Here is a 55,685-nt window from a genome sequence, read left to right on the forward strand (position 1 = left end):
CCGCTGGCCCGGGGGGGGGGGGGGGGGGGGGGGGCGGGGGCGGGGGGGGGTGGGCCCCCCCCCCCCCGGGGCCCCCGGGGGGGGGGGGGGGGGGGGGGCCCCCGGGGGGCCCCCCCGCCCCGGAGGGTCAGCCCTGGCGGACGCGCAGTGCGCGGGCGAGGTCGTCAAGCTGGTCGGCGAGCCTGCGGTGGAGGGCGGGGATCATGGTGCCGTCGGCGAGGCGGCGTTCGCCGAGGGCGAGGGAGTCGGCGTCGACCGCGTACGCCGGGAAGGCGTGGCGGCCGGCGGCCTCGGCCATGGCGGGGCCGCGGCGGTCGCCGAGGGCGATGGCGGCGTCGTAGAACCGCTCGACGTACTCCTCGACCAGATCGGCCTGTTCGGGCTGCCAGAAGCCGAGGGCGGTGGCGGTGAACAGGTAGTTCGACAGGTCGTCGGAGTCGAACATGGCCGCCCAGGCGGTCGCCTTGGCCGCCGGGTCGGGGAGGGAGGCGCGGCAGCGGGCGGCGCCTTCCTGGCCGGTGGCGCTGGGGTCGCGCTCCAGCTCGGCGGCGATGGCGGTCTCGTCGGTGGCGCCGAGGACGGCGAGCCGGGCGAGGATGCGCCAGCGCAGCTCGGGGTCGAGTTCGGGGCCGCCGTGGACGGTGCCCTCGTCGAGCCAGGAGGCGATCTGGTCGGGGGTGGTGGCGCTGTCGATCAGGGCGCGGACGGCGGTGAGGCGCAGGCCGGGGTTTTCGCCGTCCTCGGTGCGGCGGAGCAGGGCGCGGGCGATCTCGCGGAGGCCGGCGAGGGCTGCGGGGCGCTCCTCGGCGGTGAGGTACCGGTCGGCGACCTGGGTGCGGGCGAAGGCCAGGACGCCCTGGACGATGCCGAGTTCGGTCTCCTCGGTGAGGTGGGCGAGGGCGGTCTCCAGGTAGGCGGCGGGCTCCAGCTCGCCGTCGCGGACCATGTCGCGCATCGCGTTCCACACGACGGCCCGGGTGAGCGGGTCGGGGATGCGGGAGAGGCCGTGGAGGGCGGACTCCTCGGAGGTCTCGTCGAAGCGGAGCTTGGCGTAGCTGAGGTCGCCGTCGTTGAGGACGACGAGGGCGGGGCGGGGGCCGGTGAGCCGGACGGGCTCGGCCTGCGGCACGTCGAGGGCGACGCGCTCGCGGAGGGCGAGTTCGCCGTCGGGGCGGCGGTCGTAGAGGCCGGCCTCGATGCGGTGGGGGCGGCTGCCCGCGCGGTCGACGGCGAGGTCCCAGCGGTTGCCCTCGCCGGTGAGGCGGGGGGTGAGGGTGTCGACGCCGGTGGTGCGGAGCCACTGCTCGGCCCAGGCGTGGACGTCGCGGTCGGTGGCGGCGGCGAGGTTGTCGATGAAGTCGGCGAGGGTGGCGTTGCCGAAGCGGTGCCGCTTGAAGTGGATGTTGATGCCGGCGAGGAAGTCCTCCTCGCCGAGCCAGGCGACGAGCTGGCGGAGGGCGGAGGCGCCCTTGGCGTAGGAGATGCCGTCGAAGTTGAGGAGGGCGGAGGCGGTGTCGGGGACGGCCTCGGGGTCGGGGGCGACGGGGTGGGTGGAGGGGCGCTGGTCGGCGTCGTATCCCCAGGACTTGCGGGCGACGCCGAAGTCGATCCAGGTGTCGGCGAAGAGGTCGGAGCACGCCTCGTTGACGGTCTGGTAGCCCATGTACTCGGCGAAGGACTCGTTCAGCCAGATGTCGTCCCACCAGCGGAGGGTGACGAGGTCGCCGAACCACATGTGGGCCATCTCGTGGGCGATGACCATGGCGCGGGTCATCCGCTCGGTGGCGGTGACGGCGGAGCGGAAGACGAATTCGTCGCGGAAGGTGACGAGGCCGGGGTTCTCCATGGCGCCGGCGTTGAACTCGGGGACGAACGCCTGGTCGTAGGAGTCGAAGGGGTAGGGCTCGTCGAACTTCTCGTGGTAGCGGTCGTAGCAGGCCTCGGTGACGGCGATGATCTCGTCGGCGTCGGCGTCGAGGTACGGGGCGAGGGAGCGGCGGCAGTGGATGCCGAAGGGCAGTCCGGCGTGTTCGGTGCGGACGGAGTGCCAGGGGCCGGCGGCGACGCAGACGAGGTAGGTGGAGACCGGTGGGGTGGGGGTCGCGGTCCAGCGGCCGTCCTGCTGCTGTTCGGTGACGCCGTTGGAGAGGACGGTCCAGCCCTCGGGGGCGGTGACGGAGACCTCGAAGATGGCCTTCAGGTCGGGCTGGTCGAAGGCGGCGAAGACGCGCTGGACGTCCTCCATGAAGAGCTGGGTGTAGACGTAGGACTCGCCGTCGGTGGGGTCGAGGAAGCGGTGCATGCCCTCGCCGGTGTGCGAGTAGCGCATGGTGGCGGTGAGGGTCAGCTCGTGCTCGCCCTCGGTGAGGCCGAGCGCGAGGCGGTTCCCGTCGAGGGCGGCGGGGTCGAGGGGCTTGCCGTCGAGGGTGACGGAGTGGAGGGTGTCCGGCTTGACTTCGACGAAGGTGTCTCCCGCGGCGCGGGCGGTGAAGCGGATGCGGCTGGTGGACCCGAAGGTCTCGTCGCCGCCGGTGAGGTCGAGGTCCACCGTGTAGTGGTGGACGTCGAGCAGCTGGGCACGGGTCTGCGCTTCGTCGCGCGTCAGTACGGACATGGGCCCTATGCTGCCCGATCGTCCGGTCGGGTGGCAGGGGTGGTGCCCCAGGTGATCCACGGGGGCCTCGCGGGCGGCGGGTCAGGCGAGGCCGGTGCCGTCGAGGTGGGCGAAGGCGGCGGTGATCCGGGGCCGGTCGTAGCCTCCGGGGCCGGCGGCGCCGCTGGAGACGAGGGCGGCGAGCAGCAGCCGGGCCTTGGCGGGGGCGAGCGGGCCGGCCGGGACGAGGCCGTGGTGGAGGAGGTCGTGCTCGGAGCCGGGGCCGCGGTAGGTGTCGCTGAGGCCGGTGCCGGCTCCCGTGCGGGAGGCGAGGACGACCGGGATGCGGCGGGCGATCCCGGCGAGGGGTTCGACGAGCCAGGAGGGGGCGTGGCCGGCGCCGAAGGCGGCGACGACGAGGCCCTGGAAGCGGTCGTCGACGGCGGAGAGGAGTTCGCCTCGGTCGCCGAGGCTCAGGGTGAGCAGGGCGATCCGGACCGAGGGGTCGTAGGAGAGCCGGCAGGGGGTGGTGGGCACGGCGGGGCGGAGCAGGATCCGCGGGGTGCCCTCGACGACGGTGCCGAGGGGGCCGGCGCCGGGCGAGGCGAAGGTGGCGATCGAGGTGGTGTGGGTCTTGCGGGCGTGCCGGGCGGCGTGGATCTCGTCGGCGAGGACGACGACGACGCCGAGGCCCCGGCAGGCGGGGTCGGCGGCGACGGCGAGTGCGGCGGCGAGGTTGGCGGGGCCGTCGGCGCCGGGCAGGTCGGGGCGGCGCATGGCGCCGGTCACGGCGATGGCGGCCCGCTCGGTGGGGCAGAGCAGGTCGAGGAGGAAGGCGGTCTCCTCCAGGGTGTCGGTGCCCTGGACGACGACGACGCCGGAGCCGGCGGCGACGGTCTCGTTCACCTCGGCGGCGAGGGCGGCGAGGTCCTCGGGGGTGAGGGAGGAGGAGGGGAGCCGGCGGAAGTCACGGACCTCGACGTCCTCGGGTGCGCCGAGGGCGGCGAGCACCTCGGGGCCGGTCATACGGCCCAGCTCACCGCCGCGCGCGGAGATGGTCCCGCCGAGGGTGAAGACCGTGACCCGGCTCATCAGCGTGCTCCGTCCGCGATCGTCTCGTGGTGGCGGATGACCTCGGCGATGATGAAGTTGAGCAGTTTCTCCGCGAAGGCCGGGTCCAGTTTCGCGCTCACGGCGAGTTCGCGCAGCCGGGCGATCTGGCGGGCCTCGCGGGCCGCGTCGGCGGGCGGCAGCTGGTGCTCCGCTTTGAGGACGCCGACCTGCTGGGTGCACTTGAAGCGTTCGGCGAGCATGTGGACGACGGCGGCGTCGATGTTGTCGATCGATTCGCGCAGCCGGGTCAGCTCGGCGCGGACGGACGGGTCGATGTCGTGGGCGTCGTTCCTGGTGTCGCTCATGGTCAGCGAGCTTAGACGGAGTCTCCGGTGAGGGTCGGCGGGTGTTCGGGATCCGGTACGCGGTCGCTCCAGCCGCCGTGGACGGCCCGGCCCTGTTGCTCGCGGAAGCGGACGGGGGCGAGTCCGACCCTTCGGGTGAAGAGCCGGGAGAAGTAGGCCGGGTCGTCGTAGCCGACGCGGCGGGCGACGGCGGCGACCGGCAGCTCGGTGGCGGCGAGGAGTTCCTTGGCGCGGCCGAGCCGGACGGTGAGCAGGTAGTCCTTGGGGCTGCATCCGGCGGCGCGGCGGACGGCCGTGCGCAGCTCGGCGGCGGTCATGCCGTGCCGGGCGGCGTGCTCGGCGACGGAGAGGGGCTGGAAGGCGTCGCGGGCGAGGCCGGTGAGGACGGGGTCGCCGTCGGTGTCGGTGTCGGCGCGGCCGCGGCGCAGGGCGACGAGGAGTTCGTGGACGGCGGCGGCGGTCTCGACCTCCAGGAGCGGGTTGCCGGGTCGGGCGGCGCGGGCGATGCGGGCGATGGCGGCGCGGGCGGGGGCTGCGTCGGCGAGGGGGACGACGGGCCGGTCGGGTTCGATGTAGCCGAGCTCGGTGTAGGTGGCGGCGGCGGGTCCGGTGAAGTCGACGAAGGACTCGTCCCAGCCGGTGGCGGGGTCGGCGCCGTAGTGGTGGGGGACGCCGGGGGTGAGCCAGAGGAGGGCGGGGGCGGCGACGGGGGTGGTGCGGCCGTCGGCGGAGCGGTACCAGCCGCCGCCGGCGGAGACGACGACGGCGACGTGGTGGTCGAGGGTGCGGGGGCCGACGACGGGGAGCCGGCCGTGCTGGAGTCCGACCCCGAGGCAGACGAGGCCGAGCCGGTGGTGGACCGGTCCGGGGGTGAAGTAGCGCATCCAGGTGTGGTACATCCGGCCGTCCTGCTTTCCGCGCGCTCTCCAAGGTCCAAACTGCGACGATCTTTGTCCATGGACCGGCCCGCCGCCAGGGGGTGAGGGTGGGGGCATGAGTACGTTCGCTGTGGGTGACGAGGACTTTCTGCTGGACGGGCGGCCGGTGCGGCTGCTGTCGGGGGCGCTGCACTACTTCCGGGTGCACGAGGGGCACTGGAAGCACCGGCTCGGGATGCTGCGGGCGATGGGGCTGGACTGCGTCGAGACGTACGTGCCGTGGAACCTGCACGAGCCGGAGCCGGGCCGGTACGCGGATCCGGAGGCGCTGGGCCGGTTCCTGGACGCGGTGGCGGCGGCCGGGATGCGGGCGATCGTGCGTCCGGGGCCGTACATCTGCGCCGAGTGGGAGAACGGCGGGCTGCCGCACTGGCTGACGGGGCCGCTGGGGCGGCGGGTGCGGACCCGGGACCCGGAGTACCTGCGGGCGGTGGAGGCGTGGTTCCGGCGGCTGCTGCCGCAGGTGGTGGCGCGGCAGGCGCACCGGGGCGGGCCGGTGGTGATGGTCCAGGTGGAGAACGAGTACGGGAGCTACGGGAGTGACGCCCGCTATCTGGAGTGGCTGGCGGGGCTGCTGCGGGAGTGCGGGGTGACGGTGCCGCTCTTCACCTCGGACGGGCCCGAGGACCACATGCTGACGGGCGGTTCGGTGCCGGGGGTCCTGGCGACGGCGAACTTCGGTTCGGGGGCGGCGGAGGGGTTCGCGGCGCTGCGCCGGCACCGTCCTTCGGGGCCGCTGATGTGCATGGAGTTCTGGTGCGGCTGGTTCGACCACTGGGGGACGGAGCACGCGGGGCGGGACGCGGCGGGGGCCGCGGAGGCGCTGCGGGAGGTGCTGGAGTGCGGGGCCTCGGTGAACGTCTACATGGCGCACGGGGGCTCGAACTTCGGTGGCTGGGCGGGCGCGAACCGTTCCGGCGACCTGCACGACGGGCGGCTGCTGCCGACGGTGACCTCGTACGACTACGACGCGCCGGTGGACGAGTGGGGGCGGCCGACGGAGAAGTTCCACCGCTTCCGGGAGGTGCTGGAGAAGTACGCGGCGGGGCCGCTGCCCGAGGTGCCGGAGCCGCCGGCCCGGCTGGCGGCTCCGGTGCGAGCGGAGGCGGCGGGCTGGGCGCCGCTGGGGGCCGTGGTGGAGGCGCTGGGTGGTGCGGAGCGGGAGTCGGGGGTGGCGCCGACCTTCGAGGAGCTGGGGGTGGACCGCGGAGTGGTGCGGTACCGCTTCTCCGTGCCGGGGCCCCGGCAGCCGTATCCGCTGGCGGTGACGGGGCTGCGGGACCGGGCGCAGGTGTGGGTGGACGGGGTCTTCGCCGGGGTGCTGACGGAGGAGGACGCGGTGCTGCCGGAGCCGGTGGCGGGGCCGGCCGTGGTGGAGCTGTGGGTGGAGTCGCTGGGCCGGGTGAACTACGGGCCGCGGCTGGCCGAGCCGAAGGGGATCACCGGCGGGCTGCTGCACGAGCGCCAGTACGTGCACGGGGTGCGGGCCCGGGGGCTGCGCCTCGACGCCTTCACGGCGGAGGCGGTGGACGGGGTGGCGTTCCGCGAGCCGGCGGGGCGGCCCGACGGGCGGGGCCTGTACCGGGCGTCGGTGGAGGTGGCGGGCGCGGGGGACGCGGAGCTGCGGCTGCCGGGCGCGGGCCGGGGCTTCGTCTGGGTGAACGGCTTCTGTCTGGGCCGGTACTGGCCGGGCGCGGGCCCGCAGGAGGGGCTGTTCGTGCCGGGTCCGGTGCTGCGGGAGGGCGCGAACGAGGTGTGGGTGCTGGAGCTGGAGGGTGACGGGCCCGAGCGGGTGGAGCTGGGCTGAGCGCGATCCGGTGGAGGGGACGGGGAGGGCCCCGGGGCGCTGTGCCGCCCCGGGGCCCCCGTCCTATGGGGGGGGTTACAGCGTGGCCGCGGCGGACTTGATCGCGGCGGCGAAGGTCGAGACCTCCGTGTAGACGCCGGGGTAGTCGGGCCGCGCGCAGCCCTGGCCCCAGCTCACGATGCCGACCTGGACCCAGGCGCCGGCGTTGTCCTTGCGGAACATCGGGCCGCCGGAGTCGCCCTGACAGGTGTCGACGCCGCCCTGGGGGTAGCCGGCGCAGATCTCCTCGGACGGGACGAGGTCGCTGCCGTACGAGGCCTGGCAGGAGGCGTCCGAGACGAAGGGGACGTTGGCCTTGAGCAGGTAGCGCTGCTGGCCGCCGCCCTCGCGGGCCGCGCCCCAGCCGGCCACGGTGAAGGTGCCGCTGTTGTAGGCGGTGGTCTCGGCGAGCTTCAGGGTGGGCAGCGAGGTGATGGGGCTGGCGAGCTTGATGAGCGCCCAGTCCTTGCCCTTGCCGTTGTAGCCGGGGGCTCGGTAGATCTTGGTGGAGCGGACCTTGATGGCGCTGCTCGACTGGAGGTCGACGACGCCGGCGGTGGCGGTGATGGAGGTGTTGTTGCCGGTCGCGCCGACGCAGTGGGCGGCGGTGAGGACGACCTGCGGGCTGATGAGGGAGCCGCCGCAGCCCATGGAGAGCCGGACCATCCAGGGGAACTCGCCCTGGGCGGCGCGGGTGCCGCCGACGACCGGGTTGGGGGCCGCGGTGGCGCTGGAGACGGGCTGGAGGCTGAGCGCGGCGAGTGCGACGGCGCCGGCGGCGGCGAGTTTCTGCAGGGTGCGGACGAGTCGGTTCTTCTGCACGGTCTGCCTTCTCTCGTGGGGGGTTCCTGCATGGGGGGTGCGGCCCTGACGGCGGGTCGCCCGTGCCGCGCGGAGGGCTGTACACACCCGTCCGCCATGACATGAGCCCGTCAAGGCATGTCCGGATTATGGACAGCTCTCAACTGCCGCCACAAGGAAGCCTTTTCGGCCAGACCCGAACTCGGACCGTACAGTGGGAGCGGGGGTGGAGCGCGTATGACGGACCGCCACGGGGCCGACCGGGTCGATGAGGACACCCATGGGGTGGAGCACGGCTTCCCCCACCGGGAGGCCGTACGGGTCTCGCTCACCGCGCTCTACCGGCGGCTCGGACCCACCGGCGTCGGCCGGTACGCGACCAGCGTGACCGCCGCCGAGGTGGCCCTCTCCCCCGGCGAGGACCCGCTCCTCGGCGCCACCCGGGTGGCCGGGGTCCTGGTGCGCCACCTGCGCCTCCCGGAGGCACCGGCGGTGGTGTCGTTCCGGCGGATGGAGCACGCCGCCACCGTCGAGCCCGCCGCCGGACCCGAGTACGCCGTCGAGCTCAACGAGCGCTTCCGGGGCCGCCCCCGGGACATCGGCGCCGCCCTCGCCCACGAGCTCACCCACGTGCTGCTCCACCGGCTCGGCCTGGGCTTCCCCGACACCGGGCGCAACGAGATCCTCACCGACGTGACGACCGCCTACCTCGGCGCCGGATGGCTGCTTCTCGACGCCTTCCGGCAGGACGGCGCCGAGAGCCAGAAGCTCGGCTACCTCACCCCGGAGGAGTTCGGCTGGGTCCTCGCCCAGCGCGCCGAGCTCTTCGGCGAGGACCCCTCGCCGTGGTTCACCAGCGCGGTCGCGTACGAGGCGTGGCGGCGCGGCCGGGCCGAGGCCGCCCGGGAGCGGCGGCTGCCGCCGCTGGCCGGGGCGGGGTGGTCGGACCGGCGCCGCTACGCCCGCGAGCGGCGGCTCGGCCGGGCCGCGCCCGGCGCCCCGTACGCCTTCGACGGCGGCGCCCCGGCGACCGGGGTCGCCTTCCCCTGCCCCGTCTGCCGCCAGCGGCTCCGCGTCCCGGCCGGACGCGCGCTGCGGGCCCGCTGCCGGCTCTGCGGGACGGTCCTCGACTGCGCCGGGTGAAGGACACCGTGCCCCCCTGCCGCGACTGCGCAGGGGGAACCACCGTGCCCCTTCCGCGACTGCGCCGGGGAAAATGCCGTGCCCCTTCCGGCTCAGGGCGGGACAATACGGTCATGGATCGGAGTTTCGAGGAACTGGTGGCCGAGGCCGAGGCCGCCCCGATGGAGGGCTGGGACTTCTCCTGGCTCGACGGACGGGCCACGGAGGAGCGGCCCAGCTGGGGCTACCAGCGACTGCTGGGCGAGCGGTTGGGCGCGGCCACGGCCGCGCTCGACATCCAGACCGGGGGCGGGGAGGTGCTGGCCGGGGCCGGGAAGCTGCCGCCGCTGACGGCGGCCACCGAGTCCTGGCCGCCGAACGTGGCGAAGGCGACCCGGCTGCTCCACCCGCTCGGCGCGGTGGTCGTCCACGACGAGGACGAGCCGCCGCTGCCCTTCGGCGACGCCGCCTTCGACCTGGTCGTCAGCCGCCACCCGGTGACGGTGTGGTGGACCGAGATCGCCCGGGTGCTGCGCCCCGGCGGCACGTACCTCTCCCAGCAGGTGGGCCCGGCCAGCGTCTTCGAACTGGTCGAGTACTTCCTCGGGCCGCAGCCGGCGGAGGTCCGCCGCGCCCGGCACCCCGAGGACACCCGGCGGGACGCCGAGGCGGCCGGCCTGGAGGTGGTGGACCTGCGGGCGGAGGCGCTGCGGACCGAGTTCCTGGACGTCGGCGCGGTGGTCTGGTTCCTGCGGAAGGTGATCTGGATGGTGCCGGGCTTCACGGTGGAGGCGTACCGGGACCGGCTGCGGGAGCTGCACGAACGGATCGGCCGGGAAGGACCGTTCGTGGCCACGACGAGCCGGTTCCTCATCGAGGCGCGCAAGCCCTGAGCCGGCCGGAACGGATTTGCGCCGAGGACCGACGGCGGGTCAGGGTCGGGGCATGAGCACGCTGTTCGACGCCATCACGAGCGGGGACGAGGACGCGGTCGTCCGGGCCCTGCGCGCGGGGGCCGACCCCGAGGCCACCGACGACGGGGAGACCGCCCTCTACCGCGCGGCGGTCGCCGACGAGCCGGGGATCGTGCGGCTGCTGCTCGCCGCCGGCGCCGACCCCTCCCGGGCGAGCGGCCCGGACGGCGGCGACCTGCCGCTGTGCGGGGCGGCCTGCGGCGGGCACGCGGGGACGGTACGGGCGCTGCTCGCGGCGGGCGCGGCGCCCGACCAGGAGGAGGAGTTCGGCTTCACCGCGCTGGCCTGGGCGGTCCGGCTCGGCCACGCGGAGACCGTACGGGCGCTGCTCGAACACGGCGCCGGCGCCGACCGCCCCGGCCCCGACGGCCTCGCCCCGCTGACCGCGGCGGCCCGGCGCGGCTCCACGGCGTGCGTACGGGCGCTGCTCGACCACGGCGCGGGGGGCGCGGCGCCGGCGCTGCGGGAGGCACGGCGGTGGATCGGCGTGGACATGGCGGCCGAACTGCGGCGCGGCCTGGTCGCGGGGAACGACAGCGGGGAGACCTACGAGGCGGTGGTCCGCAGGGTCCGGGAGGACGGCGGCGTGACCGTGGTCGTCGAGCTGCTGCGGGAGGACGGCCGGCCGGGGCGCGGCGACGAACGGCAGACGGGGCACGCGGCCGTCGCGACCCTCCTGGAGGCGGCCCTCGGCCGGCGCACCCCGCACGAGGAGCTGGCGGCGCGGGCGCTGCGCTGCGGGGACCCGGAGCTGGACGACTGGACGACGGCGGTGGCGGAACTGGCCGGCCGGGCCGACGAGGAGACCTTCGTGGCGGCGGCCGCCTGGTGCGCCTACCGCGACCCGCTGCGGCGGGCTTTCGGCGCGCGGGTCCTCGGGGCGCTGCCCGGGTTCGCGGCGAGCGCGGTGCCGGTGCTGCGTCGCCTCGCGGCGGAGGCGGCGGGCCCGGCGCGGGAACCGGTCCTCTCGGTGGTGACGGCGCTCGGGGCGTGCGCGGACCCGGCGGCGCTGCCGGAGCTCCTGGCCGCCGCCGGCCATCCGGACCCGGAGGTGCGGCGGGCGACGGCGGGCGCGCTGGCGGGGCTCGTGCCCGCCGGGGACATGGAGGCGCTGGGGGTGCTGCTCGGGCTGAGCCGGGACGGGGACGCGCGGGTGCGGGACTGGGCGGTGCTGGCCCTCGCCGAACTGCCGGACGACACCCCGCTCGTACGGGAGGCGCTGGCGGAGCGTCTCGCCGACCCCGACCCCGAGACGGTGGCCGAGGCGGCCCGCGGGCTCGCGATCCGCCAGGACCCGCGGGCGGTGGACGCGCTGGCGGCGGTCCTCTCGGACGGCGAGCCGGACGGCGCGCCCCGCGAGACGGCCCTGGCCGCCCTGGAGTTCGTGCCCGACGCCCGGGTCAGGACCCGGCTGGAATGGATCCCGCCGCGCGGTCGCTGAGGGGGCGGCAGAAGACAGGGTCCCCGTCCGGTGGCCGGGCGGGACCGGACCGCGCGAGGACAGGACCGGACGACACGCGGTTCAGGCTCCGTACACCGGGTGCGGGGGCTCCGCGAGGGCCAGGAGTTTGCGGGCCGTCTCGCCCGCCTCCGCCGGGGTCCTGCGGCCGCCGCTGGACTCGCTCGGGCCCGGGCGCCACCCCTCCATCACGGTCAGCCGGCCGCCCTCGGCCTCGAAGACGCGGCCGGTGACGCCCGCCGAGCCCGCCGAGCCGAGCCAGACGACCAGCGGGGAGACGTCCTCGGGGAGGGCCCGGAGGCCGTCGATGACCTGCTCGGTCATGCGGGTGCGGGCGGCCGGGGCGATGGCGTTGACCTGGACGCCGTACCGGGCGAGTTCGGCCGCGGCGACCAGCGTGAGGCCGACGACGGCCGCCTTGGCCGCCGCGTAGTTGCCCTGCCCGACGCTGCCGAGGAGCCCCGCCCCCGAGGTGGTCTGCACGACCCGGGCGTCGGGCGTGCGCCCGGCCTTCGCCTCGGCGCGCCAGTACGCGGCGGCGTACCGGAGCGGCAGGAAGTGGCCCTTGGCATGGACGCGCATCACGGCGTCCCAGTCCTTCTCGTCGAGGTTGACCAGCATCCGGTCGCGCAGGAAGCCGGCGTTGCAGACCAGGGTGTCGAGCCGGCCGAAGGCGTCGAGGGCGGTGGTGACGAGCGAGGAGGCGCCCTCGGTGGACGCGATGTCACCGCCGTGGGCGACGGCTTCGCCGCCCGCCGCCCTGATCTCCTCGACGACGGCGGTGGCCGGGCTGTCGGGCCCGGGCGTGCCGTCGAGGCCGACGCCCAGGTCGTTGACGACGACCCGGGCTCCCTCGGCGGCGAAGCCGAGCGCGTGCGCCCGCCCGAGCCCGCGGCCCGCCCCGGTGACGACCACCACGCGGCCCTCGCAGATCCCCGTGCCCATCCCCATGCCCATCCCCATCTCGGCTCCCCTTCCGGCCTGTTCGGACTCCACGGCTGTTCCCACGAGGGCGGGCACGAACCCTCCCGCCGGGATCCCCCGGCTGCTACCTTCCTCCCCGGGAGGCCGCCTAACAAGCGTTTGGTTGAAGATGGCCCGGCGCACTGTCGCGTGCCTCCGCCCGCACCCCTTTCCCCCTCAGTAAGGGAGTCAGCCATGTCTCTGTCGAGACGCGCACTGCTGAGCACCGCCGGTGCCGCCGCCGTCGTGGCGGCGGTCGCCCCGCCCGCCTCCGCGGCCCGCCCCCGAAACCCCCGCGCCCCCCGTACGCTCCGGCAGATCCCGCTCCAGGGCGCGGTGAACGTCCGTGACCTGGGCGGCTACCGCACCCTCGACGGCGAGCGGGTCCGGCACGGCCTCGTCTACCGGGCCGACCACCTCGGCAAGCTCACCGACGCCGACCTGGCCACCCTCGGCGCGCTGCGGCTCACCCGGGCGGTCGACTTCCGGATCCCGCTGGAGGTCGCCTCCGACGGGGCCGACCGGCTGCCCGCCGGGGTCACCGCCGTCTCCCGGCCGATCACCGACAACGGCCTCTACGCGCAGCTGCACGCCGTGATCGGCTCGGGCGACCCGGTCCGTCAGGAGGAGGCGCTGGGCGGCGGCCGGGGAGCGGCCTTCATGGCGGGCGTGTACCGCACCTTCGTCACCGACGCCGCGAACCGGGACGCCTTCGGGCGGACCCTGCGCGAGCTCGCCGCGCCCGGCGCGGGCCCGGCGCTCTACCACTGCACCTCGGGCAAGGACCGCACCGGCTGGACGAGCTGGCTGCTCCTGCGGCTCGTCGGCGTGCCGGAGCGCCTCGCCACCGAGGACTACCTGGCCTCCAACGCGATCCGCGCCGCGCACGACGCCCGGGTCCGCGAGGGCCTGCGGCAGGCCGGGCTGATGCGGAACCCCGAACTGATCGTGCCGTTGCAGGAGGTCCGCCAGGAGTACCTGGACGCGGCGCTCTCGGAGGTCCGCTGCCGCTACGGCAGCCTGTACCGCTATGTGACGGCCGGCCTGGGCCTGGACCCGCGCACCCTGGCGGGTCTGCGGGAGCGGCTGGTCGGCTGACGCGGGGGCGGCGCGGCCCGTGCGGGGGCCGCGCCGCCCCCGCGCCCTCGCCGTCCGCGTCCGGACCCCGCGGTTCAGGCGCGGACGGCGATGCCGTCCAGGACCATCGACAGGTACTGGCGGGCGATCTCCTCGGGGCTGTGGTGTCCGCCGGGCCGGTACCAGGAGGCCGCGACCCAGACGGTGTCGCGGACGAAGCGGTAGGTGAGGCGGACGTCGAGGTCGGCGCGGAACACGCCGTCCGCCACCCCCCGCTCCAGGGTGCCGAGCCACGCCTTCTCGAACCTGCTCTGCGAGTCCGCGAGGTACCCGAAGCGGGGGAGGTCGGTGAGGTGGCGGGACTCCTTCTGGTAGATGGCGACGGCGGCACGGTGCCGGTCGATCTCGCGGAAGGACTCGGTGACGAGGGCCTCGATGGTCTCCCGGGGGCCGAGTGCGGCCGCCAGGACGGCGTCGTACCCCTCCCACAGCTCGGTGAGGAAGGTGGAGAGGATCTCGTCCAGCATCGACTCCTTGGAGTCGAAGTGGTAGTAGAGGCTGCCGGCGAGCATGCCGGCGGCGTCCGCGATCTTCCGGACGGTGGTGGCGTTGTACCCCTGGGCGGCGAACACCTCGGCCGCGGTGTCGAGGAGTTCGCGGCGCCGCTCGGGCGCGGCGGCGTTCGCCGGGTTCTTCTTCTTGGTCGCTGACACCCGCCCATTGTCGTCGGTCGCCGCCGGTCCGGGGGCCGCCGCCGTACGGCCTGTGGATCCCGTACGGAAACGGCTCAGGCGTCCTCGCGCGGCGGCGCGTCGTCGTTGCCGCGCCGCAGGGTCCGGAGCGCGCGCCCGGGGCGCCAGGTGGTGAAGCAGATCTCCTCGCCGTCCACCCAGGTCCGGACGATCTCGCCGGGCTCCACCCGGAACACGTGGAAGGGCAGCGGCATGCCGATCCCGGCGGCGTACCGGGCGAGGTGGTCCGGGTCGGTGATCTCGACGGCCCGCCCGGAGATCCGGACGTCCCCGCCCCCCATCCCGGTGCCGGCGCCGGGGTTGGCGAGCAGCGCGAACCTCGGGTCGCGGCGGAGATCGAGGGCCTTGCGCGAGTTCGGCATCATGCCGAGCCACAGCTCGCCGTCCCGGAAGTCGGCCTCGATGCCGCTGAGCCGCGGCGAGCCGTCCTTCCGGAGGGTGGCGAGGGCGTGGTGGGTGAACTGTCCGAAGCGCTCCCGCACGGTGGCGGCGAGCGCGGGCTCGGCGGCCTCGAAGGCGGCCCAGGTGAGGGTTCCGGTGTCTCGCATGCTGTCAGGAAACACCGGATACCCGACATCTACTGTCCGGATTGCTCCGGGCGCCGGAACGGCGCCCGGAAAGCGGGGGCGTGCGGGGGACGGCGCCCGGGACACGGCGGCGCCCGGAAGACGGGTGTCCGGGAGCCGGCGGCGTCCGGGAATCAGCGCCCGGGACACGGCGGCGTCCGGGAGGCGCCGTCTAGGCGCCGGCGCGCTCCGCCTTGCTGCGCTCGACGCAGAACTCGTTGCCCTCCGGGTCGGCCAGGGTCGCCCAGCCCGTCCCGTCCGGGTTGCGGTGGTCGCCGACGAGCGTCGCGCCGAGCGCGAGCAGCCGCTCGACCTCCTCGTCGCGCGTACGGTCCTGCGGCTGGATGTCGAGGTGGACCCGGTTCTTGACGGTCTTCGGCTCCGGGACCCGGATGAAGAGGAGGCCGGCCCCCTCCGACTCGACGAGGGCCTCGGGGTCACCGGGCGCGTCGTCGTCGGAGACCTTGCTGTCGAGCACCTTCGCCCAGAACTCCGCGAGGGCGTAGGCGTCGGCGCAGTCGATGGTCACGTGGCGTACGAGAGAACTCATGTGCCCATGATCCACCCGGGGCCCGGCGCGGTCATCCGATTTCGGCGCGGACGACGCCCTGGGCGCGGGCGGCGGTGAGCCAGCGCGGGAACTCGGCGACCAGCCGGTCGTACAGCTCGGAGTCCGCGACCCTGCCGGGCTCCCTCCCGGCGTGGAAGAAGCCGGAGTTGTCGACGCACCGCCGCTCGGGGACGGCGAGCTCGTCGAGCCGGCGCAGGAAGTCGAACTGCTTGCTGCCGGGGTCGCCGAAGCCGACGAACTGCCAGAAGATCGGCAGCCGGGCCGCCTTGCAGACGTACCGCTCGGCGGCGAGGCGGTTGATGGGGCCGCCGTCGGTCTGGAAGACGACGAGGGCGGGTGCGGTGGCCCCGCTGTCGAGGTAGTGGTCGATGACCGCGTCCATGGCGAGGTGGTAGCTCGTCTTGCCCATGTGGCCGAGGCCGGCGACGATCCGCTCGACCCGGCCCTGGTGGTCGTCGAGTCTGATCTCGGTCTCGGCGTCGACGTCGGTGGAGAAGAAGACGACCGGCACCCGTCCGTCGTCGTCGAGCTGGGCGGAGAGCCCGAGGACCCGGTCGGCGAGGGCCTGGACGCTGCCGTCCCTGTAGTACGGCTTCATGGAGCCGGAGTAGTCGACCACCAGATAGACGGCGACGCGCTGCCCGTCGACGCCGTGCCGGCGCAGCGACTCCCCCGCCGACTTGTACAGGTCGACCAGCGCGGGCGCGGTCTCCTCCACCTTGCGCAGGCTCAGTGCCATCTCAGCGCTCCCCCTCGTCCCTCTCGGCCTTGTCGGCCTTCTCGGTCGTGACGACCGTCTCGGCTCTCTCGGCTCTCTCGATGTCCGCGAGCATGGCGTCGGCCAGGTCGCGTTCGGCGGCGTAGTACCGCTCCGCCCAGGTGAGGGTGAGCAGCGGGTACGCCCACGCCTCCTCCGCCCCGGCCTCGGCCGCGTCGGCGGCGGCGCGGCCGCGCAGGGTCTCGGCGTGGTCGCGGTGGCCGGTCAGGATCTCCCGGACCCGGTCGGGTTCGAGGAGGTGGCCGAGCCAGAGCCGCAGCAGCGGTCCGTGCTTGAGGACGGGCGGATCGACGGGGGCGGTTCCCGCCCAGGCCCCGACGGCGGCCAGGCCCTCGCCGGTGATGCGGTAGACCCGCTTGTCGCGACTGCCGGACTCGGGCGCGACCAGACGGGAGGTGGCGTATCCGGCCGCCTCCAGGCGGCGCAGCTCGCTGTAGATCTGACTGAAGGAGGGGCTCCAGTAGAAGAGTCCCAGCGAGCGGTCGGCCCACTTCTTGCAGTCGTAGCCGGACAACTCCCGCCCGAAGGAGAGCAGTCCGAGCACGGCCCAGCTCGTCGCGGGAAGCCCCGGCACCGCTCCGTCGTCCACCCCGTCCGCCACGGGCGGCAGTCTACGGCCCTTCCTCCTCCCCGCTGTGCCTGCTAGAAGTATTTCGACTAGGCATACATGCCATCGAACGGGAGGAGCGCCCGTGAAGTTCTCCATGATCTTCGAAGCACAGCTCGTCGACCCCACCCCCGCCCGTGAGCACCAGGTGCTCCGCGACTGCGTCGAACAGGCCGTCCTCGCCGAGGAGATGGGCTTCGACCGGATCTGGGCGGTGGAGCACCACTCCCTCACCCGGTACGCGCACATGAGCGCTTCCGAGATCTTTCTGACCTGGGTGGCGGCCAGGACCGAGCGGATCCGCGTCGGGCACGGCGTGGTGACGATGCCGTTCGGCTACCAGCATCCGGTCCGGGTGGCCGAGCGGACCGCGATGCTCGACGTCCTCTCCGGCGGGCGGGTCGACATCGGCGCCGGGCGGGGCGCGACCCGCCAGGAGATGCGCATGTTCGGGGTGCGCCCGGAGGACACCCGGCCGCAGACCGAGGAGGCGCTGCGGATCCTCGCGGCGGCGTGGCGGGAGGAGGAGTTCGAGTGGCACGGCACCCTCGACATCGGCCCGGGCGCGGTCCTGCCCCGCCCGGTCCAGACCCCGCACCCTCCGCTCTTCCTGGCCTGCTCGCAGCACGACTCGCTGCGGCAGGCGGCCGAACTCGGCGTCGGGGCCCTGGTGCTGGGCTTCGCGGGCGCCGACGACGTACGGGCGATGCGGAAGGTGTACGACGAGGCGCTGGCCTCCCGGGACGGTTCGCGGTTCGTCTCCACGGTGGCCAACGACCACTTCTCGGCGCTCTGCCCGACGGTCGTCCTGGACGACGCGGCCCGCGCGCTCCGGCTCGGCACCCGCGGCCAGCGCTTCTTCGCCGAGTCGATCGCCCACTGGTACGGCGGCGGGCCCGCGCCCACGGGGTACGCGGAGGACGAGGACCACACCGCCGCGCTCGCCGGCCGGCGGGACGAGCTGGTGGCCCGGCTGCACGCGGCGGACGTCCCCGCCCGCCCCGTCGACACCGGCACCTTCCACACCGACCACGCCTACGGCGACGCGGCCACCGCGGTCGCCTACGTGGACCGGCTCCGCCGGATCGGCGTCGACGAGGTGATGTGCCTGATCCAGATGGGCACGGTCCCGCAGGAGGTCTGTCTGGAGACGATCCGCCAGTGGGGCGAGCGGGTCATCCCGCGCTTCCGCCCGGCCCTCGCCGGCACCGGCACCGGCACCGGCTGAACACGCGGCGACGCCCGCCCCCGGTGTCCTCGGTCGAGGACGGGCGGGGCGGGCGTCGTGCGGTTCCGTACCTCGTCGTACGGGACGTCCGGTGGGGCCGGTCAGACCAGCAGCGAGCGGTCCGTCGGGCGGATCGGGGCCGGCAAGGAGCTGGCACCGGTCAGGTAGCGGTCCACCCCGCGGGCGGCGGAGCGGCCCTCGGCGATGGCCCAGACGATCAGCGACTGGCCGCGGCCGGCGTCGCCGGCGACGTACACGCCGTCGATGTTGGTGGCGTAGTCGGCGTCGCGGGCGATGTTGCCCCGCGCGTCCAGGGCGACACCGAACTGGGAGACCAGGCCGTTGGCGACGTCCGTGCCGGTGAAGCCCATGGCGAGGGTGACCAGCTGCGCGGGGATCTTCCGCTCGGTGCCCGGCTTCTGGGTCAGCTTGCCGTCGACGAACTCGACCTCGATGAGGTGGAGGTACTGGACGTTGCCGTCCGCGTCGCCCTCGAAGTGGGTGGTGGAGACGGAGTAGACCCGCTCGCCGCCCTCCTCGTGCGCCGAGGTGACCTTGTACAGCATCGGGAAGGTCGGCCAGGGCTGGTTGGCGTTCCGGTCCTCGCCCGGCCGGGGCATGATCTCCAGCTGGGTGACGGAGGCGGCGCCCTGGCGGTGGGCGGTGCCGACGCAGTCGGCGCCGGTGTCGCCGCCGCCGATGACGACGACGTGCTTGCCCTCGGCGGTGATCGGCGAGGCCACGAAGTCGCCCTCGACCACCTTGTTGGCGAGCGGCAGGTACTCCATCGCCTGGTGGATGCCCTGGAGCTCGCGGCCCTGCACGGGCAGGTCGCGGGCGGTGGTGGCGCCGGCGGCGACCACGACCGCGTCGAACCGCTTGCGCAGGTCGGTGGCCGTGACGTCGCGGCCGATCTCGACGCCGGTGCGGAACTTGGTGCCCTCCGCGCGCATCTGCTCGATGCGGCGGTTGATGTGCCGCTTCTCCATCTTGAACTCGGGGATGCCGTAGCGCAGCAGGCCGCCGATGCGGTCGGCGCGCTCGTACACGACCACGGTGTGGCCGGCCCGGGTCAGCTGCTGGGCGGCGGCGAGGCCCGCCGGGCCGGAGCCGATGACGGCGACGGTCTTGCCGGAGAGGCGCTCGGGCGCCTGCGGCTTGACGTCGTTGGCGTCCCACGCCTTGTCGATGATGGAGACTTCGACGTTCTTGATGGTGACGGCCGGCTGGTTGATGCCGAGCACGCACGCCGACTCGCACGGAGCCGGGCACAGGCGGCCGGTGAACTCCGGGAAGTTGTTGGTGGCGTGGAGGCGCTCGGACGCGGCCGACCAGTCCTCGCGGTAGGCGTAGTCGTTCCACTCGGGGATCAGGTTCCCGAGCGGGCAGCCGTTGTGGCAGAACGGGATGCCGCAGTCCATGCAGCGGCCGGCCTGCTTGCTGATGATCGGCAGCAGGGAGCCGGGGACGTAGACCTCGTTCCAGTCGCGGACGCGCTCCGCGACGGGACGGGTCTCGGCGACCTCGCGGCCGGTGGTGAGGAAGCCCTTCGGGTCAGCCATGGGTCGCCGCCTCCATCATCTTCTCGGTGGTCTCCTGCTCGGAGAGACCGGCGAGCTCAGCGGCGTCCTTGGCGGCGAGCACTGCCTTGTACGTGGTCGGGATGATCTTGCTGAAGCGGCTGGCCGCCGTGTCCCAGTCGGCCAGGAGCTTCTCGGCCACGGTGGAGCCGGTCTCCTCCTGGTGGCGGCGCACGACGTCGTGCAGCCACGCCTTGTCGGTGTCCGACGGCGCCTCGACCGCTCCGAGGTTGCCGGAGTTGACGTGGTCGATGTCGAGGTCGATGACGTAGGCGACACCGCCGGACATGCCCGCCGCGAAGTTGCGGCCGGTCTCGCCGAGGACGACCGCCGTGCCGCCGGTCATGTACTCGCAGCCGTGGTCGCCCACGCCCTCCGAGACGACCAGGGCGCCGGAGTTGCGGACGCAGAAGCGCTCGCCGGTGCGGCCGCGCAGGAAGAGCTCGCCGCCGGTGGCGCCGTACGCGATGGTGTTGCCCGCGATGGTGGAGTACTCGGCGAGGTGGTCGGCGCCGCGGTCGGGGCGGACGATCACCCGGCCGCCGGAGAGGCCCTTGCCGACGAAGTCGTTGGCGTCGCCCTCCAGGCGGAGGGTCACGCCGGACGGCAGGAAGGCGCCGAAGGACTGGCCGGCGGAGCCGGTGAAGGTGAGGTCGATGGTGTCGGCCGGAAGGCCGCCGCCGCCGAACTTCTTCGTCACCTCGTGGCCGAGCATGGTGCCGACCGTGCGGTTGATGTTGCGGATCTCGACCTGGGCGCGGACCGGCTGGGCCTGCTCGGCGGAGGGGGCGTTCAGCGCCTCGGCGGCGAGCTGGATCAGCTGGTTGTCGAGCGCCTTCTCCAGACCGTGGTCCTGCTCGATCTGGGCGTGGCGGACCGCGCCCTCCGGCAGCTCCGGCACGTAGAAGAGCGGCTCCAGGTCCAGGCCCTGCGCCTTCCAGTGCGTGACGGCGCGGCTGGTGTCGAGCAGCTCGGCGTGGCCGACGGCCTCCTCGATGGAGCGGAAGCCCAGCTCGGCGAGGAGCTCGCGGACCTCCTGCCCGATGAACTCGAAGAAGTTGACGACGTACTCGGCCTTGCCGGAGAAACGGTCGCGCAGGACCGGGTTCTGGGTGGCGATGCCGACCGGGCAGGTGTCCAGGTGGCAGACGCGCATCATGACGCAGCCGGAGACGACGAGCGGCGCGGTCGCGAAACCGAACTCCTCGGCGCCGAGCAGCGCGGCGATGACGACGTCGCGGCCGGTCTTGAGCTGGCCGTCGGTCTGGACGACGATCCGGTCGCGCAGACCGTTGAGCAGCAGCGTCTGCTGGGTCTCGGCGAGACCGAGCTCCCAGGGGCCGCCCGCGTGCTTGAGCGAGGTGAGCGGGGAGGCGCCCGTACCGCCGTCGTGGCCGGAGATGAGGACGACGTCCGCGTGCGCCTTGGACACGCCGGCCGCGACCGTGCCGACGCCGACCTCGGAGACCAGCTTCACGTGGATGCGGGCCTGCGGGTTGGCGTTCTTGAGGTCGTGGATCAGCTGAGCCAGGTCCTCGATGGAGTAGATGTCGTGGTGCGGCGGCGGCGAGATGAGGCCGACGCCGGGCGTCGAGTGACGCGTCTTGGCGACCCACGGGTAGACCTTGTGGCCGGGCAGCTGGCCGCCCTCGCCGGGCTTGGCGCCCTGGGCCATCTTGATCTGGATGTCGTCGGCGTTGACCAGGTACTCGGAGGTGACGCCGAAGCGGCCGGAGGCGACCTGCTTGATCGACGAGCGGCGCGCCGGGTCGTACAGGCGCTCCGGGTCCTCGCCGCCCTCACCGGTGTTCGACTTGCCGCCGAGCTGGTTCATGGCGATGGCGAGGGTCTCGTGCGCCTCCTGGGAGATGGAGCCGTACGACATGGCGCCGGTGGAGAAGCGCTTGACGATCTCGGAGACCGGCTCGACCTCGTCCACGGGGATCGACGGGCGGCCGGAGGCGAAGCCGAACAGGCCGCGGAGCGTCATCAGGCGCTCGGACTGCTCGTTCACCCGGTCCGTGTACTGCTTGAAGATGTCGTACCGCTTGTTCCGCGTGGCGTGCTGGAGGCGGAAGACGGTCTCCGGGTCGAAGAGGTGCGGCTCGCCCTCGCGGCGCCACTGGTACTCGCCGCCGATCTCCAGCGCGCGGTGCGCGGAGGCGATGCCGGTGGCCGGGTACGCCTTGGCGTGGCGGGCGGCGACCTCCTTGGCGACGACGTCCAGGCCGGCGCCGCCGATCTTGGTGGCGGTGCCGTTGAAGTACCGGGAGACGAACTCGGTGTCGAGGCCGACGGCCTCGAAGACCTGGGCGCCGCGGTAGGAGGCGACCGTGGAGATGCCCATCTTCGACATGACCTTGAGGACGCCCTTGCCGAGGGCGTAGATCAGGTTGCGGGTGGCCTGCTCGGGCTCGATGTCGCTGAGGAAGGTGCCGGCGCGGAGCAGGTCCTCGACGGACTCCATGGCCAGGTACGGGTTGACCGCCGCGGCGCCGTAGCCGATGAGCAGGGCGACGTGGTGGACCTCTCGGACGTCGCCGGCCTCGACCAGCAGGCCCACCATGGTGCGCTGCTTGGTGCGGATGAGGTGGTGGTGGACGGCGGCGGTGAGCAGCAGCGACGGGATCGGCGCGTGCTCGGCGTCGGAGTGCCGGTCGGAGAGGACGATCAGGCGGGCGCCGCCCTCGATGGCCGCGTCGGCCTCGGCGCAGATGGCGTCGATGCGGGCGGCGAGGGCCTCGCCGCCGCCGGAGACCCGGTAGAGGCCGGAGAGCGTGGCGGCCTTCATGCCCGGCATGTCGCCGTCGTGGTTGATGTGGATGAGCTTGGCGAGCTCGTCGTTATCGATCACCGGGAAGGGCAGGGTGACCGAGCGACAGGAGGCCGCGGTCGGGTCGAGCAGGTTGCCCTGGGGACCGAGGGAGGAGCGCAGCGAGGTGACGAGCTCTTCCCGGATGGCGTCCAGCGGCGGGTTGGTGACCTGCGCGAACAGCTGCGTGAAGTAGTCGAAGAGCAGCCGGGGGCGCTCGGAGAGGGCCGCGATGGGCGAGTCGGTGCCCATGGAGCCGAGCGGCTCACCGCCGGTGCGGGCCATCGGGGCGAGGATGACGCGGAGCTCTTCCTCGGTGTAGCCGAAGGTCTGCTGGCGGCGGGTGACCGAGGCGTGGGTGTGCACGATGTGCTCGCGCTCGGGGAGGTCGGAGAGCTCGATCTCGCCGGTCTCCAGCCACTCCGCGTACGGCTGCTCGGCGGCGAGGCCGGCCTTGATCTCGTCGTCCTCGATGATGCGGTGCTCGGCGGTGTCGACGAGGAACATCTTGCCGGGCTGGAGGCGGCCCTTGCGGACGACCTTGGCGGGGTCGATGTCGAGGACGCCGACCTCGGAGGAGAGGACGACGAGGCCCTCGTCGGTGACCCAGTAGCGGCCGGGGCGCAGACCGTTGCGGTCGAGGACCGCGCCGACCTGGACGCCGTCGGTGAAGGTGACGCAGGCGGGGCCGTCCCAGGGCTCCATCATCGTGGAGTGGTACTGGTAGAAGGCGTGCCGCGCGGGGTCCATGGAGTCGTGGTTCTCCCACGCCTCGGGGACCATCATCAGGACGGCGTGCGGCAGCGAGCGGCCGCCGAGGTGGAGCAGCTCCAGGACCTCGTCGAAGGAGGCGGTGTCGGAGGCGTCGGGGGTGCAGATCGGGAAGATCCGCTCCAGGCCCTTGCCGTCCCGGCTCTCGCCGAAGACGTCGCCGGCGAGCTGGGCCTCGCGGGCGGTCATCCAGTTGCGGTTGCCCTTGACCGTGTTGATCTCGCCGTTGTGGGCGACGAAGCGGTACGGGTGGGCGAGCGGCCAGCTGGGGAAGGTGTTGGTGGAGAACCGGGAGTGGACGAGGGCGACGGCCGAGGCCAGGCGCCGGTCCGACAGGTCCGGGAAGAAGGGCTCCAGCTGGCCGGTGGTGAGCATGCCCTTGTAGACGAGGGTGCGGGCGGAGAGCGACGGGAAGTACGTCGCGGCCTCACGCTCGGCGCGCTTGCGGAACACGAACGCCTTGCGGTCCAGCGCGATGCCGGTGCTCTCGCCGTCGGTCACGAAGACCTGGCGGAAGGCCGGCATGGTGGAGCGGGCGGTGGCGCCGAGCAGGGCGGGGGCGACGGGGACCTCGCGCCAGCCGAGGACGGTGAGGCCCTCGTCGGCGGCGATCGCCTCGACCGCGGCGGCGGTCTCGTCGGCGGAGTCGACGGGGAGGAAGGCGGTGCCCACCGCGTACGCGCCGGCCTCGGGCAGCTCGAAGTCGGTGACCTCGCGGAAGAAGGCGTCCGGGACCTGGAGCAGGATGCCGGCGCCGTCGCCGGAGTCCGGCTCGGAGCCGGTGGCGCCGCGGTGCTCGAGGTTGCGCAGTACGGTCAGCGCCTGCTCGACCAGCGCGTGGCTGGCCACACCGGTGAGGGTGGCCACGAACCCGACACCACAGGCGTCGTGCTCGTTACGGGGGTCGTACATGCCCTGGGGGGCGGGGCGACCATCCATGGGCGACCAGGCGTCGGAACGCATCGGCTCTCCCGTCGTCGTCGTGGCTGGGGGCTTCTCCCAGACCACGTCTGGGGGAGCTGCTGCCGAGGGACGACGTTGGCCCTCCGCGAAATTTCGTGCAGGTTACATGATGGAGCGATTCTCGCCTAGTGGATAGCGCGTTCCAGCATGCGGACACCACCGACACGGAGCGGTGGTGCGCGTTCACCTGTTCTCTCTGGGTGCGGGGGCAGTGACTGCACCGTGACTGCTCCGCGTGGGACGGATCCGCGAGGATGATGCCGGTCCGTCCGGGGAGGGCTTCGTTGCCCAGCGACGCTTCTGCCTCTTTCCCGTTGGTCACGGGTTCGAAACCGCCGGGTAACCGGCTACATATGTGGCGTCGTGCATAGTGTCTCACCGCCGCGAGGATTCCGACCAGGGATATTCGTCACAGCGAGGATGCGGCTTTCGTCCCGCAAAGTCACCCCGAAATGCCCGAGAGGCCCCTTGAGGGGGCCTCTCGGGCCTCCCCGCCGGCACGGATTCCGTTTCCGTCGGGGCGGTGCGTCCGCCGCTAGAGCGCGGCGCCGAGGAGCATCCCGAGGCCGTACGTGACGGCCGCGGCGGCACCGCCGAGCACCAGCTGGCGCAGGCCGCTGAACCACCAGCCGCGCGCGGTGACCCGGGCGACCAGCGCTCCGCAGGCGAAGAGGCCGAGGAGCGCGAGCAGCACGGCCGGCCAGAGCGCGGTGGCGCCGAGCAGGTACGGCAGCAGGGGCAGCAGGGCGCCGAGCGCGAAGGAGCCGAAGGACGAGACGGCGGCGACGGCAGGCGACGGCAGGTCGTCGGGGTCGATGCCCAGCTCCTCGCGGGCGTGGATCTCCAGCGCCTGCTCGGGGTCCCGGGAGAGCTGCATCGCGACCTCGCGGGCGAGGGCGGGCTCGACGCCCCGGGAGACGTAGAGGGCGGCCAGCTCCTCCATCTCGTCGATCGGGTGCTTGCGCAACTGGCTGCGCTCCACATCCAGTTCCGCCTGGACGAGCTCGCGCTGCGAGGCGACCGAGGTGTACTCGCCGGCCGCCATGGAGAAGGCTCCGGCGGCCAGTCCGGCGAGACCGGTGACGACGATGGTCTGCGAGGAGACGGAGCCGCCGGCGACGCCGGTCATCAGGGCGAGGTTCGACACGAGTCCGTCCATCGCGCCGAAGACCGCGGGCCGCAGCCAACCGCCGTTGACGTCACGGTGGGTGTGGTTGTCGCGGTGGGCCTCGTGCAGTGGTGCCTGGGCTTCGATGATGGACATGGTTCTCCCCTCGTTCCGGCGGGCCGGGTCGCACCCGCCGCCCCCAACACCCTCGAAAATACGCTCGATGTAAGGGGCGCGCCAGCAAGGCAGGCCGTACTTAGTAAGGCCCGCCTCAGTGTGGTGAACCTTTCCTGACGCACCCTCAGCACCACCCGCCCCACTGACAGACGGGTGACAGAAGCGGCCCATCGGCGAGTCCGCCGCCCGTCGTGGCACAGATCCAGGCGAAGGGGTACCGCCGAAGAGGTGCCCCGCACCGAGGAGAGGGGCGCGGAGATGGTGACCACGACATGCGACACCCGTGAACGGGCGAGGGGGGCGCTGCTCGGCCTCGCCGTCGGCGACGCGCTGGGCGCCCCCGCCGAGAACATGAAGCCCTCCGAGATCCGCCGCAGGTGGGGGCGGATCGAGGGCTTCCTGACGGACCGTCCGGCGGGCACCGACGACACCGAGTACGCGATCTTCTCGGCGCTGCTGCTCGCCCGGCACGGCTCGGCGCTCACCGTCGCCCACGTGGAGCGGGCGTGGCACCGCTGGATCGCCGACCTCGACGAGGGTCCGTTCCGCGGCGCGGGCTTCTCCGAGCGCGGCACCCTGGAGAACCTCCGGCGGGGCCTCGCCGCCCCCATCTCCGCCCAGCACCGGCACGCGTGGTCGGACGGACTGGCCATGCGGGCCGCGCCGTTCGGCGTCTTCGCGGCCGGCCGGCCCGCCGAGGCGGCCCGGCTCGTCGCCATCGACGGCAGCGTCAGCCACGAGGGCGAGGGCATCTACGGCGGCCAGGCGGTGGCGGCGGGGGTCGCGGCGGCGATGTCCGGCGCGACCGTCACGTCGGTCATCGCGGCGGCCCTCTCCGTCATCCCCATGGACTCCTGGACGGCCCGGTCGCTGCGCCGCGCGGTGGTCGCGGCGCAGCGCGTCCAGCCCGACCCGCTCACCCGCGAGCGCCAGGTCCGCTCGGCGGTCGTCATCGGCGGCTACCCGTGGACCGACCTGGCCCCGGAGGCGGTGGGCCTCGCCTTCGGCGCCTTCGCCGCGGCGCGCGGCGACTTCCGTACGGCCGTCCTCACCGCCGTCAACATGGGCCGCGACGCCGACACCACGGCGGCGGTGGCCGGCGCGCTGGCCGGCGCGGCGGGCGGGATCGCGTCCATCCCGGAGGAATGGGCCTCCGCCATCACCCCGGTGACCGGCAGCTGCCTGCCCACGATGCGCGGCTACCACGTCCTGGACATCGCCGACCTCCTGACCGAAGAGGAAACCCCCTGATGACCCCCGACGCGTCCCTCACCCCCACCCCTGCGGCGCGGGTCGCCGCCACCGACCGCCCGACCGGCCGGGCCCGCATGGTCCACGCCGACCCTGCGGACCCTGCGGACCACGCCGACCGCGCCGACCGCGCCGACCGCGCCGACCGCGACAGGATCGAGGGCCTGCTCCTCGGCCTCGCCGCGGGCGACGCCGCGGGCTGGCCCGCCGCGCGGCACCGCGCCGCCCGGATGCCCGAGTGGACCCGCCGCCTCACCCGCGAGCTCGACACCTTCGCGGAGCAGAACGCGACGACCACCCTCCCCGTCCCGATCGCCCTGAACCAGCCCCCCGAGCCCCTCCGCCTCGGCCCCTCCGACGACGCCGAGTGGGCGGCCTTCACCGCGGAGGCGGTGCTTGCCGCCGCCGGCCCCCTCTTCGCCTCCCTCCCCCGCGAGCGCCGGCTCCGCGCCGCCGTGGACGTGGCCTGGAACCACCTCGCGGGGCAGATCGCGGCCGCCGCCGACCGTGCCCCCGAGATCGAGTCCGCCGTCCTCCCGCTCCGCGCCCGCATCTCGGTCCGCGCCGGCCTCGGCAATCTGGCCACCGGCCTGCGCCCGCCCGCCACCGGCCACGACAACCCGCACTACTTCGACGACGCCGCCTGCGTCCGGGCCGCCGTCCTCGCCGTCGTCCACCCCGGCGACCCGCGTGCCGCCGCCGAACTCGCCGAGTTCGACGCCCGGTACACGCAGGACGGCGACGGCGTGCACGGCGCCCGGGCCACCGCAGCGGCCGTCGCCGCGGCCCTCGGCGGCGCGGACGCCGACGGCGCCGTGGCCGCCGCGCTCGCCGAACTCCCGCCCGTCACCGAGATCGGCCGCAACGCCCGGCACGCCGTGAAGCTGGCCCGTACCGCCGACTCCGCCTTCGAACTCGTCCCGCTCCTGGAGCACCAGATCGTCGACCACGTCTACAGCTACGGCATCGCCGCCGCCGAGACCGTCCCGGTCGCGCTCGCGCTGACCGTCGCCGCGCGCGGCTCCATGACGGCCGCGGTCCCGGCGGCGGCCTGCCTCTCCCGGGTCGCCGACTCCGCGCCCGCCCTGGCCGGCGCGCTCACCGGCGCGCTGGGCGGCGGCCGTTCGGTGCCTGCGAGCTGGCGGGACGCCTGCCGGACGCTCTCCGGCTGCGCGCTCCCCCGCCTCGCCGGCACGGACCTGGTGGAACTCGCCGGGCTCCTGGGAACCACGGAACCGGCGCCCCCAGGTGGACAATTCCGACATGACACCCACACTGGATGAGCGGATCACCGGAAGTCTCCTCGGAGCCGCCGTGGGCGACGCCCTCGGCGGCCCCGTCGAGGGGTACACCCCCGAGCAGATCACCGAACGCCACGGCGGCCGCGTCACCGGCATCGTCGGCCCCTGGAACGGCGACTCCTGGCGCACCGCCCGCCCCATCGCGCCGTACCACAAGGGCGACGGGCACGTCACCGACGACACCCTGATGACCCACGCCCTGATCCGGGTGTACGAACGGGTCCGCGACCACCTCGACGCGTACGCCGTCGCCGACCACCTCGTCCCCGAACTCATGGGCACGCCCGTGTGGATCCCCGAACTGGAGGCGGAGGCCCTCCCCCTCCAGCGGGTCTTCCTCGCCGAGAAGTGGATCGTCGCCCGCCTCCACTACGGCCACGCCGACCCGCGCGAGGCCGGCACCGGAAACATCGTCAACTGCGGCGCCGCGATGTACATGGCCCCGGTCGGCCTGGTCAACGCGGCCGACCCGCACGGCGCCTACGCCGAGGCCCTGGACGTCGCCGGCGCCCACCAGTCCTCGTACGGCCGCGAGGCGGCGGGGGTCCTCGCGGCGGCGGTCGCGGCGGCCTGCGTCCCCGGCGCCACCCCGCGCACGGTCGTCGACACCGCCCTCGCCCTCGCCAAGGACGGCACCCGCGCCGCGATCGAGGCGGTCGCCGAAGTCGCCGACCGCCACCACGACTTCGAGTCCGCCCTGGCCCCGCTGCGCCGCGCGGTCGCCCCGTACGACTCCGTCGGCCCCGACTACCGCGCCCCGGGGCTGGACGCCCGCCGCCCCTCCCGCCTCCACTCCATCGAGGAGCTGCCCATCGCGCTCGGCATGCTGCTGGTCGGCGAGGGCGACTACCGCCGTACGGTCCTGGGCGCGGTCAACTACGGGCGGGACTGCGACTCCATCGCCACCATGGCGGGCGCGATCGCCGGCGCCCTGCACGGCGAGGCGGCGGTCCCCGCCGACTGGGCGAAGCGGGTGGCGGACGCCAGCCGCCTCGACCTGCGCGCCCCGGCGACCGCCCTCGCCGCCGTGGCCCACGAGGTCTTCGCCCGCGACACCGCCCGCCGCCGCGCCCACGAGTCCGCCCGCGCCGCCCTGACGGGCCCCGCCCGATGACGGACCCCACCCCGACCACCACACCCTCAGGCCCCGGCCCCGGCCCCGGCTCCGGCCGCGCCCCCGGCCCCCGGACGACCCCCGCCCCCGAGCCCGGCACCCTGGGCGCACCCGGCCCGACCCTGTCCACCGCCCCCTCCCTGGGCAGCGCCCCGCGCGCCGAGTCCGGCTCCGACGGCACCCCGCCCCCCACATCCGGCACCAGCACCGGCCTCGCCACCCCCGCCGACCACACCCGCCCCGGCCACACCCGCCCCGGCAGGAGCGCGCCCGGGCGGACCTCCCGCGCGGGCCCGCCCGCGAACGTGCCCCGCGGGGACGGCCCCGCGCCCGTCCGCCTCACGTGGGTGCAGCCCGAGGACCTCGTCGGGCACGAGCTGCGCCAGGCCGCCGAGGACGGACGGGACGCCCGGGAGATCGCGGCGCGCTGGTACGCGGCCGGCGGGCAGCCCGCGCCGCCCGCCGCCGGCGCCTCCCCCGTCCCCCGGCCGGGCCTCCGGCCCCTCGCCGAGGAGCTGCTCGACGCACTCGCCGCCCTCCCCTCCCCCCTCGCCGCCGACGAGCCCACCGAGCTCGGCGCGATCCTCGACGCCTGCCCCGACCGGCCCGCGGGCCCCCTCGTCCCCGGCGCCCGCTCCGACCCCGCCCTCCGTGACCGGCTGCACGCGGCCTGGCTCGGGCGGGCCGCCGGCTGCCTGCTCGGGAAGCCCGTCGAGAAGCTGCCGCTCGACGCGATCCGCGCACTCGCCCGGGCCGCCGGGAACTGGCCGCTCGACGACTGGTTCACCGCGCGCGGGGTCCCGCCGGAACTCCTCGCGGCCCATCCCTGGAACCGCCGCTCCGCCGCCACCTCGCTCGCCGAGAACATCGACGGCATGCCGGCGGACGACGACCTCGACCACCCCCTCCTCGCGCTGCTCCTCCTCCGCCGCCACGGCCGCGGCTTCACCACCGCCGACGTGGCCCGCCTCTGGCTCGACGAACTCCCCGCGGGACGCGCCTTCACCGCCGAGCGGATCGCCTACCGCAACCTGCTCGACGGGATCGAGCCGCCGCTGACCGCCGTCCGCCGCAACCCCTTCCGGGAGTGGATCGGCGCCCAGATCCGGGCCGACGTCCACGGCTGGACCCATCCCGGCGACCCGGCCGCCGCCGCCGCCCAGATCCACCGGGACGCCGTCCTCAGCCACACCGGGAGCGGCGTCCACGGCGCCATGTTCGTCGCCGCGACCGTGGCCGCCGCCGCGGGCGGCGGCACCGACGTCCACCGGGCGCTGACCGCCGGGCTCTCCGTCGTCCCGCCCCGCTCGCGGCTCGCCGAGGCCGTCCGGTACGGCATCCGCGCCGCCCGCGCCGACGCCGACCTCGACGCCGTCGTCGACCGGCTGCACGCCCGGTACGGCGGGTACCACTGGGTCCATGCCGTACCGAACAGCGCGCTGCTCGCCGCCGCCCTCACCCATGCGGACGGCGACTTCACCCGCTCCGTCTGCGCGGCCGTCTCCGGCGGCTGGGACACCGACTCCAACGGCGCCACCGCCGGCTCGGTCGCCGGTCTCCTCGCCGGGCACCCCGACCGGCTCCCGGACCGCTGGACCTCCCCCCTGAAGAACCGGCTCGCCACCTCGGTGCCGACCTTCGACGGCATCGGCTTCGACACCCTCGCCGACCTGACCCACCTGGAGGCAGTACGCCCATGACCAGCATCGTGGTGCTCGGGAGCACCAACATGGACCTCGTGGCCTACGTACGGCGGGCCCCGCAGCGCGGCGAGACGGTCACCGGCCGCTCGTTCCGCACGATCCCCGGCGGCAAGGGCGCCAACCAGGCGGTCGCCGCCGCCCGCGCGGGCGGCGAGGTCGCCATGATCGGCGCGGTCGGCTCGGACGAGTTCGGCTACCGGCTCAGGGACGTCCTGGAGCACTGCTCCGTCGACACGGACCTGCTCCGCACCGTGGAGGGCGCCTCCGGCACCGCGCACATCGTCGTCGACGACGAGGGCGGCAACGCGATCGTCGTCGTCCCCGGCGCCAACGCCACCGTCACCTCCCTCACCCACGGCGACGAGGCGCTGATCGACACCGCCGACCTGCTCCTCCTCCAGCTCGAACTCCCCCTCTCCGTCGTCGTCGCGGGCGCCGCCCACGCCCGCACCCGCGGTGTGCGCACCGTCCTCACCCCGGCTCCCGCCCAGCCGCTCCCGCCCGACCTCTTCGACGTCACCGACCTGCTGGTGCCCAACGAGCACGAGGCAGCCACCCTCACCGGCCGCTCCGACCCGCGCGCCGCCGCGCTCGCCCTCCTCGAAGCCGTCCCCGAGGTCGTCGTCACCCTCGGCTCGGCCGGCTGCCTCTACGCGGCGCGCGGCAGGGATCCGCTCACCGTGCCCGCCCCGCGCGTGCGGGCCGTCGACACCACCGCGGCCGGCGACACCTTCGTCGGCGCGCTGGCGGTCGCCCTCGGTGAGGGCCGCCCGGTGCCGGACGCGCTCGCCTGGGCGGGCACGGCCGCCGCCCTCTCCGTCCGCCGCGAGGGCGCGTCGACCTCGATGCCGTACCGCACCGAGATCGAGGCGGCCCACGGCTCCCCCGAGTCCCTGGAGGCCGATCCCGTATGACCACCGCACCCACCGCACCCCACGCGCCCCAGGCCCCGCCCCTCCAGGGGCTGCGCGTCCTCGATCTGGCGACGCTCTTCGCCGGGCCGCTGGCCGCCATGATGCTCGGCGACTTCGGTGCCGACGTCGTCAAGGTCGAGCACCCCCGCAAACCGGACCCGTCCCGGGGCCACGGCCCCGCCAAGGACGGGGTGGGCCTGTGGTGGAAGGTCCTGGGCCGCAACAAGCGGACCATCACCCTCGACCTGTCCACCCCCGGCGGCCGGGACACCCTGCTCCGGCTGGCCGCCGACGCCGACGTGATCGTGGAGAACTTCCGCCCCGGCACCCTGGAGCGCTGGGGTCTGGGCTGGGAGGAGCTGTCCACGGTCAACCCCCGGCTGGTGCTGGCCCGGGTGACCGGCTTCGGCCAGTTCGGGCCGTACGCCCACCGTCCCGGCTTCGGCACCCTCGCCGAGGCGATGAGCGGCTTCGCCGCCATCACCGGCGAACCGGACGGCCCGCCGACCCTGCCGCCCTTCGGCCTCGCCGACTCGATCGCCGCCCTCGCCACCGCGTACGCCGTGATGACCGCGCTCACCGCGAGGACCGCCACCGGCCACGGCCAGGTCGTGGACATGGCCATCATCGAGCCGATGCTGTCCGTCATCGGCCCCCACCCCCTCTGGTACGACCAGCTCGGCTACGTCCAGCCGCGCACCGGCAACCGCTCCCGCAACAACGCTCCCCGCAACACCTACCGGACCTCCGACGGGTCCTGGGTGGCCGTCTCCACCTCGGCGCAGTCCATCGCCGAGCGCGTCCTGCGCCTGGTCGGCCGCCCCGAGCTGATCGACGAGCCGTGGTTCGCCGACGGCAGCGGGCGGGCCGCGCACGCCGAGGTCCTCGACGAGGCCGTCGGCACCTGGATCGCCCGGCACACCCGTGACGAGGCCATGGACGCCTTCGAGAAGGCGGAGGCGGCGATCGCCCCGGTCTACGACGTCCGGGACGTCCTCGCCGACCCGCAGTACCAGGCGCTCGGCACGGTCACCGAGGTCCCGGACCCGGAGCTGGGCCCGATCCGCATGCAGAACGTGCTCTTCCGGCTCTCGGAGACCCCGGGCGCCATCCGCTGGGCCGGCCGCCCGCACGGCGCCGACACCGACGAGGTCCTCACGGCGGCCGGCCTCACCCCGGACGAGATCGACCACCTGCGCGCGCGGGGGTCGGTATGAGCGTCCCCGCCGCCGGCACCGGCGCCGACGCCCGGCCCCGCGCCCCCCGCCGCCCCGCCCTCACCTGGCTGTACGCCCCGGGCGACCGCCCCGAGGTGGTCCGCAAGGCGCTCGGCTCCGGCGCCCACGTCGTCATCGTGGACCTGGAGGACGCGGTCGCCCCGGACCGCAAGGCGTACGCCCTCGACGCCACCGTCGATCTGCTCTCCGACGCCCACCCCGTCCCGGTGCACGTCCGCATCCACGCCCCGCGCGACATCCCCGTCCTGGCCTCCCTCCCGGGCCTCTCCGGTCTCCGTGTACCCAAGGTGACACACGCCTCCGACATCCACCGGATCAGCGAGCTCGCCCCCGGTCTCCCGCTCTACCCGCTCCTGGAGAGCGCGCTGGCCGTGGAGCACGCGTACGCCATCGCCACCGCCCACCCGGCGGTCCGCGGCCTCTCCCTCGGCGAGGCCGACCTCCGCGCCGACCTGGGGGTGCGGGACGACAGCGGCCTGGACTGGCCGCGCAGCCGGGTCGTGGTCGCCGCCCGCGCCGCCGCGCTGCCGCCGCCGGTCCAGTCGGTCCACGCGGACATCGGCGACCTGGACGCGCTCGCCGCCGGCTGCGCCCGGGGCCGGGCGCTGGGCTTCCTCGGGCGGGCGGCCATCCACCCCCGGCAGCTCCCCGTCATCGAGCGGGCCTATCTGCCCACCCCGCAGGAGGTCGACGCGGCCCGCGCGGTGGTGGCGGCGGCCACGACCGACCGGGGTGCGCTGGCCCTGGCGGACGGCCGGTTCGTGGACGCGGCGGTGGTGGCGGGCGCCCACCGTGTCCTGGCTCTCGCGGACCGCGCCGTCTGAGCCGTACCCGGGCATGCGCGAGGGCCGCCGCGACCTCCTCGGTCCCGGCGGCCCTCGTGTCCGTGAGGGGTGGCGTCAGCCCTTGGCGGCCGACCCGGCGCCGTTCCCGGCCCCGTTCTCCACGTCCTCGTCGGCGGCTTCCGCCGCCTCCGGCTCCGCGTCCGTCCCGTCCCGCTCGGCGGTGTCCGCGTCCTCGCCGGACACCTTCTTGCGGGAGCGCGGCTCCACGATCTCCTCGCGGCCCGGCCGGATCCGCGCCGAGACCACCATGTAGACCACGGCGAGGACGAAGACGATGATCGCGGTCCACACGTTCAGGCGCAGGCCCAGGATGTGGTGGGCCTCGTCGACGCGCATGTACTCGATCCACGCGCGGCCGGCGCAGTAGGAGGCCACGTACAGGGCGAAGGCGCGGCCGTGGCCCAGCTCGAAGCGGCGGTCGGCCCAGATCACGAGGACGGCGACACCGATGCACCACAGCGACTCGTAGAGGAAGGTCGGGTGGTAGAGCCCGGCCTCACGGTTGGCGCTCTCGGTGATCTTCAGCGCCCACGGCAGGTCGGTGGGCTTTCCGTACAGCTCCTGGTTGAACCAGTTGCCCCAGCGGCCGACGGCCTGGGCGAGGGCGATGCCGGGGGCGATCGCGTCCGCGTACGCGGGGAGCGGGATGCCCCGGCGGCGGCAGCCGATCCAGGCGCCGACGGCTCCGAAGGCGATGGCGCCCCAGATGCCGAGGCCGCCCTCCCAGATCTTGAAGGCGTCGACCCAGTTCTCACCCTCGCTGAAGTACAGCTGGTAGTCGGTGATCACGTGGTAGAGGCGTCCGCCGACGAGGCCGAAGGGCACCGCCCAGACGGCGATGTCGGCCACCGTGCCGGCGGCGCCGCCCCGGGCGATCCAGCGCTTGTTGCCGAGCCAGACGGCGACGAAGACACCGAGGATGATGCAGAAGGCGTAGCCGCGCAGCGGAATCGGTCCGAGGTGGAGGACACCGGTCGACGGGCTGGGAATGTAGGCAAGGTCCATGGCAGGTCCGACGCTACCCTGCCGGGCGGGCGGACCGGCAGCCCACCCGGCAACGTCTGGATAACTAACCCCGCCGCTGCCCCGCCGCTAGCCCGCCGACGGGGAGGCGGTGCCCGGCTTCTTGCCCTTGTTGGCCTCGGCGACCCACTTCTTCAGGTTCTCCGGGGAGATCTGCTCCTCGCCCTTGGTCGGGAAGATCGATTCTCCGTTGAGCAGGACGGTCGGGGTGCCGCGGAAGCCGCCGGCCTGGAACGCCTCGTTGGACTTCTCGACCCAGCCGTCGTGGGTGCCGTCCTCGACGCAGGAGCGGAACGCCGGGGTGTCGAGTCCGGGGACCTTGGCGGCCAGCTCGATCAGCTTGGCGTTGTCGCCGAAGGCGTCGTCGGTCTCCTGCGGCTGGTTGATGTAGAGCGTGTCGTGGTACGCGGTGAACTTGCCGGCGTCCTGGGCGCACGCCGCGGCGTTGGCCGCGCGCAGCGAGCCGCTGCCGCCCATGTTGCCGTCGATGAGGGTGGCGAGGTGGTACTCGGTCTTGACGGCGCCCGCGGCCTCCAGTTCGTGGATGGCGTCCCGCATGACGTTCTCGAACTGGGCGCAGGCGGGGCAGCGGAAGTCCTCCCAGATCTGGAGGGTGGACGGGGCGTCCGCCTTGCCGGTGGGGATGGCCGGCTTGTCGCCGTCGACCGCGCCGGTGGGGGCGACGACGGGTCCGGCCTTGGCGGAGTCCCCGTCCTTGCCGCTGTTGGCGGCGATCACTCCGACGACGGCGGCGAGGCCGAGGACACCGACCACTCCCGCCGTCACGATCAGGACGCGTCGCTGCTTCTCGCGGGCCTTCTCTCGCTCGCGCTGCTGCTGGAGGCGCTCCCGCGCGCTCTTGTTACTACCGTCACGGTTCTTCTCGCTCACGCCCACAGCAACGAACCGGGGAGGCGCGTCCGCGCCTCCCCGGTCCGATATCCACCCGGATGGACTACTCCGGTCGGGACGTGCGGCGCACACCCTCCGCGAGTTCGGCCGCCAGTTCCTTTACGGCGGCGAGTCCGGCGGCCTCGTCGCCGTCGGCGTCGAGGATCCGCTGGACGAAGGCCGAGCCGACGATGACGCCGTCGGCGAAGGCGGCGACCTCGCGGGCCTGGTCGGCGTTGGAGACGCCGAGGCCGACGCAGACCGGGATCTTCGAGGTGACGCGGGTGCGCCGGACGAGGTCGGCGGCCTGCTCGCCGACGGACGCGCGGGTGCCGGTGACGCCCATGAGGGAGGCGGCGTAGACGAAGCCGGAGCCGACCGCGGTGATGGTGGCGAGCCGCTCGTCCCTGCTGCTGGGGGCGACGACGAAGACGGTGGCGAGGCCGTGCTCGTCGGCGTGCTTCCGCCAGAGGGCGGACTCCTGCACCGGGAGGTCGGGCAGGATGCAGCCGGCGCCGCCGGCCTCGGCCAGCTCCCGGACGAAGCGCTCGACGCCGTACCGGTCGATCGGGTTCCAGTAGGTCATGACGAGGACCGGCTTGCCGGTGGCCTCGTGGGCCTCCTTCACCGTCCGCATGACGTCGGCGATCTTGACGCCGCCGCGCAGGGCGATGTCGTCCGCGGTCTGGATGACGGGGCCGTCCAGGACCGGGTCGCTGTGCGGGAGGCCGACCTCGACGATGTCGGCGCCGCCGTCGAAGACGGCCTTGATCGCCTTGATGCCGCCGTCCACGGTCGGGAAGCCGGCCGGGAGGTACGCGATGAGCGCGGCCCGGTCCTCGGCCTTCGCGCGCTCCAGGGTGTCGGCGAGCAGCTGAAGGTTTCCGGTGGTCACTTCGACCCCTCCCCGTCGTACAGGCCGAAGTAGCGCGCGGCCGTGTCCATGTCCTTGTCGCCCCGGCCGGAGAGGTTGACGAGGAGGAGCGCGTCCTTGCCGAGCTCCTTGCCGACCTCCAGGGCCCCGGCGAGGGCGTGGGCCGACTCGATGGCCGGGATGATGCCCTCGGTGCGGGAGAGCAGCCGCAGCGCCTGCATGGCGGCGTCGTCGGTGACCGCCCGGTACTCGCCGCGCCCGCTGTCCTTGAGGTAGGCGTGCTCGGGGCCGATGCCCGGGTAGTCGAGGCCGGCCGAGATCGAGTACGGCTCGGTGATCTGGCCCTCCTCGTCCTGGAGGACGTAGCTGCGGGAGCCGTGCAGGATGCCGGGCTCGCCGGCGGTGAGGGTGGCCGCGTGCTCGCCGGTCTCGACGCCGTGGCCGGCCGGCTCGCAGCCGATGAGCCGGACCGAGGCGTCGGGCAGGAAGGCGTGGAAGAGGCCGATGGCGTTGGAACCGCCGCCGACGCAGGCGACGGCCGCGTCGGGGAGGCGGCCGGCGCGCTCCAGGAGCTGGCGGCGGGCCTCGACGCCGATGACGCGGTGGAAGTCGCGGACCATCGCGGGGAAGGGGTGGGGTCCCGCCACGGTGCCGAACAGGTAGTGCGTCCGGTCGACGTTGGCGACCCAGTCGCGGAACGCCTCGTTGATGGCGTCCTTGAGGGTGCGGCTGCCGGACTTCACGGCGACGACCTCGGCGCCGAGGATCCGCATCCGGGCCACGTTGAGGGCCTGGCGCTGGGTGTCGACCTCGCCCATGTAAATGGTGCAGTCGAGGCCGAAGAGGGCGCAGGCGGTGGCGGTGGCGACGCCGTGCTGGCCGGCGCCGGTCTCGGCGATGACGCGGGTCTTGCCCATGCGCTTGGTGAGCAGGGCCTGGCCGAGCACGTTGTTGATCTTGTGCGAGCCGGTGTGGTTGAGGTCCTCGCGCTTGAGGAAGATCCGGGCGCCGCCGGCGTGCTCGGCGAACCGGGGCACCTCGGTGAGGGCGCTGGGGCGGCCGGTGTAGTTGGCCATGAGGTCGCCGAGCTCGCGGGCGAACTCGGGGTCGTTCTTGGCCTTCTCGTACTCGACGGCCACCTCGTCGACGGCGGCGACGAGGGCCTCGGGGATGAACTTGCCGCCGAAGGCGCCGAAGTAGCCCTCGGGCGACGGGACCTGGCCCTCCGGGTCCGGGATGAAGAACTCGCTGGTCATGCTGATGCTGCTCCTCGCGGGGCGATGCGGTCGTGAAGGGACGTGACTCGCTTCGTACGCGCGCGGCGCCCCCTGCCGGGCCGGGGCTTTCCGGGCCTGGAGCCGCACCGGGGTACGACTCCGTACGGGTGCGGGTTCAGGCACCGGTGCGGAGGCACCCGCGAGGGGTGCCGTCCCGGAAAAGGTCGGTCAGAGGAGCGCGCGCGTGTCGCGGGCGCGCCATCGCATGCCGGGGACCGTGCCCGGCTCCGCGCCGATGCAGTGCCGGACCCGGCGGCCGTGGACACGGCGGGCGGGCGCCCGGCAGCCCCGGGGCCGGCAGCCCCGGGCGAGCCGCGCGTGGGCGGCCACGGACACCGCGCGCGGTCCGACCGGCCCGCGGGCTGCGGAGCCCGGGGCGGTCGGCACGGCGACGCGGTGCGGGGTCATGGCGCGGCCGTCAGCTCCGGCCGTGCCGCAGCGCCGGGTGGGCGCCCGCGGCGACGAGGTCGGCGACGGCGGTCTTCGGGTCGCGGCCGGTGACCAGGGACTCCCCGACGAGCACCGCGTCGGCGCCGGCGTTGGCGTACGCGATGAGGTCGTGCGGGCCGCGGACGCCGGACTCGGCGATCTTGACGATGCCGGCCGGGATCTCGGGGGCGACGCGCTCGAAGGTGGAGCGGTCGACCTGGAGGGTCTTGAGGTTGCGGGCGTTGACGCCGATGATCCGGGCGCCCGCCTCGACCGCGCGCTCGACCTCCTCCTCGTCGTGGACCTCGACGAGCGGGGTGAGCCCGATGGACTCGGCGCGCTCGATGAGGGAGACGAGGGCCTCCTGCTCCAGGGCCGCGACGATGAGGAGCGCGAGATCCGCTCCGTACGCCCGGGCCTCCCAGAGCTGGTAGGCGGTGACGATGAAGTCCTTGCGCAGGACCGGGATGTCCACCCGGGCGCGCACGGCCTCCAGGTCGGCGAGCGAGCCGCCGAAGCGGCGCTGCTCGGTGAGGACGGAGATGACGGCGGCGCCGCCCGCCTCGTAGTCGGCGGCGAGTCCCGCCGGGTCGGCGATGGCCGCGAGCGCTCCCTTGGACGGGCTCGACCGCTTGACCTCGCAGATCACGGTGACGCCTTCGCCGCGCAGCGCGGCGACTCCGTCCTTGGCCTGCGGGGCCTTGGCGGCCCGGTCCTTGAGCTCGTCGAGGGAGACCCGCGCCTGCCGCTCTGCGAGGTCGGCGCGCACGCCTTCGATGATCTCGTCGAGCACACTCACGCGAGAGGCCCCCTTCCGGGACGGTGACGGTTCCACGGAACCTGATGAGCAGGGTTCAGCCATGTCCGATGGTATCCGCAGGTGACCGTCTGATCCGCATCGAGCGGCGCGGCGTCCCATCAGCTGGGACTTCAGGGGGCCAGCGCGGAGCCGAACGGAAGGTTCCGCATCACCGCGAAAAGGGCGGTCAGCGCCCCGATCGCCCACCACCACGCCGGCTTCAGGGTGATCCGGGTCGGCGTGCCGCGGACGACGCGAATCAGCCATACGGCCATGAGGACGGCACAGACCGCGTAGCCGGCGACGGCGAGCGCGTTGGCACCGAGCGCGGTCGCGAGGTCGCCGTGGGCGACGGCGTGGGCGCTGCGCAGCCCGCCGCAGCCGGGGCAGTACAGGCCGGTGAAGCGGAGCAGCGGGCAGACCGGGTAGTGGCCGGGTTCGTTGGGGTCGACGGCGGCCACGTACGCGAAGGCGGCGGCGGTGCCGGCGAGGGTGGCGAGCGGGGCGAGCAGCCGCCGGCCGAGCGGGCGGCTGCGGAACTCCTCGGCCTCCCGGAGCCGGGGGTCGTACGCCCCGGCGGGCCGGGGTGTGCGAGGGCTCGGCTCGGTCTGCGGTGTCGGCTCGGCGGTCACGCGGTGATTGTCGCCCGGGACGCGCCGGGACGCACGACGGCGCAGTCCGGGCGTGCCGGACTGCGCCGTTCGGGTGGTGCCGGGGTCCGCGCGGGTCGGCAGCGGACCTCGGGGCCGGGTCCTGGGGTCAGGCGCGGGCCCTGGCCGCGGCGCTCGCGGTCTCGCGGGCCGCGGCGACGGCCGGGGACTCCTTCGGCATGCCGAGGCCGGCGACCTTCATGGCGAGGCCGACGACACCGCCGAGGACGATGACACCGACGCCGGCCCAGAAGCCGGGGATGTTCGCCGCCACCATGAAGACTCCGGCGATGCAGAAGCCGATGAAGGAGATGATGACACCGGTCCAGGCGGCCGGGGTGTGTCCGTGGGCGCTGCCCGCCATGAGTTGCTCCTCGTAGATGTTGCTCGGTGGTGACGTCGAAGATGACGGCTGTCATGTGATGACGGCGTCATTCTTCCGCACATGACCCCGGGGAGGTGACTCGGGGGGTCCCGGACGATCACGCGTCGTGCGTCGGGTCCTCGCCGCGGTCGAGTGCCTTCCACAGGTCCTCGGGGCGGTCGGGGTCGCCGGCGGCGGGGCCGCGCGCCGGGCGGGGCGCGCCGGAGCGCTCGTAGCGGCCGCCCATCGCGGGCCAGCTCTTGCCGTAGCGCAGCGCGCAGAGGCCCGCGACGAGGATGAGCAGGGCGCCGGCGGCGGCCACGTAGGGCCAGGCCGTATGGGTGAGACCGGCGACGGCCGCGGCGGTGTCGCCGCTGATCCGGGCGGCCTCGGCGTCGAGGGCCGCGCTGTCGGAGGCGCCGAGGAAGGCGGCGAGGGCCGCTCCGGCGCCGCTGAGCGCGAGGAGCGCGGCGACGAGGGTGCGGCCGGCGCGGCGGACGGCGAAGACGGCGACGAGGGCGGCGAGGCCGACGATCGCGAGGGCGGTCGGGACGCCGGTGACGGTGCCGCCGTCGGCCTCGACGGGGACGGAGCCCCCGGCGACCGACGCGGTGCCCTCGGCCCAGATCTGGCCGGCGGAGAGCAGTACGACGGTGGCCCCGAGGGCACCGAGGAGCAGGGCGACGGCGAGGCTCCGCCGGCCGCCGGAGGTGACGGCCGCGCGGGCGGCTCGGGGCTGGGGTACGGGTACGGCACTCACGTACCCCACTATCCCCTACGGCTGCGATGAACCTTTCATCCGGTTGGCGGTGTGTACGGCGCGGAGGACGGCGGCGGCCTTGTTGCGGCACTCGGCGTCCTCGGCGGCCGGGTCGGAGTCGGCGACCACACCCGCTCCGGCCTGGACGAACGCGGTGCCGTCGCGGAGCAGGGCGGTGCGGATGGCGATGGCGGTGTCGGAGTCGCCGGCGAAGTCGAGATAGCCGACGCACCCGCCGTACAGGCCTCGGCGGGAGGGCTCCAGCTGCTCGATGATCTGCATCGCGCGGGGCTTGGGCGCGCCGGAGAGGGTGCCGGCGGGGAAGCAGGCGGTGAGGACGTCGAAGGCGGTCCTCCCTTCGGCGACCCGGCCGGTGACGGTGGACACGATGTGCATGACGTGGGAGTACCGCTCGATCGACATGAAGTCGACGACCTCCACGGAGCCGGGGGCGCAGACCCTGCCGAGGTCGTTGCGGCCGAGGTCGACGAGCATGAGGTGCTCGGCGCGCTCCTTGGGGTCGGCGAGCAGTTCCTCGGCGAGGTCGTGGTCCTCCTGCGGGGTGGCGCCGCGGTGCCGGGTGCCGGCGATGGGGTGGAGCATCGCCTGCCCGTCCTCGACCTTGACGAGGGCCTCGGGGCTGGAGCCGACGACGTCGAAGCCGTTCTCGAAGCGGAAGAGGTACATGTACGGGGACGGGTTGGTGGCCCGCAGGACCCGGTAGACGTCGAGGGCGGAGGCGGTGCAGGGGGTCTCGAAGCGCTGCGAGGGGACGACCTGGAAGGCCTCGCCGGCCCGGATCCGCTCCTTGATGTCCTCGACGGCGTCCTGGTAGGCCGCACCGCCCCAGAGCGCCGAGTACGCGGGCAGCTCGGAGTCCGGGAGGGCTTCGGGGGTGGTGGCGACGGGGCGGGCGAGGTCGGCCTGCATCGCGTCGAGACGGGCGACGGCGTGCGCGTACGCCTCGTCGACGCCGGTCTCCAGGTCGTTGTGGTTGATCGCGTTGGCGATCAGGAGGACCGAGCCGTCCCAGTGGTCGAGGACGGCGAGGTCGCTGGTGAGGAGCATCGTGAGCTCGGGGAGCTCCAGGTCGTCGCGGGTGGAGTCCCCGATCCTCTCCAGCCGGCGCACGATGTCGTAGCCGAGGTAGCCGACCATGCCGCCGGTGAAGGGCGGCAGCCCGCCCGCGAGGTCGCGCGAGGTGTGGAGGGTCTCGACGGTGGCGCGCAGGGCGGCGAGCGGGTCGCCGTCCGTGGGGACGCCGACCGGCGGGGTGCCGAGCCAGTGGGCCTGGCCGTCCTTCACCGTCAGGGTGGCGTCGCTGCGGACGCCGACGAAGGAGTAGCGGGACCAGCTGCGGCCGTTCTCCGCGGATTCGAGGAGGAAGGTGCCGGGGCGTTCGGCGGCGAGCTTGCGATAGAGCCCGACCGGGGTGTCGCCGTCCGCGAGGAGCCTGCGGCTGACGGGGATGACGCGGCGGTCGGCCGCCAGCTTGCGGAAGGTCTCGAGATCCATGGCGCCAGACCCTACTCGGATGCGAGGAGCACGTCGGCGTCGAAGCAGGTGCGGGCGCCGGTGTGGCAGGCGGCGCCGACCTGGTCGACCCGGACGAGGACCGTGTCGGCGTCGCAGTCGAGCGCGACCGACTTGACGTGCTGGACGTGCCCGGAGGTGTCACCCTTGACCCAGTACTCCTGCCGGCTGCGGGACCAGTAGGTGCAGCGGCCGGTGGTGAGGGTGCGGTGCAGGGCCTCGTCGTCCATCCAGCCGAGCATCAGCACCTCGCCGGTGTCGTACTGCTGGGCGATGGCGGGGACCAGGCCGTGGGCGTCGCGCTTGAGGCGGGCGGCGATGGCCGGGTCGAGGTCGCTGGGGGTCCGGGGCGTGCTGCTCATGGCGCCATTGTGCCGTGACGCCGGAGTGTGTCCGGCGGGGCGTCCACTGGGCGGACGGCGCGGGGCGGTCGTACGCTGGCGGTCATGTCGACCCATGCCAAACGTGAACGGCTTCTGCTCGCTGATCTGTTGGAGGCCGCGGGACCGGACGCCCCGACGCTCTGCGAGGGCTGGCGGACGCGGGACCTCGCCGCCCATGTGGTGGTCCGGGAGCGGCGGCCGGACGCGGCGGCCGGGACGCTCGTCCCCGCGCTGAAGGAACGGCTCCAGCGGGTCCAGGACGAGTTCGCCGCGAAGCCGTACGAGGAGCTGGTCCAGCTCGTCCGCTCGGGTCCGCCGCGCTTCTCCCCGTTCACGATCAAGCAGGTGGACGAGGGCGCGAACGTCGTCGAGTTCTACGTCCACACGGAGGACGTGCGCCGGGCGCAGCCGGGCTGGTCGGCGCGGGAGCTGGACCCGGTCTTCTCGGACGCCCTGTGGTCCCGGCTGGAGAAGGGCGCCCGGCTGCTCGGCCGGAAGGCGCCGGTGGGCCTGGTGCTGCGCCGCCCGAACGGCCAGACGGTGGTCGCCCACCGCGGCACTCCGGTGGTGACCGTCTCCGGGGAGCCGGGCGAGCTGACGATGTACCTGTACGGGCGTACGGACGTGGCGAAGGTGGGTCTTGAGGGCGAGCCGGACGCGATCGAGCTGCTGAACACGACGAAGCAGCTGGGGATCTAGCCGGGAGCGGGGGAAGGGCACCTCGCGGTGTCCCTTCCCCCGGACGCTCCCGGGCGGTGGGACGGCTCAGCGGACCTCGTGGCCCGCTTCCCGCAGCGTCTCCTTGACCTGGCCGATCCGCAGGTCGCCGAAGTGGAAGACGGAGGCCGCGAGCACCGCGTCCGCGCCCGCCGCGACGGCCGGCGGGAAGTCGGCGAGCCGGCCGGCGCCGCCGGACGCGATCACCGGCACGGTCACGTGCTTGCGCACCGCCGCGATCATCTCGGTGTCGTAGCCGTCCTTCGTGCCGTCCGCGTCCATCGAGTTGAGCAGGATCTCGCCCGCGCCCAGCTCGGCGGCCCGGTGCGCCCATTCGACGGCGTCGATGCCGGTGCCCTTGCGGCCGCCGTGCGTCGTCACCTCGAAGGAGCCGGAGGGCGTCCGGCGCGCGTCCACGGACAGGACGAGGACCTGCCGGCCGAAGCGCTCCGCGATCTCCTGGATCAGCTCGGGGCGGGCGATGGCGGCCGTGTTGACGCCCACCTTGTCCGCGCCGGCCCGCAGCAGCCGGTCGACGTCCTCGGCCGACCGCACGCCGCCGCCGACGGTGAGCGGGATGAAGACCTGCTCGGCGGTGCGGCGCACCACGTCGTAGGTGGTCTCCCGGTTGCCGGAGGAGGCGGTGATGTCGAGGAAGGTCAGCTCGTCGGCGCCCTCGGCGTCGTACAGCTTGGCCATCTCGACCGGGTCGCCGGCGTCGCGCAGGTTCTGGAAGTTGACGCCCTTGACGACCCGGCCGTTGTCCACGTCCAGGCAGGGGATCACTCGTACGGCGAGGCTCATGCCGCATCACTCCTGTACGCCTCGACCTCGACCTCGACGACCAGGCGGGGGTCGACGAAGCCCGAGACGATGATCATGGAGGCGGCCGGGCGGACCGCGTCGAACAGCTCCTTGTGGGCGCGGCCCACCTCGTCCACGTCCCGCGCGTGGGTGATGTACATGCGGGTGCGGACGACGTCCTCGGCGCCGAGGCCCAGCTGCTTCAGGGCGTCGAGGGCGACGGCGAAGGAGTTGACGGTCTGCTCGTACGGGCCGCCGTCGGCGATCTGTCCTTCGACCACCGAGGTGCAGCCGGCGACGAGGACGGTGCCGTTGGGCAGCTCGACCGCGCGGGAGTAGCCGAACTGCTCCTCCCAGGGGGCGCCGGTGACGACCTTGCGCACGGAGTCGGTCATGCGGACGCCACCGCCTGAAGGGCCTCCTCCAGGGTGAACGCCTTCGCGTAGAGCGCCTTGCCGACGATCGCGCCCTCGACGCCCTGCGGCACGAGGCCGGCCAGGACGCGCAGGTCGTCCAGGGAGGAGACGCCGCCGGAGGCGACGACGGGCCTGTCGGTGGCCGCGCAGACGTTCTTCAGCAGCTCGACGTTGGGGCCGGTGAGGGTGCCGTCGCGGCCGATGTCGGTGACGACGTACCGGGCGCAGCCCTCGGAGTCGAGGCGGGCCAGGGTCTCGTAGAGGTCGCCGCCGTCGCGGGTCCAGCCGCGGCCCTTCAGGGTGGTGCCGCGCACGTCGAGGCCGACGGCGATCTTGTCCCCGTGCTCGGCGATGACCTTGGCGACCCACTCGGGGGTCTCCAGGGCGGCGGTGCCGAGGTTGACGCGGGTGCAGCCGGTGGCGAGGGCGGCGGCGAGCGAGGCGTCGTCGCGGATGCCGCCGGAGAGCTCCACCTTGATGTCCATGGCCTCGGTGACCTGGCGGACCAGCTCGCGGTTGTCGCCGGTGCCGAAGGCGGCGTCCAGGTCGACGAGGTGGAGCCACTCGGCGCCGGAGCGCTGCCAGGAGAGGGCGGCCTCCAGCGGGGAGCCGTAGGAGGTCTCGGTGCCGGACTCGCCGTGGACGAGGCGGACGGCCTGGCCGTCGCGGACGTCGACGGCGGGGAGGAGTTCGAGAGTGCTCACAGGGTTCCGATCCAGTTGGTGAGGAGCTGGGCGCCGGCGTCGCCGGACTTCTCGGGGTGGAACTGGGTGGCCCACAGGGCCCCGTTCTCCACGGCGGCGACGAAGGGCTCGCCGTGGGTGGCCCAGGTGACCTTGGGGGCGCGGATGTTCTTGTTGCCGACCTCCAGGGTCCACTCGCGCACCGCGTAGGAGTGCACGAAGTAGAAGCGGGCGTCGGCGTCGAGGCCGGCGAAGAGCTCGGTGTCGGCGGGCGCGTCGACCGTGTTCCACCCCATGTGGGGGACGACGGGGGCGTCCAGCGGCCCGACCGTGCCGGGCCACTCGTCGAGGCCCTCGGTCTCGACGCCGTGCTCGATGCCGCGCTCGAAGAGGATCTGCATGCCGACGCAGATGCCCATGACGGGGCGGCCGCCGGAGAGCCGGCGGCCGACGATCCAGTCGCCGCGGGCCTCCTTGAGCCCCTGCATGCAGGCGGAGAAGGCGCCGACGCCGGGGACGAGGAGCCCGTCGGCGTTCATCGCCGTGTCGTAGTCGCGGGTGATCTCGACGTCCGCGCCGACCCGGGCGAGGGCGCGCTCGGCGGAGCGCACGTTGCCGAAGCCGTAGTCGAAGACCACGACCTTCTTGCGCGGGCCGCCGGTGGGGGTGCTCGTCGTCATGACCACACGTCCAGACGGAGCACGCCGGCGGTGAGGCACATGGCGGCACCGACGGAGAGCAGCACGATGAGGCCCTTGGGCATCTGCTGCTTGACGAAGGAGTAGATGCCGCCGAGCAGGAAGAGACCGACGACGATCAGGATGGTGGAGAGACCGGTCACGGCTACAGCGCGCCCTTCGTGGAGGGGAGGATCCCGGCGGCGCGCGGGTCGTGCTCGGAGGCGTAGCGCAGGGCGCGGGCCAGCGCCTTGAACTGGCACTCCACGATGTGGTGGGCGTTGCGGCCGTACGGCACGTGGATGTGGAGCGCGATCTGCGCCTGGGCCACGAAGGACTCGAAGATGTGCCGGGTCATGGTGGTGTCGTACGAGCCGATCATCGGCGCCATGTTCTCGGGCTCGGTGTGCACGAGGTAGGGGCGGCCGGAGAGGTCGACGGTGACCTGGGCGAGGGACTCGTCCAGCGGGACCGTGCAGTTGCCGAAGCGGTAGATGCCGACCTTGTCGCCGAGGGCCTGCTTGAAGGCGGCGCCGAGGGCGAGGGCGGTGTCCTCGATGGTGTGGTGCGAGTCGATGTGGAGGTCGCCGTCCGTCTTCACGGTCAGGTCGAAGAGCCCGTGCCGGCCGAGCTGGTCGAGCATGTGGTCGTAGAAGCCGACCCCGGTCGACACGTCGACCTTTCCGGTGCCGTCGAGGTCGATCTCGACGACGACGGAGGTCTCCTTGGTGGTGCGCTCAACGCGGCCTACGCGGCTCATGCGCTCTGCTCCTTCTTCAGTTCACGGACCGCGTCGAGGAACGCGTCGTTCTCTTCGGGGGTGCCGGCGGTGACCCGCAGCCATCCCGGTACGCCGTTGTCCCGGACCAGGACGCCCCGGTCGAGGATGCTCCGCCATGCTTCGTGCGCGTCCGGGAAGCGGCCGAACTGGACGAAGTTGGCGTCGGACTCGGTGACCTCGTAGCCGATCGCGCGCAGCTCGGAGACGAGGCGGTCGCGCTCGGCCTTGAGCTGCTCGACGTACCCGAGGAGGGTGTCGGTGTGCTCCAGGGCGGCGAGCGCGGTGGCCTGGGTGACGGCGGAGAGGTGGTACGGGAGGCGGACCAGCTGCACGGCGTCGACCACGGCCGGGTGGGCGGCGAGGTAGCCGAGGCGGAGCCCGGCGGCGCCGAACGCCTTGGACATGGTCCGGGAGACCACGAGGTGCGGCCGGCCCTCCAGGAGGGGCAGCAGCGAGTCCCGGTGGCTGAACTCCACGTACGCCTCGTCCACCACGACCAGCGAGGGCCGGGCGGCCTGGGCGGCCTCGTACAGCCGCAGCACGACCTCGGCCTCGACGGCGGTGCCGGTGGGGTTGTTGGGCGAGGTGATGAAGACGACGTCGGGCGCGTGCTCGGCGATCGCGGCCTCGGCGGCCTCGACGTCGATGGTGAAGTCGTCCCTCCGCGGGCCGGAGATCCAGCCGGTGCCGGTGCCGCGGGCGATCAGGGCGTGCATCGAGTACGAGGGCTCGAAGCCGATCGCGGTGCGGCCGGGTCCGCCGAAGGTCTGGAGCAGCTGCTGGAGGACCTCGTTGGAGCCGTTGGCGGCCCACACGTTCTCCCTGGCCACCGGGTGCTTGCCGGTGCGGGTGAGGTAGCGGGCGAGCTCGGTGCGGAGCTCGACCGCGTCCCGGTCGGGGTAGCGGTTGAGGCCGCGGGCGGCCTCGGCGACCCGCTCCGCGATCCGGGCCACCAGGGGCTCGGGCAGCGGGTAGGGGTTCTCGTTGGTGTTGAGCTGGACGGGCACGTCGAGCTGGGGGGCGCCGTAGGGCGACTGGCCCTTCAGCTCCTCCCGGACGGGCAGGTCGTCGATGCGGATCTCGGTCACTGCTGGGGCACCTTCCAGCCGAACCTGGCCTTGATCGCGGCGCCGTGGGCCGGCAGGTCCTCGGCCTCGGCGAGGGTGACCACGTGGTGGGCCACGTCGGCGAGCGCGTCGCGGGTGTAGTCCACGATGTGCACCCCGCGCAGGAAGGACTGCACGGAGAGGCCCGAGGAGTGGCAGGCGCAGCCGCCGGTGGGCAGGACGTGGTTGGAGCCGGCGCAGTAGTCGCCGAGGGAGACCGGGGCCCAGGGGCCGACGAAGATCGCGCCCGCGTTGCGGACCCGGTCGGCGAGGGCGGCGGCGTCGGCGGTCTGGACCTCCAGGTGCTCGGCGCCGTAGGCGTCGACGACCTTGAGGCCGTCCTCCAGGTCGGTGACGAGGACGATCGCGGACTGCCGGCCGGCCAGGGCCGGGGCGATCCGGTCGTCGACGTGCTTGGCGGCGGCGACCTGGGTCTTCAGCTCGGCCTCGACGGCCCCGGCCAGCTCCTCGGAGTCGGTGACGAGGACGGAGGCGGCCATCGGGTCGTGCTCGGCCTGGCTGATGAGGTCGGCGGCGACGTGCACGGGGTCGGCGGTGGAGTCCGCGAGGACCGCGATCTCGGTCGGGCCGGCCTCCGCGTCGATGCCGATGCGGCCCTTGAGGAGGCGCTTGGCGGCGGCGACGTAGATGTTGCCGGGGCCGGTGACCAGGTCGACCGGGGCGCAGCCGGGCTCGCCGTCGGTGCCTTCGGTGCCGTAGGCGAACATGGCGACGGCCTGGGCGCCGCCGGCGGCGTAGACCTCGTCGACGCCGAGGAGGGCGCAGGCGGCGAGGATCGTCGGGTGCGGCAGGCCGCCGAACTCCTTCTGCGGCGGGGAGGAGACGGCGATGCCCTCGACGCCGGCCTCCTGGGCCGGGACGACGTTCATCACGACGGAGGACGGGTAGACGGCGCGGCCGCCCGGCACGTACAGGCCGACGCGGTCGACGGGGATCCACTTCTCGGTGACCGTGCCGCCGGGCACGACCTGGGTGGTGTGGGTGGTGCGGCGCTGCTCGCGGTGGACGAGGCGGGCGCGCCGGATGGACTCCTCCAGGGCCGCGCGGACGGCCGGGTCCAGCTCGTCGAGGGCGCGGGTGAGCGCCTCGGCGGGGACGCGCAGGCGCTCCAGGCGGACGCCGTCGAACTTCTCCCCGTAGTCGATCACCGCGGCCGCGCCATGATGCCTGACGTCCTCGCAGATCGGCCGCACCTTCTCCAGGGCGGCTTCCACGTCGAACTCGGCACGGGGCAGCAGGTCGCGCAGGGCGGAACCCTCGGGGAGGGCCTCGCCGCGCAGATCGATTCGAGAGATCACGGGTCAATTCTCTCAGACGCCCCAAGGGCCCGGACGCCCGTATCACTGGCTGATACGCGCCACGGTGGCGTCTCCTCGCCACTCCTGACCGTTAGCGTTCAGCCCGTCACACTGCGGGAAGAACGACTGTACGAATCCACGACTCCCGGTGAGCGGAGTGGTGGGAGCGCATCGGGGAGAGCGAGGGGGCGGCAGTGACCGAGCCGCACGAGGACGGGATGCCGGACGGTCTCACGGGCCCGGAGCGGGCCGTGTGGCAGGCGTTCCGGATCGGCAGGACCTGCGATCTGACGGAGGGGGTGCCGGAGCGGGACGACCCGTTCGGGGAGCTGCCGTGGGGGCCGGAGCGGAGCGTGCGCGCCGACGTGGTGGCGGCGCTGCTGCTCGACGCGCCGCCGGCGCGGTCGGGCCGGGTGGCGGCGCTGAAGCTGCGCGGGGTGCGGATCACCGGTGTGCTGGACCTGGCGGGCGGATCGATAGGGCCCTACGTGGAGCTGCACGGCTGTCGCTTCGACGGCGAGGTGCTGCTGCCCGAGGCGCGGTTCGGCACGCTGCGGATGGTGGGCTGCTCGCTCCCCCGCCTGGAGGCGGCCCGGCTGCACACGGAGGGTGATCTGCATCTGCCGCGCTGCCGGGTGGGGCGGGGCATCCGGCTGACGGACGCGCAGATCGGCACGGACCTGCTGATCAACCAGATCCAGGTGTGGCCGGACGGTCGCGGCCGGGCGATCACCGCGGACGGCCTGGTGGTGGCGCAGGACCTCCAGGCCGAGCTGATCGAGACGTACGGCGAGTTCAGCCTGCGCGGCGCGAAGGTCGGGGTGTCGCTCAGCCTGCGGGGCAGCGTGCTGCGCGCGGCCCAGCGCCGTCGCGCGCTGAACGCGCCGCAGCTGACCGTCGAGCGCACCCTGTACCTCAACGCGGCCTGGGTGTACGAGGACGGCGGCGGCTCCACGGCCACCCCGCCGTACGGTGTGGCGCCGGTCCGGGACGCCCGGCGCAAGCCGGTCGAGTTCCACGGCGGGGTGCGGCTGGACGACGGGCGGTTCGGGGACGCGGTGGACCTGAACCGCGCCCGCTTCCTGCTGAGCGGCGCGCGCCGGGAGGAGCTGTCGCTGCGCCGGATCGTCACCCCGGAGCTGAGGTTCAACGGCGAGCGTCCGGAGGAGGGCCGGGTGGTGCTGAACGGCGCGAAGGTGGTGACGCTGATCGACCTGTCCACCAGCTGGCCCGGTCCGGGCGGTCTGGCGATGAGCGGTTTCGTCTACGAGAACCTGGTGCCGTACGGCCACTTCCCGCTGGCCCGGCGGATCGAGTGGGTGGCGGCGGCGACCCCGGAGTACGCGCCGGAGCCGTACGAGCGGCTCGCGACCGTGCTGCGCAACAGCGGCGAGGACGCGGACGCCCGGGAGGTGCTGCTCGCCAAGCAGCGGCGCAGACGGGAGACCCTGCCGGTCGCGGGGAAGCTGTGGGGGTACGTCCAGGACTGGACGGTGGCGTACGGCTACCGGCCCGGCCGGGCGGCGCTGTGGATGGCGGTGCTGTGGGCGGCGGGCACGCTCGCCTTCTCACGGTACGAGCCGGTGCCGATCAAGGAGGGCGAGGGCCCGGCGTGGAACGGCACGCTGTACGCCCTGGACCTGCTGCTGCCGGTGATCACGCTCGGCCAGGACGGCTACTGGCGGCTGGAGGGCGGCTGGCAGTGGGCGGCGGCGGTGCTGATCCTGCTCGGCTGGATCCTGGCGACGACGGTGGCGGCGGGCGCGACCCGGCTGCTGCGGCGGGGCTGACCGACGGCGGGGAGCTGGTACGGGTGGGCGAGCCCGCGTGACCGCCGGGAGCTCGCACGGGTGGGCGAGCCCGCGTGACCGCCGGGAGCTCGCACGGGTGGGCGAGCCCGCGTGACGGCCGGGGGGAGACCGGGTGAGATCCGGGTGAAGGGAGACCGTCCTGGCGCCCCGGGGGGCTCCCCCGATGGGAAGATACGTCCTGCCATGTCCTTCCTCCGCGCCTTGGTCGGCGCCGTCCGTTCGGCCCGGCACGCCCCGCGTCTCGCCGCCGGGCTGACGCCGGACGACGACGTGTTGCTGGACGCCCCCGACGGGCGGCTCGCCCCGGCTCTGGTGGCGGCGGCGCTCGGCGATCCGGAGCCCGCCGCGAAGCTCCTCGCGACCACCCGGGACGCCGCGGAGTGGGAGGACCGGGACCGTTACGTACGACGGCTCGCGACCTTCGCGTACAGCCGCGGCGAGTGGCTGGAGCGGTGGGAGGAGGCCGCGCCGCGGGACCCCGACGCCCTGCTGGTGGCGGCGCAGCTCGCGGTGGGCCGGGCCTGGGAGTCGCCGGCCCGCGCCGAGCGGCTGCGCGAGCTGGACCCGGCGCTCCGGACGCTCACCGAGGAAGCAGGGCGCGACCCGGTGCCGTGGCGGCTCGCGCTGGACCACGCGCGCGGGGCGCACGCCGGGCACGCGGTCTTCGAGCGGCTGTGGGGTCAGGCCCTGCTCCGCTCCCCGCACCACTACGGCTGCCATGTCGCCGCGCTGAAGTACCTGTCGGCGCAGTGGTACGGCTCGCACCGGGCGGCCTTCGACTTCGCGGAGCAGGCGGCCGACGACGCGGCGCCGGACTCGCTGGTGCGGGCGCTGCCGGTGCGCGCCGCCTACGAGGGGCTGCGTCCGCTGCCGGGCTCCGGACGGGCCGGGACGGGGCCGGCGGTGGGCCAGGCGGCGCCCGCGGCGGACGGGAAGCGGATCGACCGGGCCGCGGACCGCGGCCTGGGGCTGTCGGCGGCGTTCGCGGCGGGCGACCCGTGGCCGGCCGAGGTGCGGAACCTTCTGGCGTACGTGCTGGTGGAGCGGGGCCGGTGGGAGGAGGCGCTGGCCGAGTTCGGCCGTACGGGGCCGTACGCCACCTCCTTCCCGTGGGCCCTCGGCGGCCATGATCCGCTGCGCCGGTTCCTGGCCACCCGGGACCGCGCGCGGGCCGAGCTGGCCCGTCGGACGCCGTTGTGGGGGCGGACCGGTGGAATCCCCGGACGGAGCGGTCCGCGCGGCCATTAGGCTTGGCCGCTGTGACCACCGCTCGCCTGCCTCTCTTTCCGCTCAACGCGGTGCTGTTCCCGGGCCTCGTGCTGCCGCTCAACGTCTTCGAGGAGCGGTATCGCGCCATGATGCGCGCCCTGCTCGACATCGACGCCTCCGAGCCGCGGCGGTTCGCCGTGGTCGCGATCCGGGACGGGCACGAGGTCGCGCCGACCGCGCCCGGCATGCCGGACCCGACCGCGCTGCCCGAGAAGGGCCCGGCCGCCGGCTTCGGACCGGATCCGCTCAGCAGCTTCCATCCGGTGGGGTGCGTGGCCGACGCGGCGAGCATCCGGCAGCGGGGGGACGGCTCGTACGAGGTGATGGTCACCGGCACCACCCGGGTGCGGCTGCGCTCGGTGGACGCGAGCGGGCCGTACCTGACCGCCGAGACCGAGGAGATCCCGGAGGCTCCGGGCGAGGAGGCGGAGGCGCTGGCCGAGGGGGTGCTGCGGGCCTTCCGCTCGTACCAGAAGCGGCTGGCGGGGGCGCGCGAGCGGTCGCTGACGACCGCCGAGCTGCCCGACGACCCGTCGGTGGTGTCGTATCTGGTCGCGGCGGCGACCATGGTGGACATCCCGACGAAGCAGCGGCTCCTGGAGGCACCGGACACCACGCTCCGGCTGCGCGACGAGCTGGCGCTGCTGCGCGCGGAGACGGCGGTGCTGCGGCACCTGCCGTCGCTTCCGGCGGTGGAGCTGACCCAGGCGCCCATGTACCCGAACTGACCGACCGAGGGAACCGAGGACGTCCCGGTGGCGAAGAAGAAGCAGAAGAGCGGCGGCGGCACCCCGGCGACGGTGGCGCTGGCCGCGGCGGGCACGGCGTACACCCTGCACGCGTACGAGCACGATCCGGCCACCCCCTCGTACGGCGAGGAGGCGGCGGAGGCGCTCGGCGTCACGCCCGACCGGGTCTTCAAAACTCTGGTGGCGGACGTCGACGGGGAGCTGACGGTCGCGGTGGTGCCGGTCGCCGGGCAGCTGGACCTGAAGGCGCTGGCGTCGGCGGTGGGCGGCAAGCGGGCCGTGATGGCGGACCCGGCGGCGGCCGAGCGGACCACCGGCTACGTCCGGGGCGGGATCTCCCCGCTGGGCCAGCGCAAGCGGCTGCGGACGGTGCTGGACGCGTCGGCGTCGGAGCACGGGACGATCTGTGTGTCGGCGGGCCGGCGGGGTCTCGAGGTCGAGCTCTCCCCCGCCGACCTGGCCGCGCTCACCTCGGCGGTTCTGGCCCCGATCGGCCGCGGCTGACCGGGGCGGTGTGACCGGGGCTCAGCGCTTGTAGGTGTCCCAGGGGCCGGGCTCCGGGTCGCGGGGGCCGAAGATCCCGGTCAGGACCAGGTGAACGATCATGGCGGCGAGCGGCCAGGCCAGCATCGCCGCGGCGCCCATCTGGAGCTTCAGCGGGGCGTCGAAGACGACCTCGGGGCCGACGGCCCTGGCGTGCGCGATCACGTCGGAGGTCGGCCCCAGCTTCGTCCCCAGCCACCAGGCGAGCAGCGAGCCGAGGACACCGCCGACGGCGAGCCCCAGGACGAGCGGGACGCCGCCCTTGCGCCGGGCGAGGAAGACGACGAGTCCGGCGACCGCGCCGAAGGCGAGGGCCAGGAGCACGAAGGTGCCGTCGGCGCCGATCGCCGCCTCTCCCTCGGAGTTCCGCAGGTAGACGCCCTCGCCGTCGGAGATCAGCTGGACCGAGGGCGCGAGCCACACCCAGAGCACGCCGAGCACGGCGCCCGCGAGCGCGGAGGCCGCCGTCACCACGAGCCCCTGGACGACCTCGGCCCCGGTGATCGGGTCACCGCCCGGGCCCTGGTGGGACGGGGGCGGCGGGGGCCACGCGGGATCGTGCGGCGGCGGCTGGGAGGGCGTCAGGGGTGCGGTCACCCCGCCATCGTGCCAGGTGTGCCTGTGGCCCGCCTCAGCGGACCGCGGCCCTGCGGTAGGCCCAGGTGGCGACGGCCAGCGAGAGGACGCCGACGGCGCCGCAGACGGCCAGGTCGAGGGCGACGGCGGCCCAGTCCGGGTGCCGGTCGAAGGCGCGGCCCAGGGCCTCGACGCCGTACGTGGAGGGCAGCAGGTCCCGCGCCCAGCCGATCGGCGCCGGCATCCGCTCGGCCGGCAGCACGCCGAGGAGCAGCGCCGCGGACATGCCGAGCTGGCCGAGGAGGGTGGCCAGTTCCTGGCGGGGGGCGAGCAGGCCGAGGGCGGCGCCGAGCCCGGAGAGGGCGGCGCCGGAGAGCGGGACGACGGCGGCGAGCAGCCACAGGTGCCCGAGCGGCAGCCCGAAGAGCACGGCGCCGGTGACGGCGGTGACGAGCGTGCCGGGGACGGTGAAGGAGGCGTACGCGGCGGCCGCGCCGAGCACCACGGCGGCGGGCGGCACGGGCAGGGTGGCGTAGTGGTCGAGTCCGCCGGTGGCCCGGAGCTGCCCGAAGTACTGGGCGAGCAGGTTGAGGGCGACGAAGGCGACGACGAGGACGGTGGAGCCGGCCACGACGGCGCGGGCCTCGGAACCGCCGTCGACGACCCCGCGCATCAGGATCATGATCCCGATGGACTGGAAGGTGGCGACGAAGAGCAGCGGGATGCGGGCGACCCGGGCCCGGGAGAGCTGCGCCTTGTAGACGGCGGCGAGGGAGGGCAGCAGCCGGGCGGTCGGGGCGAGGGGCGCGGCCTCCTCGGCGTCCCGGACCCGGGCGGCCGGCGCACCGGCCGACAGGGCCTCGGCGGGCAGGGTGCTCAACGCGGACAGCTCCTGGGGGTGACGTGCGGCACGTGGGGGATCACGCCGGTGGTACGGGAGGCGGGGTGCGTACGGAAGGGGGTCACGCCTTCACCAGCCCTTCGCGGGCGGCGCCGCCGAGGGCGAGGTAGACGTCCTCCAGGCTGGGCGTGGCGAGGGTGAAGTCGTCGAGGGCGGCGAAGGCGGCGCCGCCGGTGACGGCGGCGACGGCAGCGCGGGCCGCGTCGGGGGCGAGCCGCAGGACCCAGCGGCGGCCGGTCTCCTCGGCGGACGGGCGCAGGGCGGCGACCTCGGGGAGGTCGAGCGGGGCCGTGTCGCGCCAGACCAGCTCGACGCGGACCTCGCCGGCGACGCGCTCCTTCAGCCCGGCGGGGGTGTCGCAGGCGATCACCCGGCCGCGGTCGAGGACGGCGACCCGGTCGAGGACGGTCTCGGCCTCGATGACGTTGTGGGTGACGAGCAGGACGGTGGTGCCGTGGTCGGCGCGGCGGCGGTCGACGGCGGCCCAGACGGCGCGGCGGGCGACCGGGTCCATGCCGGTGGTGGGCTCGTCGAGGACGAGGACGGGGCGGTGGCCGACGAGGGCGGTGGCGAAGCAGGCGAGCCGGCGCTGGCCGCCGGAGAGCTTCTTGAGGGGGCGGCCGGCGAGCTCGGCGAGGCCCAGCTCGCCGAGGACGGCGTCCCGCTCGGCACGGGCCTGTGCGGCGGTGAGGCCGCGGAGCCTGCCGGTGGTCTCGGCGGCGAGGGCGACGGTCAGCTCGTCGAGGGCGGTGGACTCCTGGCCGAGGTAGGCGAGGAGGCGGGCGGCGCGCTCGGGGTGGCGGACGAGGTCGTGGCCGAGGAGCGTGACGGAGCCGGAGTCGGGGCGCATCAGTCCGGTCAGCTGGCGGACCAGGGTGGA

General features: G+C 74.3%; 54 protein-coding genes (1 of these 54 running past the window's edge). 18 read left to right on the plus strand and 36 right to left on the minus strand.

All coding sequences use genetic code 11. The annotated features are described in order from the left end of the window. Positions 1-127 precede the first annotated feature (127 nt). The 4 genes from pepN to ACFYT9_RS10105 all read right to left on the minus strand — a co-directional run bounded on the left by pepN (position 128) and on the right by ACFYT9_RS10105 (position 4,910). A complete protein-coding gene (gene pepN / locus ACFYT9_RS10090) occupies positions 128-2,614 on the minus strand; it encodes an aminopeptidase N (protein WP_389162123.1) in 2,487 nt (828 codons plus the stop codon). A gap of 81 nt (positions 2,615-2,695) precedes the next feature. Continuing rightward, positions 2,696-3,685, minus strand: a complete 990-nt coding sequence (locus ACFYT9_RS10095; protein WP_389162124.1) for an asparaginase domain-containing protein — start codon at positions 3,683-3,685, stop codon at positions 2,696-2,698. Beyond that, a complete protein-coding gene (locus tag ACFYT9_RS10100; protein WP_376603523.1) occupies positions 3,685-4,011 on the minus strand; it encodes a chorismate mutase in 327 nt (108 codons plus the stop codon). Before ACFYT9_RS10100 ends, ACFYT9_RS10095 begins: the two co-directional genes overlap by 1 nt. A gap of 11 nt (positions 4,012-4,022) precedes the next feature. Further along, entirely contained in the window at positions 4,023-4,910 is an 888-nt protein-coding gene (locus ACFYT9_RS10105; RefSeq protein ID WP_376603525.1) for an AraC family transcriptional regulator, read from the minus strand. A 94-nt stretch (positions 4,911-5,004) separates the two neighbouring features. Between ACFYT9_RS10105 and ACFYT9_RS10110 the strand changes: the two genes are divergently transcribed. Then, positions 5,005-6,756 carry a beta-galactosidase family protein gene (locus ACFYT9_RS10110; protein ID WP_389162126.1) on the plus strand — a complete coding sequence of 584 codons (1,752 nt, stop codon included), beginning with the start codon at positions 5,005-5,007 and terminating at the stop codon, positions 6,754-6,756. Between the two features lie 75 nt (positions 6,757-6,831). On the opposite strand, the gene ACFYT9_RS10115 is transcribed toward ACFYT9_RS10110, so the two are convergent. Next, positions 6,832-7,617, minus strand: a complete 786-nt coding sequence (locus ACFYT9_RS10115; RefSeq protein ID WP_360322052.1) for a serine protease — start codon at positions 7,615-7,617, stop codon at positions 6,832-6,834. A 216-nt stretch (positions 7,618-7,833) separates the two neighbouring features. Between ACFYT9_RS10115 and ACFYT9_RS10120 the strand changes: the two genes are divergently transcribed. The 3 genes from ACFYT9_RS10120 (at position 7,834) to ACFYT9_RS10130 (ending at position 11,133) form a co-directional block, all read left to right on the plus strand. Beyond that, positions 7,834-8,739, plus strand: coding sequence for a hypothetical protein (locus tag ACFYT9_RS10120; RefSeq protein WP_389162128.1), 906 nt, complete (start codon positions 7,834-7,836; stop codon positions 8,737-8,739). Between the two features lie 113 nt (positions 8,740-8,852). Then, on the plus strand, positions 8,853-9,611 hold the full coding sequence (locus ACFYT9_RS10125; protein WP_387274147.1) for a class I SAM-dependent methyltransferase: 759 nt from the start codon (positions 8,853-8,855) through the stop codon (positions 9,609-9,611). A gap of 52 nt (positions 9,612-9,663) precedes the next feature. Beyond that, positions 9,664-11,133, plus strand: a complete 1,470-nt coding sequence (locus ACFYT9_RS10130; RefSeq protein WP_389162130.1) for an ankyrin repeat domain-containing protein — start codon at positions 9,664-9,666, stop codon at positions 11,131-11,133. Positions 11,134-11,214: 81 nt separating this feature from the next. On the opposite strand, the gene ACFYT9_RS10135 is transcribed toward ACFYT9_RS10130, so the two are convergent. Next, the gene (locus ACFYT9_RS10135; protein ID WP_389162703.1) at positions 11,215-12,096 is read right to left on the minus strand and encodes an SDR family oxidoreductase; all 882 of its coding nucleotides are present in this window, start codon (positions 12,094-12,096) and stop codon (positions 11,215-11,217) included. Positions 12,097-12,309: 213 nt separating this feature from the next. Here ACFYT9_RS10135 and ACFYT9_RS10140 point away from each other — a divergent pair, with 213 nt between their 5' ends. After that, positions 12,310-13,212: a tyrosine-protein phosphatase gene (locus ACFYT9_RS10140; protein WP_389162132.1), complete on the plus strand. Its 903-nt coding sequence runs from the start codon at positions 12,310-12,312 to the stop codon at positions 13,210-13,212. A gap of 74 nt (positions 13,213-13,286) precedes the next feature. Here ACFYT9_RS10140 and ACFYT9_RS10145 read toward each other — a convergent pair whose 3' ends face one another. The 5 genes from ACFYT9_RS10145 to ACFYT9_RS10165 form a co-directional block, all read right to left on the minus strand. Next, positions 13,287-13,904 carry a TetR/AcrR family transcriptional regulator gene (locus ACFYT9_RS10145; RefSeq protein WP_389162134.1) on the minus strand — a complete coding sequence of 206 codons (618 nt, stop codon included), beginning with the start codon at positions 13,902-13,904 and terminating at the stop codon, positions 13,287-13,289. Between the two features lie 74 nt (positions 13,905-13,978). Next, positions 13,979-14,491: a pyridoxamine 5'-phosphate oxidase family protein gene (locus ACFYT9_RS10150; protein WP_387270716.1), complete on the minus strand. Its 513-nt coding sequence runs from the start codon at positions 14,489-14,491 to the stop codon at positions 13,979-13,981. A 190-nt stretch (positions 14,492-14,681) separates the two neighbouring features. Further along, positions 14,682-15,059 (minus strand): VOC family protein, encoded by a 378-nt coding sequence (locus ACFYT9_RS10155; RefSeq protein WP_376601292.1) that lies wholly within the window; start codon positions 15,057-15,059, stop codon positions 14,682-14,684. A gap of 31 nt (positions 15,060-15,090) precedes the next feature. Beyond that, positions 15,091-15,819 carry a VWA domain-containing protein gene (locus tag ACFYT9_RS10160; protein ID WP_389162136.1) on the minus strand — a complete coding sequence of 243 codons (729 nt, stop codon included), beginning with the start codon at positions 15,817-15,819 and terminating at the stop codon, positions 15,091-15,093. A gap of 1 nt (position 15,820) precedes the next feature. Continuing rightward, on the minus strand, positions 15,821-16,459 hold the full coding sequence (locus ACFYT9_RS10165) for a PadR family transcriptional regulator (protein ID WP_389162138.1): 639 nt from the start codon (positions 16,457-16,459) through the stop codon (positions 15,821-15,823). 91 nt (positions 16,460-16,550) lie between these two features. Between ACFYT9_RS10165 and ACFYT9_RS10170 the strand changes: the two genes are divergently transcribed. Further along, on the plus strand, positions 16,551-17,693 hold the full coding sequence (locus tag ACFYT9_RS10170; protein ID WP_387270719.1) for an LLM class flavin-dependent oxidoreductase: 1,143 nt from the start codon (positions 16,551-16,553) through the stop codon (positions 17,691-17,693). Between the two features lie 101 nt (positions 17,694-17,794). On the opposite strand, the gene ACFYT9_RS10175 is transcribed toward ACFYT9_RS10170, so the two are convergent. From ACFYT9_RS10175 to ACFYT9_RS10185, 3 genes are all read right to left on the minus strand, one after another. Continuing rightward, positions 17,795-19,255 (minus strand): glutamate synthase subunit beta, encoded by a 1,461-nt coding sequence (locus ACFYT9_RS10175; protein ID WP_387270720.1) that lies wholly within the window; start codon positions 19,253-19,255, stop codon positions 17,795-17,797. Beyond that, complete coding sequence (gene gltB, locus ACFYT9_RS10180) at positions 19,248-23,819, minus strand: glutamate synthase large subunit (protein WP_389162139.1); 4,572 nt, start codon at positions 23,817-23,819, stop codon at positions 19,248-19,250. The genes ACFYT9_RS10175 and gltB overlap by 8 nt, the downstream gene beginning before the upstream one ends. A gap of 535 nt (positions 23,820-24,354) precedes the next feature. After that, positions 24,355-25,083, minus strand: a complete 729-nt coding sequence (locus ACFYT9_RS10185) for a VIT1/CCC1 transporter family protein (RefSeq protein WP_387270723.1) — start codon at positions 25,081-25,083, stop codon at positions 24,355-24,357. 279 nt (positions 25,084-25,362) lie between these two features. Between ACFYT9_RS10185 and ACFYT9_RS10190 the strand changes: the two genes are divergently transcribed. From ACFYT9_RS10190 to ACFYT9_RS10220, 7 genes are read left to right on the plus strand one after another with little or no spacing between them, the layout of a single operon-like run. Beyond that, positions 25,363-26,355 carry an ADP-ribosylglycohydrolase family protein gene (locus tag ACFYT9_RS10190; protein WP_389162141.1) on the plus strand — a complete coding sequence of 331 codons (993 nt, stop codon included), beginning with the start codon at positions 25,363-25,365 and terminating at the stop codon, positions 26,353-26,355. Beyond that, positions 26,355-27,638 carry an ADP-ribosylglycohydrolase family protein gene (locus ACFYT9_RS10195; protein WP_389162143.1) on the plus strand — a complete coding sequence of 428 codons (1,284 nt, stop codon included), beginning with the start codon at positions 26,355-26,357 and terminating at the stop codon, positions 27,636-27,638. The genes ACFYT9_RS10190 and ACFYT9_RS10195 overlap by 1 nt, the downstream gene beginning before the upstream one ends. Continuing rightward, on the plus strand, positions 27,619-28,770 hold the full coding sequence (locus ACFYT9_RS10200) for an ADP-ribosylglycohydrolase family protein (RefSeq protein WP_387270726.1): 1,152 nt from the start codon (positions 27,619-27,621) through the stop codon (positions 28,768-28,770). Before ACFYT9_RS10195 ends, ACFYT9_RS10200 begins: the two co-directional genes overlap by 20 nt. Beyond that, positions 28,767-30,470 carry an ADP-ribosylglycohydrolase family protein gene (locus tag ACFYT9_RS10205; protein ID WP_389162146.1) on the plus strand — a complete coding sequence of 568 codons (1,704 nt, stop codon included), beginning with the start codon at positions 28,767-28,769 and terminating at the stop codon, positions 30,468-30,470. The genes ACFYT9_RS10200 and ACFYT9_RS10205 overlap by 4 nt, the downstream gene beginning before the upstream one ends. Then, a complete protein-coding gene (gene rbsK / locus ACFYT9_RS10210; protein WP_376596529.1) occupies positions 30,467-31,387 on the plus strand; it encodes a ribokinase in 921 nt (306 codons plus the stop codon). The genes ACFYT9_RS10205 and rbsK overlap by 4 nt, the downstream gene beginning before the upstream one ends. Next, the gene (locus ACFYT9_RS10215; RefSeq protein WP_387270729.1) at positions 31,384-32,604 is read left to right on the plus strand and encodes a CaiB/BaiF CoA transferase family protein; all 1,221 of its coding nucleotides are present in this window, start codon (positions 31,384-31,386) and stop codon (positions 32,602-32,604) included. The genes rbsK and ACFYT9_RS10215 overlap by 4 nt, the downstream gene beginning before the upstream one ends. Continuing rightward, complete coding sequence (locus tag ACFYT9_RS10220) at positions 32,601-33,449, plus strand: HpcH/HpaI aldolase/citrate lyase family protein (protein WP_387270730.1); 849 nt, start codon at positions 32,601-32,603, stop codon at positions 33,447-33,449. Before ACFYT9_RS10215 ends, ACFYT9_RS10220 begins: the two co-directional genes overlap by 4 nt. 75 nt (positions 33,450-33,524) lie before the next feature. Here ACFYT9_RS10220 and lgt read toward each other — a convergent pair whose 3' ends face one another. The 11 genes from lgt to hisI all read right to left on the minus strand — a co-directional run bounded on the left by lgt (position 33,525) and on the right by hisI (position 42,432). Further along, positions 33,525-34,475 carry a prolipoprotein diacylglyceryl transferase gene (gene lgt, locus ACFYT9_RS10225; protein WP_389162148.1) on the minus strand — a complete coding sequence of 317 codons (951 nt, stop codon included), beginning with the start codon at positions 34,473-34,475 and terminating at the stop codon, positions 33,525-33,527. Between the two features lie 87 nt (positions 34,476-34,562). Next, a complete protein-coding gene (locus tag ACFYT9_RS10230) occupies positions 34,563-35,384 on the minus strand; it encodes a DsbA family protein (protein WP_387270731.1) in 822 nt (273 codons plus the stop codon). A 64-nt stretch (positions 35,385-35,448) separates the two neighbouring features. Further along, positions 35,449-36,279 carry a tryptophan synthase subunit alpha gene (trpA, locus tag ACFYT9_RS10235; protein ID WP_387270732.1) on the minus strand — a complete coding sequence of 277 codons (831 nt, stop codon included), beginning with the start codon at positions 36,277-36,279 and terminating at the stop codon, positions 35,449-35,451. Continuing rightward, positions 36,276-37,514 carry a tryptophan synthase subunit beta gene (trpB, locus tag ACFYT9_RS10240; RefSeq protein WP_376596540.1) on the minus strand — a complete coding sequence of 413 codons (1,239 nt, stop codon included), beginning with the start codon at positions 37,512-37,514 and terminating at the stop codon, positions 36,276-36,278. The genes trpA and trpB overlap by 4 nt, the downstream gene beginning before the upstream one ends. Before the next feature lie 189 nt (positions 37,515-37,703). Next, positions 37,704-37,943, minus strand: a complete 240-nt coding sequence (trpM, locus tag ACFYT9_RS10245) for a tryptophan biosynthesis modulator TrpM (protein WP_387270733.1) — start codon at positions 37,941-37,943, stop codon at positions 37,704-37,706. 10 nt (positions 37,944-37,953) lie between these two features. Continuing rightward, a complete protein-coding gene (gene trpC / locus ACFYT9_RS10250) occupies positions 37,954-38,763 on the minus strand; it encodes an indole-3-glycerol phosphate synthase TrpC (RefSeq protein WP_376596544.1) in 810 nt (269 codons plus the stop codon). Positions 38,764-38,894: 131 nt separating this feature from the next. After that, positions 38,895-39,395 (minus strand): DUF2752 domain-containing protein, encoded by a 501-nt coding sequence (locus tag ACFYT9_RS10255; RefSeq protein ID WP_389162151.1) that lies wholly within the window; start codon positions 39,393-39,395, stop codon positions 38,895-38,897. A gap of 127 nt (positions 39,396-39,522) precedes the next feature. After that, positions 39,523-39,777, minus strand: a complete 255-nt coding sequence (locus ACFYT9_RS10260; RefSeq protein WP_387270735.1) for an HGxxPAAW family protein — start codon at positions 39,775-39,777, stop codon at positions 39,523-39,525. A 118-nt stretch (positions 39,778-39,895) separates the two neighbouring features. Continuing rightward, positions 39,896-40,546, minus strand: coding sequence for a TIGR02234 family membrane protein (locus tag ACFYT9_RS10265; protein WP_387270736.1), 651 nt, complete (start codon positions 40,544-40,546; stop codon positions 39,896-39,898). Positions 40,547-40,552: 6 nt separating this feature from the next. Further along, positions 40,553-42,052 carry an anthranilate synthase component I gene (locus ACFYT9_RS10270; protein ID WP_389162154.1) on the minus strand — a complete coding sequence of 500 codons (1,500 nt, stop codon included), beginning with the start codon at positions 42,050-42,052 and terminating at the stop codon, positions 40,553-40,555. A gap of 11 nt (positions 42,053-42,063) precedes the next feature. After that, a complete protein-coding gene (gene hisI / locus ACFYT9_RS10275; protein WP_376596553.1) occupies positions 42,064-42,432 on the minus strand; it encodes a phosphoribosyl-AMP cyclohydrolase in 369 nt (122 codons plus the stop codon). An 84-nt stretch (positions 42,433-42,516) separates the two neighbouring features. Here hisI and ACFYT9_RS10280 point away from each other — a divergent pair, with 84 nt between their 5' ends. Then, a complete protein-coding gene (locus ACFYT9_RS10280; RefSeq protein WP_376596555.1) occupies positions 42,517-43,152 on the plus strand; it encodes a TIGR03085 family metal-binding protein in 636 nt (211 codons plus the stop codon). 66 nt (positions 43,153-43,218) lie between these two features. Here ACFYT9_RS10280 and hisF read toward each other — a convergent pair whose 3' ends face one another. The 8 genes from hisF to hisD are packed head-to-tail and all read right to left on the minus strand — an operon-like array spanning position 43,219 to position 48,956. Then, positions 43,219-43,974 (minus strand): imidazole glycerol phosphate synthase subunit HisF, encoded by a 756-nt coding sequence (hisF, locus tag ACFYT9_RS10285; RefSeq protein WP_376596557.1) that lies wholly within the window; start codon positions 43,972-43,974, stop codon positions 43,219-43,221. Further along, positions 43,971-44,369 (minus strand): RidA family protein, encoded by a 399-nt coding sequence (locus ACFYT9_RS10290; protein ID WP_376596559.1) that lies wholly within the window; start codon positions 44,367-44,369, stop codon positions 43,971-43,973. The genes hisF and ACFYT9_RS10290 overlap by 4 nt, the downstream gene beginning before the upstream one ends. Continuing rightward, a complete protein-coding gene (priA, locus tag ACFYT9_RS10295) occupies positions 44,366-45,094 on the minus strand; it encodes a bifunctional 1-(5-phosphoribosyl)-5-((5-phosphoribosylamino)methylideneamino)imidazole-4-carboxamide isomerase/phosphoribosylanthranilate isomerase PriA (protein ID WP_376596561.1) in 729 nt (242 codons plus the stop codon). The genes ACFYT9_RS10290 and priA overlap by 4 nt, the downstream gene beginning before the upstream one ends. Beyond that, entirely contained in the window at positions 45,091-45,753 is a 663-nt protein-coding gene (hisH, locus tag ACFYT9_RS10300; protein ID WP_387270738.1) for an imidazole glycerol phosphate synthase subunit HisH, read from the minus strand. Before hisH ends, priA begins: the two co-directional genes overlap by 4 nt. Beyond that, positions 45,750-45,914, minus strand: coding sequence for a hypothetical protein (locus ACFYT9_RS10305; RefSeq protein ID WP_360319419.1), 165 nt, complete (start codon positions 45,912-45,914; stop codon positions 45,750-45,752). The genes hisH and ACFYT9_RS10305 overlap by 4 nt, the downstream gene beginning before the upstream one ends. A 2-nt stretch (positions 45,915-45,916) precedes the next feature. Beyond that, positions 45,917-46,510: an imidazoleglycerol-phosphate dehydratase HisB gene (gene hisB, locus ACFYT9_RS10310; protein WP_376596565.1), complete on the minus strand. Its 594-nt coding sequence runs from the start codon at positions 46,508-46,510 to the stop codon at positions 45,917-45,919. Then, entirely contained in the window at positions 46,507-47,619 is a 1,113-nt protein-coding gene (locus ACFYT9_RS10315) for a histidinol-phosphate transaminase (RefSeq protein ID WP_376596567.1), read from the minus strand. The genes hisB and ACFYT9_RS10315 overlap by 4 nt, the downstream gene beginning before the upstream one ends. Then, on the minus strand, positions 47,616-48,956 hold the full coding sequence (hisD, locus tag ACFYT9_RS10320; protein WP_389162158.1) for a histidinol dehydrogenase: 1,341 nt from the start codon (positions 48,954-48,956) through the stop codon (positions 47,616-47,618). The genes ACFYT9_RS10315 and hisD overlap by 4 nt, the downstream gene beginning before the upstream one ends. A gap of 194 nt (positions 48,957-49,150) precedes the next feature. Between hisD and ACFYT9_RS10325 the strand changes: the two genes are divergently transcribed. From ACFYT9_RS10325 to ybaK, 4 genes are all read left to right on the plus strand, one after another. Beyond that, positions 49,151-50,746, plus strand: a complete 1,596-nt coding sequence (locus ACFYT9_RS10325; protein ID WP_376596571.1) for an oxidoreductase — start codon at positions 49,151-49,153, stop codon at positions 50,744-50,746. A 204-nt stretch (positions 50,747-50,950) separates the two neighbouring features. Further along, the gene (locus tag ACFYT9_RS10330) at positions 50,951-52,015 is read left to right on the plus strand and encodes a hypothetical protein (RefSeq protein ID WP_376596573.1); all 1,065 of its coding nucleotides are present in this window, start codon (positions 50,951-50,953) and stop codon (positions 52,013-52,015) included. 11 nt (positions 52,016-52,026) lie between these two features. Next, positions 52,027-52,764: an LON peptidase substrate-binding domain-containing protein gene (locus ACFYT9_RS10335; protein ID WP_376596575.1), complete on the plus strand. Its 738-nt coding sequence runs from the start codon at positions 52,027-52,029 to the stop codon at positions 52,762-52,764. A gap of 27 nt (positions 52,765-52,791) precedes the next feature. Next, positions 52,792-53,289: a Cys-tRNA(Pro) deacylase gene (ybaK, locus tag ACFYT9_RS10340; RefSeq protein ID WP_376596577.1), complete on the plus strand. Its 498-nt coding sequence runs from the start codon at positions 52,792-52,794 to the stop codon at positions 53,287-53,289. A 21-nt stretch (positions 53,290-53,310) separates the two neighbouring features. Here ybaK and ACFYT9_RS10345 read toward each other — a convergent pair whose 3' ends face one another. From ACFYT9_RS10345 to ACFYT9_RS10355, 3 genes are all read right to left on the minus strand, one after another. Continuing rightward, complete coding sequence (locus tag ACFYT9_RS10345; protein WP_387270742.1) at positions 53,311-53,925, minus strand: DUF2567 domain-containing protein; 615 nt, start codon at positions 53,923-53,925, stop codon at positions 53,311-53,313. 34 nt (positions 53,926-53,959) lie between these two features. After that, positions 53,960-54,784: an ABC transporter permease gene (locus ACFYT9_RS10350; protein WP_376596580.1), complete on the minus strand. Its 825-nt coding sequence runs from the start codon at positions 54,782-54,784 to the stop codon at positions 53,960-53,962. Between the two features lie 82 nt (positions 54,785-54,866). Then, positions 54,867-55,685 carry the 3' portion of an ABC transporter ATP-binding protein gene (locus ACFYT9_RS10355; protein WP_376596584.1) on the minus strand. 156 nt of this gene lie beyond the right edge of the window, so 819 of the gene's 975 nt are visible here — the last part of the coding sequence; the start codon falls outside the window, past its right edge; it ends in the stop codon at positions 54,867-54,869.

The organism is Streptomyces sp. NPDC004435, assembly GCF_042873895.1.
Classification (GTDB): Bacteria; Actinomycetota; Actinomycetes; order Streptomycetales; family Streptomycetaceae; genus Streptomyces.

Coding starts and splice junctions, on each gene's coding strand:
- ACFYT9_RS10190 (WP_389162141.1), top strand. CDS start 25,363: ATGGTGACCACGACATGCGACACCCGTGAACGGGCGAGGGGGGCGCTG.
- rbsK (WP_376596529.1), top strand. CDS start 30,467: ATGACCAGCATCGTGGTGCTCGGGAGCACCAACATGGACCTCGTGGCC.
- trpM (WP_387270733.1), bottom strand. CDS start 37,943: ATGACCCCGCACCGCGTCGCCGTGCCGACCGCCCCGGGCTCCGCAGCC.
- pepN (WP_389162123.1), bottom strand. CDS start 2,614: ATGTCCGTACTGACGCGCGACGAAGCGCAGACCCGTGCCCAGCTGCTC.
- ACFYT9_RS10270 (WP_389162154.1), bottom strand. CDS start 42,052: ATGGATCTCGAGACCTTCCGCAAGCTGGCGGCCGACCGCCGCGTCATC.
- trpB (WP_376596540.1), bottom strand. CDS start 37,514: ATGACCAGCGAGTTCTTCATCCCGGACCCGGAGGGCCAGGTCCCGTCG.
- ACFYT9_RS10105 (WP_376603525.1), bottom strand. CDS start 4,910: ATGTACCACACCTGGATGCGCTACTTCACCCCCGGACCGGTCCACCAC.
- ACFYT9_RS10205 (WP_389162146.1), top strand. CDS start 28,767: ATGACGGACCCCACCCCGACCACCACACCCTCAGGCCCCGGCCCCGGC.
- ACFYT9_RS10290 (WP_376596559.1), bottom strand. CDS start 44,369: ATGACCGACTCCGTGCGCAAGGTCGTCACCGGCGCCCCCTGGGAGGAG.
- ACFYT9_RS10280 (WP_376596555.1), top strand. CDS start 42,517: ATGTCGACCCATGCCAAACGTGAACGGCTTCTGCTCGCTGATCTGTTG.
- ACFYT9_RS10110 (WP_389162126.1), top strand. CDS start 5,005: ATGAGTACGTTCGCTGTGGGTGACGAGGACTTTCTGCTGGACGGGCGG.
- gltB (WP_389162139.1), bottom strand. CDS start 23,819: ATGCGTTCCGACGCCTGGTCGCCCATGGATGGTCGCCCCGCCCCCCAG.
- ACFYT9_RS10160 (WP_389162136.1), bottom strand. CDS start 15,819: ATGGCACTGAGCCTGCGCAAGGTGGAGGAGACCGCGCCCGCGCTGGTC.
- ACFYT9_RS10220 (WP_387270730.1), top strand. CDS start 32,601: ATGAGCGTCCCCGCCGCCGGCACCGGCGCCGACGCCCGGCCCCGCGCC.
- hisF (WP_376596557.1), bottom strand. CDS start 43,974: ATGAGCCTCGCCGTACGAGTGATCCCCTGCCTGGACGTGGACAACGGC.
- ACFYT9_RS10215 (WP_387270729.1), top strand. CDS start 31,384: ATGACCACCGCACCCACCGCACCCCACGCGCCCCAGGCCCCGCCCCTC.
- ACFYT9_RS10195 (WP_389162143.1), top strand. CDS start 26,355: ATGACCCCCGACGCGTCCCTCACCCCCACCCCTGCGGCGCGGGTCGCC.
- ACFYT9_RS10120 (WP_389162128.1), top strand. CDS start 7,834: ATGACGGACCGCCACGGGGCCGACCGGGTCGATGAGGACACCCATGGG.
- hisB (WP_376596565.1), bottom strand. CDS start 46,510: ATGAGCCGCGTAGGCCGCGTTGAGCGCACCACCAAGGAGACCTCCGTC.
- ACFYT9_RS10155 (WP_376601292.1), bottom strand. CDS start 15,059: ATGAGTTCTCTCGTACGCCACGTGACCATCGACTGCGCCGACGCCTAC.
- ACFYT9_RS10100 (WP_376603523.1), bottom strand. CDS start 4,011: ATGAGCGACACCAGGAACGACGCCCACGACATCGACCCGTCCGTCCGC.
- ACFYT9_RS10150 (WP_387270716.1), bottom strand. CDS start 14,491: ATGCGAGACACCGGAACCCTCACCTGGGCCGCCTTCGAGGCCGCCGAG.
- ACFYT9_RS10095 (WP_389162124.1), bottom strand. CDS start 3,685: ATGAGCCGGGTCACGGTCTTCACCCTCGGCGGGACCATCTCCGCGCGC.
- ACFYT9_RS10175 (WP_387270720.1), bottom strand. CDS start 19,255: ATGGCTGACCCGAAGGGCTTCCTCACCACCGGCCGCGAGGTCGCCGAG.
- lgt (WP_389162148.1), bottom strand. CDS start 34,475: ATGGACCTTGCCTACATTCCCAGCCCGTCGACCGGTGTCCTCCACCTC.
- ACFYT9_RS10185 (WP_387270723.1), bottom strand. CDS start 25,083: ATGTCCATCATCGAAGCCCAGGCACCACTGCACGAGGCCCACCGCGAC.
- ACFYT9_RS10140 (WP_389162132.1), top strand. CDS start 12,310: ATGTCTCTGTCGAGACGCGCACTGCTGAGCACCGCCGGTGCCGCCGCC.
- hisH (WP_387270738.1), bottom strand. CDS start 45,753: ATGACGACGAGCACCCCCACCGGCGGCCCGCGCAAGAAGGTCGTGGTC.
- ACFYT9_RS10135 (WP_389162703.1), bottom strand. CDS start 12,096: ATGGGCACGGGGATCTGCGAGGGCCGCGTGGTGGTCGTCACCGGGGCG.
- ACFYT9_RS10125 (WP_387274147.1), top strand. CDS start 8,853: ATGGATCGGAGTTTCGAGGAACTGGTGGCCGAGGCCGAGGCCGCCCCG.
- ACFYT9_RS10260 (WP_387270735.1), bottom strand. CDS start 39,777: ATGGCGGGCAGCGCCCACGGACACACCCCGGCCGCCTGGACCGGTGTC.
- ACFYT9_RS10200 (WP_387270726.1), top strand. CDS start 27,619: ATGACACCCACACTGGATGAGCGGATCACCGGAAGTCTCCTCGGAGCC.
- ACFYT9_RS10330 (WP_376596573.1), top strand. CDS start 50,951: ATGTCCTTCCTCCGCGCCTTGGTCGGCGCCGTCCGTTCGGCCCGGCAC.
- hisI (WP_376596553.1), bottom strand. CDS start 42,432: ATGAGCAGCACGCCCCGGACCCCCAGCGACCTCGACCCGGCCATCGCC.
- ACFYT9_RS10130 (WP_389162130.1), top strand. CDS start 9,664: ATGAGCACGCTGTTCGACGCCATCACGAGCGGGGACGAGGACGCGGTC.